This window comes from Enterovibrio baiacu, assembly GCF_004120195.1.
Lineage (GTDB): Bacteria > Pseudomonadota > Gammaproteobacteria > Enterobacterales > Vibrionaceae > Enterovibrio > Enterovibrio baiacui.
Genome location: NZ_SCHN01000020.1, coordinates 1 through 57,671, shown reverse-complemented (window position 1 = coordinate 57,671; position 57,671 = coordinate 1). Strand labels below are relative to the sequence as shown.

The following is a 57,671-nucleotide window of genomic DNA, read 5'->3' as shown; positions in this document are numbered from 1 at the left end:
CCATTTATTGGTGTTCATGACCTCTCTATCGATACGATTGAAACTCGTGATAAAGACACTCAAGTTCTAAAAAGCTCGTTCAATGCATCTGGCTTCAATGGCTACATGGCTGGTTGGACAGCAATGTACAACTTCGATATCGCTGGTCAGCCTCTAATGCTTACTAACTGGCATGAAATCGAATTTGACCGAAATGATGACTATGCTGGCATGCAATACGGCAAGATGGGTCACAATGGTGGTGTAAGCCTTTGGTACGACATCACTGACACCATCTACACAGGCATTACATACCGTTACTTCTATAACAAACTGGGTGTAGACGGCTACGGCGACGCAGCTATCTTCCGCATCGGTATGCACCTGTAATCGCAAGATTATCGAAAAAAGCACCTTCGGGTGCTTTTTTACTTTCTGAGGCCCAAAGTGAACGCAGTAACTGAATGATTCCTTGCTGTTACAGTGGTGATTCGAAAGGATGATCGGTGGTATTCTTCTAAAGATTGGAAACAGAAAGGATACATCATGCATTTCACGCTCGTCGGTGCAGGTGCTGTGGGCACGCTGTGGGGACTAAAGCTCCAAGACGCAGGCCACCATGTTCACTTCTGGACACGGGCAGAACAGGTATCTTTAACGCGAGGCTTTGAGTCGCTCACAGAGCAACACTTTCCTGCCAACAATGCCAACTTACTTGCCGATAGTGATTGCATCCTCGTCTGCGTCAAAGCTTTTCAGGTCGATACAGCACTAAACAGCTTGTTGCCATACCTTCACCAAGACACGCCCGTCATTCTCATGCACAACGGCATGGGCACCGCGCAAAGCGCCGTGGAAAAACTAGGTAGCATCCCCTTGTTACTCGCGACCACCTCTCAAGCAAGTTTGTTGCTGTCGGAAACCACCGTTCGACACACGGGCATTGGTGAAACACGGCTAGGCGGTATTAACCCAAGCGGCAAGCGCTGTGATTTCTTAGCTGAGGTGCTGAACCACGCCCTCCCCCCTTGCAAGTGGGAAAGCAAGATCGAACAGGCATTGTGGCAGAAGCTCGCGATCAATTGCATGATCAACCCGTTAACGGGGATCTTTCAGATTCAAAACGGTGAACTCACCAAACCCGAATACAGTGACCAGCTGCACCAACTTGCCAGCGAGATTGCCCTCGTCATGCAAGCAGAAGGCATAGATACTGACAGCGACACCGTGCTGCAACGTGCCCTCTCAGTAGCGAATGCGACAGCGACAAACTATTCCTCGATGAACCGTGATGTGTTTTACAAACGCCCATCCGAAATCGAGGCCATTACAGGCTATTTGATTCATTGCGCAAGTCGCCATAGTATTGCCACGCCTGAAAATCAGTCGCTATACCTAGCAATTAAGAACTTGGAGCAATCCTATGACCACCCCTAGTGTTTTAGTGTGCCTCGCGCCGGGCACCGAAGAAATGGAAGCCGTGACCGTCATTGATGTCATGGTACGCGCAGGATTCAACGTGACCACAGCAAGCGCTGCACCGAATGGCGAACTCGAACTCACCTGTTCACGCAGTGTAAGGCTCATTGCAGACGCACCTTTGGTGAAAGTTGCCGACGAGGAATACGACTGTATCGTCATCCCTGGCGGTGTCGAAGGTGCAACGTGTTTGGGTGAGAGTGCGTTAGTGATTGAAATGCTTCGCCAGCAACAATGCGATCAAAAATGGGTTGCCGCTATCTGTGCCGCTCCCGCATTGGTATTGGAGAAAAACGGCCTTTATCCCGATGCATACAAGTCATGCCACCCTGCCTTTGTTGAGCAAATTGCCGAAGACAAGCGCAATACAAAGCGCGTTTTCACTGACCGTGACCACAAACTGATTTCCAGCCAAGGGCCCGGCACTGCTCTAGAGTTTGCGATTGAGATTGTCTATGTCTTAGCCGGAAAGGAAAAAGCGGCTGAAGTGGTTGGCCCAATGGTGATCATTCCTAATCTTCACTATGAGCAGAAGTTCGCCTGAAGCGAGAAGCGAGAAGCGAGAAGCGAGAAGCGAGAAGCGAGAAGCGAGAAGCGAGAAGCGAGAAAATATAACTGAACCTTCGCCTCTCTAAGCAAGAAAAAACCGACGCATGGTCGGTTTTTTTTATGGCTCATTTATGGCAGCGCAGCCATTACGGGCGATACACTTTCACGTTTGTGAAGCCATTCTCTTGCAAGTACAGCGCTTGAAGGCGACTCATGACACCACGATCACAGTACAGCAGGTACGTTTTGCTCTGATCCAAATCGCCAAACTTGGTGGCGAGTTTGAAGAAAGGAATGTGCATTACGTCTGCGCCATCGATTTCTAGCGGGTTACCGTCTTCTTCTTCAGGGCTGCGAATATCAAGCACCACAGCACCTGATGCAATATCATCCACCAGCTCAACTTCTGGGGCTTTTTCTTTGCTGATCTTTTCGATATCACGAATGTCGATAATGCGTGCGTCGTAAACCACTTTATCAAGCACATCAAAGTTAAACTTCGCTTCTTCCGCTTCCAGTTTTTCTTTTTCAGCTTTGATGGTGGGTTTACGAGAAATCACACCACAGTATTCCGGCATGGTTTTCGCGAAATCTTCAGTACCGATATCACGTGCAAGATTGATGATGTCTTCTTTATCCCAGTTAATCAAAGGACGAAGAATCAAAGAATCTGTTACGTTATCAATCATTCGAAGGTTAGTCAGTGTCTGGCTTGATACTTGGCCTAACGCTTCACCCGTGATCAACGCTTGAATGTTAAACTTGTCTGCCACTTTCGAGGCTGCACGCATGAACATACGCTTGAGGATCACGCCCATTTGGCCGTCTTCAACGTTCTCAAGGATTTCAGCAACAACCGGTTCGAAGTCGATAGAGATAAACTTCACTTTTGCAGAAGAACCGAATTTCTCCCACAAGTAGTAAGCCGTTTGCTGAACACCAATTTCGTGTGCCGCACCGCCAAGGTTAAAGAAGCAGTAGTGCACCTTGCTGCCGCGTTTGATGTGCAAGTAGCTAGAAACACCGGAGTCAAAGCCACCAGAGATCAAGCTCAGCACGTCTTCTTGCGTACCAAGAGGGAATCCACCCAAGCCTTTGAAACGTTCACGAACAACGTTCACGTTCTCTTTGTCTACTTCAAGGTGAACTGTCATGTCTGGGTTCTTTAGCTGTACACGAGCAGATTCTACATCTTGGTTCAAGCCGCCCCCCACATAACGCTCAACTTCAATCGACGTAAAGTCATGGTTGCCACGACGTTTTGCACGTACACAGAAAGATTTGCCTTCCAGCTGATGGCTCACCGTTGCAGACACGATTTCATAGATGTTGTGCAGATCCGTAAATGGCGTTTGCTCTACTTCTAGAACGTGGTGAATACCCGGTGTTTTGGTCAACACATCCAGCGCAATCTGGCGTTCAGAATCGTCTTTTAGCGAAACCTCGATATGATCACGGCGGTTGAATACAGCCATAGAATCAGACTTTCGCTTAAGAATATTTCGGATGTTAGTTTCCAGAATTTTCGTGAAGCGCTTCCGTACAGATTCACTTTTGACCATCACCTCTGGGTGAATTTTTACGATAAATTTCATAACAGGTTTCGCTAGAGCTACGATAAAGGCGCGGATTATACATCAAGCATAACGTATTCGAAATAACCCAACACGAACGAAAAAGCAGCGACGATGCGCTGCTTTCTTTATAGGTGCCCATTATTCTCGCTTAGAGCGCGATCAGTTTTCCTGAATCGCCTCTACCGGTGCATCTGCTGACAACTCTTCAGACTCACGCGGTTTGCCTTGCATAATCGAGATTTCCACACGACGGTTGAGCGCGCGATTCGCGGGCGAATCATTTGGCGCGCGCGGCATGGAACCCGCCAAACCTTCTACACGCATGCGCATCGGATCAAACCCTTGCACCTTTTCCATCTCTTGAGCCACCGACACGGCACGCTGCGCGGACAAATCCCAGTTTGAGCGATACAGTTCTGAATCCAATGGCGAATCATCGGTATGCCCCGAGACTTTGATTTCACCCGGCACATCTTTCACCAAATCGGCAATCTGACGCACCAACGGACGGAACTTCGGCTGCAAGAACGCAGAACCCGCAGGAAACGCGCCTTTCTCTCGAATGCGGATAACCAGTTGCTGCCCGAGGTTTTCAACCTCAACGGCCCCTTCTTCCACTTCACGTTCGAGGGCTTGCACCACCATTTGAGCAGTACTCGACATTTGTTCGACGTCCTGCTCTTGTTCCTGCATCGAGGCTTCACTGGCCGTCGAGCCACCTTCAAGTTTCGCAGAGTCCCGTTGTGACCCCCCTGCGCGGTCAGATTCACCGTCTTGGAAATCGAGGGAGCGCTGCGTCATGTCGATGGTTTGTTGCATGATCACTTCAATCGGCGTTGGCTCAGGGCGACCCGGGCGAAACTCCTGCGCAATCACACTGGTCCCTTTCGGGATGTCTTTTACTTCCAGTAAGTTTTGCACACCAAACGCAAACTTCATGGAGCCAGCGATCTGCTTAAACTTCAGTACATCCATTTCCGAGAACGAAAGCAGAAGTACGAAGAAACACATCAGTAGGGACATCAAGTCCGCGAACGTACCCATCCAAGCCGGGAGGCCTGGGGGGGGACATTTGCATTCTTCTTCCATATCAGGCTCCTTATGCGTCTACGTCAACGGCGCGTTTTTTCTCGTTGAGGTAGTTTTTCAGATAGCCGTCAATGACGCGCGGGTTCTGGCCATCTTGGATCGCCAGCAAGCCATCCATGATAAGGCGTCGATTCAGCTTTTCCTGATCTTTACGTAAACGGAGTTTATCGGCGATCGGGATCGCAACCATGTTCGCCAGCATCGCACCGTAGAGTGTTGTAAGAAGTGCTACCGCCATCGCAGGACCGATTGCCTTTGGGTCATCCATGTTTGAAAGCATGGCTACCAGACCAACTAGCGTACCGATCATCCCCATCGCAGGCGCAACGTCTGCCAACGCACTGTAAAACTGCGCACCGCTGTCATGGCGCTCGTCAGTCATGGCGATGTCTTTTTGAAGGGTCATTTTCACCACTTCCGCATCGTGGCCATCCACCAGCATATCGACGCCTTTCTTCATAAAAGAGTTGGTCACTTCCATCTCTTCCAAGGCAAGAAATCCACCTTTACGTGCGGCATCAGCCATCTCAACGACTTTCGCAATCAAGTCTTCCGGGTCATCAGCTTTAAACATAAAAGCTTTACCCGCGATTTTGAATGCACCAAAGAATTGCCCCAATGTGTATTTCATCATTACAACGAAAAGACTACCGCCGAATACGATGAGGGCAGACGGGACGTCGGCGAACATGCTCAAGGTACCACCGAGTAGCATCGCCATTATGATGAAGGCAAAAGCGCCTAGCATCCCTACAAGTGTCGCCAGATCCACAGAACGATCCCCTTAAAATGTGTAGCTAGAGTAACTTTCGAATTATCTAACTATCTTAACAGCTACTGTATTTAACGGCAGCAGCCGCGATAGTTTTAGCGCATCTTTATAAATTGTAGAAAAGCCCTTTTAATACACATAATTTCATTCAAGGATTTGACCCTTATCTGGCGCTGAGTTAACTTCTCCGCCATTCTCCCCAATGTAGAATCATCATGGCAGCCAAGAAACCAGAAAATATGACCTTTGAAGAGACACTCAAAGAGTTAGACACAATCGTGAATGGTCTCGAAAACGGTGAATTACCGCTCGATGCGGCGCTGAAGCAATTCGAACGCGGTATCTCACTGGCACGTCAAGGACAAAAAACCTTAACCGATGCCGAACAACGCGTAGAAATCCTTCTCGCTCAAGATGATAATGCACCTTTGGAACAGTTCGAAGATACCCGCGATGAGTAACACCGCTCTGCAAACCACCCTTCGTCATTATCAAGAACGCAACAATAGCCAGCTCGCACGTTGGATGGATTCTCTTGGTCATCACGACCAGCCTTTAATCCAAGCGATGAAGCACGGCACCTTGTTGGGTGGTAAACGCGTACGCCCCTATTTAACGTACGTGACAGGCCAACTCTTTGGTCTGGACGACGAGGCATTAGATACGCCTGCGTCCGCTGTTGAATGTATTCATGCCTATTCCCTTATCCATGATGATTTGCCCGCCATGGATGACGACGATTTACGTCGCGGTCAGCCCACTTGCCACATCGCGTTTGACGAAGCGAGTGCCGTATTAGCGGGTGATGCACTTCAAACTCTGGCCTTTACCATACTGGCTGAGGGTGATCTTTGTGACCAAGGCAATGCGTACCGTATTCATATGGTAAAAGAACTTGCTGCAGCGTCTGGTGCGGCAGGGATGTGTTTAGGTCAAGCGCTTGACCTTGCCGCTGAAGGCAAACAGGTTGATTTGAAAGCGCTAGAGACGATTCACAGAAACAAAACCGGTGCATTGATCCGATGCGCAGTAAGACTCGGCGCTTACGCCGCGGGCGACAAAGGCGTCGCATGCTTGCCACAACTCGATAAGTTTTCCGAAGCGATCGGCTTGGCGTTCCAAGTACAGGACGACATTCTCGACATTATCAGCGACACTGAAACTCTGGGAAAACCACAAGGTTCTGACGTCGCAGCGGACAAAAGTACGTATCCTGCGCTGCTGGGCCTTGAAGGGGCAAAAGAGAAAGCAGAACTTCTCTATAAAGAAGCACTACACGCGCTAGACGCAATCCCCTACAATACACAGCAATTAGAGCTATTCGCCCGGTATATCATCGAGCGCAATAACTAAAAACAATTAAGTCGCGCCAAAACGAATTTATGACTCTCGATATCGCAAAATACCCAACGCTTGCGCTGGCAAATACACCTGATGAATTGCGGACACTTCCGCGGGATGTGTTGCCGACGCTGTGTGGCGAGCTCCGAACCTATCTGCTCAACTCAGTGAGCCACTCGAGTGGACACTTTGCGTCAGGGCTAGGCACCGTTGAGCTCACCGTTGCTCTGCATTATGTGTACAACACACCTTTTGACCACCTCGTTTGGGATGTGGGTCACCAAGCTTATCCGCACAAAATTCTGACAGGTCGACGTGAACGCATGTCAACCATTCGCCAGAAAGACGGGCTACACCCGTTCCCTTGGCGCGAAGAAAGTGAATACGATGTGCTTTCCGTCGGCCACAGTTCCACGTCAATCAGCGCAGCGCTAGGGCTTGCTATTGCGGCGGAAAAAGAAGGCCGCGACCGCAAAGTCGTGAGTGTTATCGGTGACGGCGCAATCACTGCTGGCATGGCATTTGAAGCCATGAACCACGCAGGTGGTGTGCATTCAGACATGTTGGTCGTGCTAAACGACAACGAAATGTCTATCTCTGAAAATGTCGGTGCATTAAACAACCACCTCGCTCAATTGCTTTCAGGCAACTTCTACACCTCCATCCGTGAAGGCGGGAAGAAAGTTCTGTCTGGTGCGCCACCGATTAAAGAATTGGTGCGTCGCGCGGAAGAACACCTCAAAGGCATGGTTGTGCCAGGCACCCTGTTTGAAGAACTTGGTTTTAACTACATTGGTCCTGTTGACGGACACGATGTGGAAGAGTTGGTCAAAACCATCAAGAACATGCGTAACCTCAAAGGCCCCCAGTTCCTGCATGTGATGACCAAAAAAGGCAAAGGCTACGAGCCTGCAGAGAAAGATCCTATCGGTTACCACGCCGTGCCGAAATTCAACCCTGCTGAGAACAAACTGCCAAAAGCCGCTGCATCCGGCCCAACCTTTTCAAAAATCTTTGGCGATTGGTTGTGCGACATGGCAGCGGAAGATGAAAAGCTTCTCGCCATCACCCCCGCAATGCGCGAAGGGTCTGGCATGGTGCGCTTTTCAAAAGAATACCCCGATCGCTACTTTGACGTTGCTATCGCCGAACAACACGCCGTAACACTTGGCACTGGCATGGCCATTGGCGGCTATCACCCTGTTGTCGCGATTTACTCGACCTTCTTACAACGCGGTTATGACCAACTGATCCACGATGTGGCTATCATGGACTTACCCGTGATGTTCGCCATCGACCGTGGTGGTCTTGTGGGTGCAGACGGACAAACGCACCAAGGTGCCTTTGATCTGAGCTTTATGCGATGCATTCCGAACATGGTGATCATGGCACCGAGCGATGAAAACGAATGTCGCCAAATGCTTTACACTGGCCACAAACACCAAGGCCCTTCTGCTGTGCGCTACCCTCGTGGTACAGGCACGGGTGCAGACGTCGCGCAAGAAATGACCGCATTGCCCATCGGCAAAGGCGTGGTGCGTCGCCAAGGTGAAAAAGTGGCAATCCTAAGCTTCGGCACCATGTTGTCTTACGCACTGGAAGCCGCTGAAAACCTCAACGCGACCGTCGCCGACATGCGCTTTGTGAAGCCGTTGGATGAAGCCCTGATTGATGAGCTTGTGGCAACCCATGATGTGATTGTGACGGCTGAAGAAAATGCGATTGCAGGCGGTGCGGGATCAGGTGTGATTGAATACCTGATGAAGTCTCGTCAAATTAAGCCCGTGCTTCAAATTGGCCTGCCAGACAAATTTGTTCATCAAGGTACGCAGCAAGAGCTTCACCAAGAACTAGAGATTGATGGAAAAGGCATTGAGGCGCAAATTCGCCGCTACCTTGCCAGCTGATTGTTACAGGTAACAAGGCCGAAAACAGTGCCTTAAACCCGATCAAAAAACGGCGCATTCAGCGCCGTTTTCATTTTTAGTCATCGTCAGATCGCGCAGTGGTGTAAACACATCACCTTTAGGCAGGCTTACCACCAACCTAAATACGCGTGTCCTGACCATAGCGCGACCATCGACATTAAACCTGCGACAATGTCATCAAGCATGATGCCAATGCCACCATGAACTTGCTTATCCAGCCAACTGATCGGCCAGGGTTTTACCATGTCGAAGAAACGGAAAATCACGAAGCCAGCTAATACCGTCTGCCAATCCGTCACTGGTACCAGTAACATGGTGATCCAAAAGCCGACAAACTCATCCCATACGATGCTGCCATGATCATGAACGCCCATGTCCGACGAGGTGCGCTCACACAGATAAATGCCCACCGCAGACCCCAGCACAATGGCGATAATCAGCAAGGTGATGGATTGCGATGCCATCAGCAAATAGAAAGGTACAGCAGCGAGCGTGCCCATGGTGCCCGGCACCCAAGGAGACAACCCAGAACCAAAGCCCGTCGCTAGCAAATGGATGGGATTTGAAAGTCGAATTTTACTGATAGGGTTGCTCATACATCACTCCGAAAATGATCCCAACCGGCTAACTGCCAATCCACAGGTTGCCCCTGCCATTGCAATTGTAAGCCCTCTCCGTGACGAATTTGACCGATGCAGGTCACTGGGGTGTTGGTGTGAGCCAATGCCGTATCTACCGCCCCACGGTGGCTCTCAGGCACGGTAAAGCATAATTCGTATTCTTCACCACTAGACAACGCCATTTGAGCAGCTTTTTCAGCACTGCCTGTATATTCAAGCAAAGCATCTGAAACTGGCAGCGTTTCTGTATCAATCACTGCAGACACATTGCTGGCGTTTAGGATATGGGAAAGGTCAGCGACTAAACCGTCCGAGATATCGAGTGCAGACGAGGCAACCGCACGCAGTGCTTGCCCTGCTAACACACGTGGTTGCGAGTAGTAGTGGCGATTTAGCAAGGTTTCTTCGAGTTCAGAGCGTGGCATATTGCCAGAAAGAATGACCTCCAACCCCGCTGCGCTGTCACCCAAGTTACCAGTAACATACAGCCAATCACCCGCTTTCGCGCCATCACGACGGATCGCCGTTCCAGCGGGCACAATACCTTGTAGCGTGATAGTGATGCTCAATGGGCCTTTGGTGGTGTCTCCACCAATTAACTGCACATTGTAATATTCAGCAAGCTTGTAGAAACCGTCACAGAAGCCTGCGAGCCAGGTTTCATTCGGTTCAGGCATGGTGAGAGCAAGTGAACACCACGCAGGCACCGCGCCCATCGCAGCAAGGTCACTTAAATTTGACGCCAGCGCTTTGTGCGCGACTTTGACAGGATCGGCATCCGCCAAAAAATGGGTGCCTGCGACCAGCGAATCGGTCGTCACCACCAATTGGCTGTTTTCAGGAAGAGAGATCACGGCTGCATCATCACCGATGCCCAGTACCACGTCTTTTCGAACAACGGGCTGAGCCTTGAAATATCGATGAATCAAATCAAATTCGTTTCCTGACATCCTTTCATTCCAAACGTTAGAGGGCTGATAAGAAAAAGGCCAGCGAGGCTGGCCTTTTTATCTGTCTTTCAGATTATTTCTTTCTTAGTGTCGGTACGGCTTTATCAAGCACACCGTTCACGAATTTGTGGCTGTCTTCAGCGCCGAAACGCTTCGCCAACTCAATAGCTTCGTTAATTACAACTTTGAAAGGAACATCTTCACGTTTTGTTAGCTCATACATAGCTAGACGCAGAAGCGCATGTTCCATCTCATCCAGATCTTGGATTGGACGAGACAAGTAAGGACGCATTTTGCTGTCCATTTCTTGGTGGTTCAACACAACGCCGGCAAACAGGTCACGGAAGTAATCAACATCCGTTTCAGGTTGACGTAGACGTGGCTCTTCGGCCTGGTGCTCTTCTTCTTCGTAATTATCTGCCGAAAGAAACTGTGCTTCGATATCAGCAACGTTGCCTTTGGTTAATTGCCAAGAATAAATGGCTTGTAGTGCAAAATGGCGTGCATTACGCCTTGCGGCTGGTTTCACGATAACCCCCGTTAGGATTCGATTTGGGACAGGACATTTACCATTTCAAGCGCGCTTAGTGCAGCCTCTGCCCCTTTATTACCAGCCTTGGTACCCGCGCGTTCGATGGCTTGTTCAATGGTGTCAACAGTCAGGACACCAAAAGCAACAGGAGTATCAAACTCCAATGCAACTTGTGCTAGACCTTTGTTACATTCTCCGGCCACATAGTCAAAGTGTGGCGTACCGCCGCGGATCACTGATCCTAGAGCGATGATTGCGTCGTAACGACCGCTTTTTGCAACACGTTGAGCAACCAATGGCAACTCGTAAGCGCCTGGGCAACGTACTACAGTAATATTCTCTTCGCTAACCTGGCCCTGACGCTTCAGTGCATCAATGGCTCCATCCAGCAGACTTTCGTTAATAAAGCTGTTGAATCGGGAGATAACGATAGCAACTTGAGCATTTGGTGCTGCAAATGCACCTTCGATTACCTTCATGGGCCTTCCTGTGACTTATTTATCCGGATTGAGAAACCGCGGGATTCTATCACACTTTTCTGCAAAGCTTCTAGCGCTTATCCCGCAATGTATGGCGCGTATGTTTACGCCCTTTATACCCAAGTAACCTGAAGGTACTGGATTCAAGTTACTTGGGTATAAATCAAAAAACGCAGCGAGTGCTGCGCTTTCATCGTTAAATGTCTTTACTCAGTTTAGTCGCACACGTACTCGACCACTTTCAAACCAAAGCCAGAGAGTGCGTGATAACGCTTTGATGTCGATGACAACAAACGCATTTCTGTCACGCCAAGATCGGCCAAAATCTGCGAGCCAACCCCCACACGGCGACTTGTCCCCTGCCATTTGGCGGACGCTGGACGCTCACCCTTATCCTGCGCTTCAAAGTTGCGCACTTTTTCGATGATGCCATCGGCCGACTCTTCTTTACCGAGGATAACCAACACGCCGCCTTCCGCATTAATACGCTTCATCGCGTCCGTCAATGACCAACTGCGCTCTGCCGAACGGTCAGAGTGCAGCACATCGGTAAAAGTATCTTGCAGATGGACACGCACCATGGTCGGTTGGTTATCCACGTCACCTTTACGCAGCGCATAGTGCACTTGATTGTCGATGGTGTCTCGGTAGGTAATCAGGTCGAACTCGCCAAAATCGGTTGGCAGCTTGCACTCAGCAACGCGTTCAATGGTGGTTTCGTGGTTGTTACGGTACTCAATCAAGTCAGCAATGGTACCGAGTTTGATGTCGTGTTTCTCACCAAATTTTTCTAAGTCAGGACGACGCGCCATGGTGCCGTCTTCATTGAGAATTTCAACGATCACACCCGACGGAGAAAAACCGCCTAAACGCGCCAAATCACAACCCGCTTCGGTGTGACCAGCACGCGTCAGAACACCACCGTCTTGTGCCATCAAGGGGAAAATGTGCCCCGGTTGCACTAAGTCAGCCGCAACCGCATTCGGGGCCACAGCCGCTTCCACGGTGCGAGCACGATCAGCAGCAGAAATACCGGTTGTAACGCCTGTTGCTGCTTCAATAGAGACAGTAAACGCAGTGGAAAATTGTGCATTGTTGTCGCTAACCATCAGCGGCAGACCAAGACGTTGGCAACGATCTTTCGTCATGGTCAAGCAAATCAGGCCACGACCGTACATCGCCATAAAGTTGATGGCTTCAGGGGTAACCTTTTCAGCCGCGATGATTAGGTCGCCTTCATTCTCGCGGTCTTCATCATCCATCAGGATTACCATCTTGCCCTGACGAATATCTTCAATGATCTCTTCTGCGCTGCTTATGGCCATTGTTCTTTCCTTGTTACGTCTGCCTTTGCCCAAACGGCAAGGGTTACATTATTTAAGAAAACCCGACTCCGCGAGTTTTGCCATGGTCAATCCGCCTTCGCCTGTTTGCTGCGCGGCGCGATCGCCCATCATCAATCTTTCCAAGTAGCGAGCAATCACATCCACTTCGAGATTGACTTGCTTGCCGACACTCAAATCTTCAATGGTGGTTTCCAGTGCGGTATGCGACACAATGGTCAACTTGAAGCGAGCGCCATCAACGGCATTGATGGTCAAACTAATGCCATCAATGGTGACAGAACCTTTCTCTGCGAGGTATTTCGCCAAGCTTGCAGATGCTTCGAGCCAAAACTCGATCGCACGTCCCGATTGTTCGCGAGATACCACAGTGGCTAACCCATCAACATGGCCAGATACCATGTGACCACCAAAACGCGTGGTTGGCAGCATCGCTTTTTCAAGGTTCACTTTTTGCCCAGCTTGATAGTGCGCAAACGCAGTACGCTTCAATGTTTCCATCGAAAGGTCAGCAACATAGCCATTGCCTGTCAGTTCCACCACGGTCAAACACACGCCGTTGGTGGCGATGCTGTCACCCAGTTTCACATCTGACAGGTCCAGTTTTCCGCTTTCAACGGTCAGGGCGATGTCTGTCCCTTTTGGCGTAATCTTTTGAATACGGCCAACCGCTTCGATAATTCCTGTAAACATACTTCTTCGCTTTGAGTGTTACTGCTTGTGTAATCGCAGACGAATGTCGTTGCCTATTTGGCAAACGTCCGTCAAAGAATAGGTCGGGACATGTTCCATGGAGACGATCCCTTCAAGATTCACCAAGGCGCGGCTGTCCGATCCCATTAACTTGGGGGCTTGATAAACAATCAACTCATCAACAAGGTTTTCAGCAAGCAGGCTGCCCGCGAGCGTTGCCCCCGCTTCAACCCAAATGTGGTTAATGCCTTTACTCGCCAATGCACGCAATGCCGCGTTCAGATCGATGCCTTTCGCGCACTTTGGCACCACAACGACATCAACGTTCTCTTGTTCGAAAGACAGCGAGGCGTTCGCAGTAACAATGACGATGGCCCCGTCGAGCGAAAACATATGCGATGTCGGAGAAACAGTGCCATTTGAATCAAATATCACACGAATAGGCTGACGTAAGGTCGCCTCATCGTAGTGCGCTTTTACCTCTTGAGGCAGTTGTGCCCAGCGCACATTCAGCGATGGGTTGTCATCATGCACCGTCTGGCTGGTTGATAAGATCGCACCCGCAACAGCACGGAAGCCTTGGACATCACTGCGCGCTTCAGGCCCAGTGATCCATTGGCTTTTGCCATTGGCCAGCGCCGTGCGACCATCAAGGCTCGCGGCGAGCTTCAACTGAACAAACGGGACGCCGGTTTTCATCATTTTGATGAAACCAGGATTCAATGCCTCAGCCTGCGGTTGCATTAAGCCCACATCAACTTGAATACCTGCATCGCGCATTCGCTGTATGCCCTGACCTGCCACTTTCGGATTGGGATCCACCATGGCACAGACAACGCGGCTAACGTTGGCGTTGATCAGTGCGTCGGCACAAGGTGGCGTTCGGCCATGGTGGGAACAAGGCTCCAGCGTGACATAAGCTGTTGCGCCTAATGCACGCTCGCCCGCTTCACGCAAAGCGTGAACTTCTGCATGAGGTTCACCAGCACGAAAATGGAAGCCTTCGCCAACGATGTCATCACCTTGAGTGATCACACAACCAACGTTCGGATTTGGTGCCGTGGTGTAAATGCCGCGCTGCGCCAAATCGATCGCGCGCTGCATCATTTCTGAATCAAAAATAGAAAACATGGATCCGCTTATTTTTCTAGGCGAGCTATCTCTTCGCCAAAATCACGAATATCTTCAAAGCTATGATATACGGACGCGAAGCGAATATAAGCCACCTTATCGAGCTCTTTTAGTGCATCCATCACGAGGTTCCCCACCAAGGTAGACGACACTTCGCGTTCACCCGTTGCACGAATGGTGGATTTGATGGTGTTGATGGCTTTCTCGATATCGTCAGCACTGACAGGACGTTTTTCCAACGCTCGCTGAATACCGCCACGCATTTTATCTTCGTTGAACGGATCTCGGTTGCCATTAGTTTTGATGATACGCGGCATCACCAGTTCGGCAGTTTCAAACGTGGTATAACGTTCGCTACACGCTAAACACTGGCGACGACGACGCACCTGGTGGCCATCAGCCACAAGTCGTGAATCGATCACTTTGGTGTCATTTGCACCACAGAATGGACAGTGCATCTCGCCTCCTTCAATAATTGAAGAACAGTGTAACCGATTTAACCTAAAGGGTAAGTGGGTAGAATGACGAAAGTGGTGAATTTAGAGCCAAAAAAAGCACCCGAAGGTGCTTTTTATCGTCAATTTGCGGCTTACGCGTAAACAGGCAGACGCTTACAGATTTCAAGCACTTTGGCTTTGGTCGCATCGATAACATCTTGGTTTTCGATGTTGTCCAATACGTCACACATCCAGTTAGCCAGCTCTTTCGCATCATCTTGGGTAAAACCACGACGTGTAATAGCAGGAGAACCAACACGGATACCAGATGTAACGAATGGGCTGCGTGGGTCATTTGGCACACTGTTTTTGTTCACAGTGATGTTTGCCGCACCCAGTGCTGCATCCGCTTCTTTACCTGTGATGTTCTTGTCGATCAGGTCAACCAAGAACAAGTGGTTTTCAGTGCTGTTAGAGACGATTTTGTAACCGCGCTCTTGGAACTGAGCAACCATGGCTTTTGCGTTATCAACAACGCGCTGCTGGTAAGCTTTGAATTCCGGCTCCATCGCTTCTTTGAATGCTACCGCTTTTGCCGCGATAACGTGCATCAAAGGACCGCCTTGACCGCCAGGGAATACTGCTGAATTCAGCTTCTTGTACATGTCTTCGCCAGCGTTTGAAAGGATCAAACCGCCACGTGGACCTGCCAAGGTTTTGTGCGTGGTTGTGGTCACAATGTGCGCATGTGGGATTGGCGTTGGGTATACACCCGCTGCAATCAGACCCGCAACGTGTGCCATATCAACAAACAAGTACGCGCCCGCTTTGTCAGCGATTTCACGCATACGTGCCCAATCAACGATTTGAGAGTAAGCAGAAAAACCACCGATGATCATCTTTGGTTTGTGCTCAAGCGCTAGCGCTTCCATTTCGTCGTAGTTGATTTGACCCGCTTCGTCGATACCGTAAGGAATCACGTTGTAGTGCTTACCCGAGAAGTTTACTGGTGAACCGTGCGTCAAGTGACCGCCATGTGCCAAGCTCATGCCTAGTACCGTGTCGCCTGGGTTCAACAGTGCCATGTAAACCGCACTGTTTGCTTGAGAGCCTGAGTGTGGCTGTACGTTTGCGTATTCTGCGCCAAACAACGCACAAGCACGGTCAATCGCAAGTGCTTCTGCTTTATCAACGTACTCACAACCGCCGTAGTAGCGCTTGCCTGGGTAGCCTTCCGCGTATTTGTTGGTTAGCTGGGAACCTTGCGCTTCCATAACGCGAGGGCTGGTGTAGTTTTCTGACGCGATGAGCTCAATGTGCTCTTCTTGACGTGCAGTTTCTTCCTGGATCGCAGTAAAAAGCTCTGGATCGTAATCAGCGATATTCATGTCACGCTTTAGCATCTGTATCTCCTGACTCAGATTGTTCCCTAGGCTAACGTGTTTAACCAAGTTGGCTAAATAACTCGATAGAGACAAGTGATTTAGTCAACCTGGTTGTAACCTCAGAATAAGTGGGTTTTTACCGATTCTAAAACACCAGTATCCATGCGGACGCAAACGTTTTCGTCACGGTTTTCCTAACTGGTGCGATTCTACAAAATTTGTTGCGCAACAGGTAGTAGCAATCACATTTTTTTTGCGTTGCCGAACATGGTCATTTTTCATTCTAACCATGAATTCAATTCACCCATCAAGCGCAAAGCGGCATGAAACCGCTATTCAACCGGATGTGTAAACCGTTTTCCTTTACAGTGTGTAACGCATTTATGACACAGGCTGTTCGCCGTCTTTCAGGCACATCTTTTCAATGTTTTCCTGAGTCATTAAGATTTCCCACTTTTTGTTTTACTGGCTCGTTAGCAACGTCATTTTTTCCTTTAAAAACGACAAATTTGCGAAGCAACACCATTTTGGGAGAACCTTTTGAACTTAACCCCTAGACACACGTCCCTCGAAGACTTGATCGCCATTTTGTCGGGTACATTTATCGTGGCACAGGGCGTGTTCTTTCTTCAACAGGCTGGCCTTCTTACAGGCGGTACGACAGGACTGGCACTTTTGCTCAATCAGTTTGTGGATCTGTCGTTTGGTACTCTGTATTTCCTGTTTAACCTGCCTTTCTATGTCATGGCGTGGAAACGCTTTGGGCGCCAGTTTGCGCTAAGAAGCGTGTTTGCCGGCGCCATGGTTTCCATTATCACGGACAACATTGGCCATGTGTTTAGCGTGGATTGGCTATCACCCGTGTATTGCGCGTTGATTGGTGGATTGCTGATGGGTGTTGGCATGCTGATGATTTTCCGTCACAACGCCAGCTTGGGCGGCTTCAACGTGCTTGCGCTGTTTTGTCAGGAAAGGTTTGGCGTGCGCGCGGGTAATGTTCAGATGGGAATCGATTTATCAATTCTTCTCGCCTCGTTTTTCTTCGTCTCACCTTGGCTATTGGCGTGCTCGGCGATGGGTGCATTTGTCCTGAACCTTGTACTTACCATGAACCATCGTCCAGATCGTTACGTGGTGTGTTATTGAATACGGTTGCAACCAACCAAAAGCAGTCGTTTGAAACAAGAAGGCCTCCCAGTGGGAGGCCTTCGACATATCTGTGGATGGCGGTTATACCGCTTCTTCGTCTTCTTCACCTGTACGGATACGAACAACACGTTCAACTTCGGTAACGAAAATTTTGCCGTCGCCGATTTTTCCGGTTTGCGCTGTTTCTACAATGGTATCGACGCACTGATCCGCCATATCAGCGGCAACCACGATTTCTAGCTTCACTTTCGGCAAAAAGTCGACCATGTATTCAGCACCACGGTAAAGCTCGGTGTGGCCTTTCTGACGGCCAAAACCTTTCACTTCAGATACCGTCATACCCGTAATACCCACTTCAGCTAACGCTTCACGGACGTCATCTAGCTTGAATGGTTTAATAATCGCTTCGATTTTTTTCATGTCGCATTCCCTATAAGTGCCGATCCCTAGCAACCGAATCAGCAATATCATCAATAAATTCGTTTAACGCTATGACGTTAATTGTAACCCGAGGTGAGGGATAGCGCGCAGCTTTCACTCTCACATTCGTGCATCGTATCGGCTCAAATCAGAGATTTTTTCCATTGGGTCGGCTTCGCATCGCCGCTTGCAAACGGCGGTTGGTAGCCTGAATTCGTCAATAATGACTGCATTGGCTTCCGCCCAATTACCGCACCACAGTCCACTTTGAGTTCATGTGTAATGGTTGCGGCATACGCTTCTAACGCATTTAACAAGATTTTACCGATACCCTGTAATCGTGAAGATTGATCCACTTCTAGCAGGGTTAACGTGGCGTTTTCCACCATGATGCCGTTATGACGCTTGGCGTGCGAAAGCACAGCCACAGCGACCGGCGCACCTTCCTTTTCTGCCACCAACACGGGCACTTCTTGATCGGAAGACATCTCATCCAGTTGAGATAAAGCGGGGAAACGGGTCAACAGCTCAGATGAGACTTGCCCCGTGGGAATGAGTGTAAAACTGATTGCACTGTCCATTTGCATCTCTCCTCCATTGCCATCGGAATATACCTTTTCGCCCTTACCGCATGCAATGAGATAAAAAACCGCCACCCGTGGGCAGCGGTTTGTGTCACAAATTTGGCGATTCCTTCATCCAATTATCCCAGCGTTACACGCGCATTGCGGAACATACGCATCCATGGGCTGTCTTCGCCCCAGCTGTCTGGGTGCCATGAGTTCGCCACGGTACGGAACACACGCTCAGGGTGCGGCATCATGATGGTCACGCGACCGTCGGTGGTCGTGAGGCCTGTGATGCCGTTTGGCGAGCCGTTCGGGTTAGAAGGGTAGTTTTCGGTCACTTTGCCGAAGTTATCCAAGTAACGCAGCGCCACAGTACCAGACTGCTCAATCGCAGCAAGATGTTCAGCATTGCGCACTTCCACACGGCCTTCACCGTGAGAAACCGCGATAGGCATGCGAGAACCCGCCATGCCACCAAGGAACAGGGATGGGTTTTCTTGCACTTCTACCAAGCTGAAACGCGCTTCAAAACGCTCAGATTCGTTGCGTACGAAGCGTGGCCATAAATCCGCGCCTGGGATCAGGTCATGAAGGTTCGACAACATCTGACAACCGTTGCACACACCCAGCGCAAATGAATCGCCGCGGTGGAAGAAACGCTCGAACTGATCACGCGCCATGTCATTAAACAGGATGGATTTCGCCCAACCTTCGCCCGCACCCAATACGTCGCCGTAAGAGAAGCCGCCACAGGCGACAAGACCATTGAAGCCTTCTAGCGTGACATTGCCGCTCAAGACATCACTCATGTGAACGTCTTTCGCGTCAAAACCAGCACGGTCAAATGCCGCTGCCATTTCAACGTGCGAGTTCACGCCTTGCTCTCGCAAAATCGCCATTTGAGGACGCGCACCTGTTGCGATGAACGGTGCAGCCACGTCTTCTTGAACGTCGAACGACAACGCTGCGCTCAAGCCTGGGTCAGTGACATCTTTCTTCGCCGCAAACTCTTGGTCTGCACAGCTTGGGTTGTCACGCATTGCTTGCATTTTATGGGTCGTTTCCGCCCAGATGGTGCGGAGTTCAGTGCGGTTTTGTTCCAGCACCAATTCGTCACCGTTCCAAATGCGAACCGTATCTTCATCGCTCAGCGTACCAATCACGTGGCTACATGCTTCTAGACCATGAGACGCCAAGGTCGATTGCACCGCGTCCAAGTCTTCAGTACGAACTTGAATAACCGCACCCAACTCTTCGTTGAACAGTGCTGCCAATTCATCATCACACTCGCCCGTCGCAGACAAGGTATTGATATCGACGTCCAGGCCAACGTGACCCGCAAACGCCATTTCAGCCAAGGTCACATAAAGACCACCGTCACCACGGTCGTGGTAAGCCAGAAGCTTCTCGTCACGTACCAAGGTTTGCATAGCATTGAAGAAGCCTTTCAGTAATTCAGGGCTATCAACATCCGCAGGCTTGTCACCCAATTGCTTGTAAACCTGCGCCAGTGCGGTTGCGCCGAGGCGGTTTTGGCCTTGACCTAGGTCGACCAGTACCAATGCGCTCTCGCCTTTATCCGTGCGAAGCTGAGGCGTGACGGTTTTACGAACATCTTCAACACGGCCAAATGCCGTGATCACCAAAGAAAGCGGTGATGTGTTTTCTTTCTGCTCGCCGTCTTGCTCCCAACGGGTTTTCATCGACATCGAGTCTTTGCCCACTGGAATCGTCAAATCAAGTGCTGGACACAACTCTTCACCGATCGCTTTCACGGCTTCATAAAGACCGGCATCTTCACCCGGGTGACCCGCTGCAGCCATCCAGTTCGCTGAAAGGTTGATGCGTTTCAGGTCACCAATGTCAGAACACGCGATGTTGGTCAGTGACTCAGCCACAGCCAAACGCGCCGACGCGGCGAAATCAAGCAGCGCAACTGGCGTACGCTCACCCATCGACATGGCTTCGCCGTGGTAGGTGTCATAGCTCGCAGCCGTTACCGCACAGTTCGCCACAGGTACCTGCCATGGGCCAACCATTTGGTCGCGTGCAACGAGGCCCGTTACCGTGCGGTCACCGATGGTGATAAGGAAGGTTTTCTCTGCCACAGAAGGCAAACGCAATACGCGAAGTGACGCGTCTTCCACCGAGATTCCTGTACGGTCGATCGCTTTGCCTTCCACTTTCTGAGTTTGCACGTCGCGGTGCATTTTCGGTGGTTTGCCCAGCAACACGTCTAGCGGCATGTCGATTGGTGTATCGTCAAAATGCGCATCTTCAAGGGTCAAATGACGCTCTTCTGTCGCTTCACCCACCACAGCATAGGGTGCGCGTTCGCGTTTACAGATCGCATCGAACACGGCCATGTTTTCTGGCGCAACGGCCATCACATAACGTTCTTGAGATTCGTTACACCAAATTTCTAGCGGGCTCATGCCCGGCTCGTCGTTCGGTACATCGCGTAGCTGGAATTTACCGCCACGCTCACCGTCATCAACCAATTCAGGCAATGCGTTAGAAATACCGCCCGCGCCCACATCGTGAATAAAGGCGATAGGGTTGCTTTCACCCAACTGCCAACAACGGTCGATCACTTCCTGACAGCGGCGCTCCATTTCTGGGTTTTCACGCTGTACTGATGCGAAATCAAGATCTTCTGCTGACTGACCAGACGCCATTGACGAGGCTGCGCCGCCGCCAAGGCCGATATTCATCGCAGGGCCGCCCAGCACGATAAGCTTCGCGCCAACCGGGATTTCTTTCTTCTGAACGTGTTGCTCACGAATGTTACCCATACCACCAGCGATCATGATTGGCTTGTGGTAACCACGGACTTCTTCACCGTTGTGTGACGTGACTTTTTCTTCGTAAGTACGGAAGTAACCCAACAGGTTTGGACGACCAAATTCGTTGTTAAACGCTGCGCCACCCAGAGGGCCTTCTAGCATGATGTCCAACGCATTCACGATACGGTCAGGTTTGCCGAAATCGGTTTCCCAAGGCTGCTCAAAACCCGGAATACGAAGGTTTGATACGGTGAAGCCAACCAAGCCCGCTTTTGGCTTACCGCCAATACCGGTTGCGCCTTCATCGCGGATTTCACCGCCAGAACCGGTTGATGCGCCCGGCCATGGCGAAATCGCCGTTGGGTGGTTGTGCGTTTCAACTTTCATCAGGATGTGTGCCGCTTCCTGATGGTAGTTATATTGGCGAGAATCAGGGTTAGGGAAGAAACGGCCTACCTCAGACCCCATCATGACAGCGGCGTTATCTTTGTAGGCAGACAACACATATTCACTGTTATGTTCAAAGGTATTTTTGATCATTTTGAACAGGCTCTTGTCCTGATCAACACCATCAATCGTCCAATCCGCGTTGAAGATCTTGTGACGACAGTGCTCTGAGTTGGCCTGAGCAAACATCATCAATTCGATGTCGTTCGGGTTGCGACCCAGTTTGATGAAGCTTTCCACCAAGTAATCAATTTCATCGTCTGCAAGCGCAAGGCCCAGCTCCACGTTGGCAGTAACCAATGCGTCGCGACCACCACTTAGCACATCAACGGCTTTCACTGGTGCAGGGGTTGCTTCAATGAACAGCGCGGACGCATCTGCCATATCTGCAAACACCACTTCCATCATGCGATCGTGAAGTAGCCCAATAAGTGTGCTTGTTTGTGCGTCGGTCAGTTCCGCAGACAACTCAACGTAGTACGCCGTGCCGCGCTCAAGACGCTTGATTTGGTTTAATCCGCAGTTGTGTGCGATATCGGTCGCTTTAGAGGACCAAGGAGAAATAGTGCCGGGGCGTGGCGTAACAAGAATCAAGGTTCCTGTTGGAGCATGTTCCGCGATTGTTGGTCCGTACGTGAGAAGACGCGCCAACTTTTGTTGTTCATCTTCACTCAACGGCGCGCTGATATCAGCGAAATGGGTATACTCTGCATAGAGGCCAGTAACAGGCAAATCATTCGCCTGACAGCTTTCTAGAAGTTTATTGACTCGAAAATCGGACAGAGCGGGGGAACCACGCAAAATTTCCATGTGCGTACGTCTCTCGGTTAGCGGTGGATTAAAGTGACATTGACCTAACCCCATGATTAATCGCTGCTAACGTTCATGGAAAAGCCACGTCGATACCACTTTTGAGCCTCCAACAAGGTCTTCGGGGCGGTATTATAGGGTAAAAAGGTGAGCGACGTAACACCTGACGCAACCGTTTGCGTAACTTTTTTCTGATGAACTTTGATCTTGTCAGAATACGGCACAATTTCAGCAAGAAATGCAGCTCGGCTTTTCGCGTAGTGCGAGCTTTGATATAACAGTCCCCTATCGATAGAGAGTGAGCATATCTTTTTGAACGCTAACGCAGTAAAACGACTTTATCCCCTGCTAGTAGGCATCATGGCGGTTTTCTTTCTTTCCGCCTGCGAGTGGCACTATGACGACAGATCTGAGCTGGAGAAAATCCGCGATCGTGGCGTCTTACGTGTAGGTACGCTCAACAACCAGTTGTCATATTACATTGGTTCCGATGGCCCAACAGGCCTCGACTTCGAACTCGCGACCCAGTTTGCAGACAGCCTTGGCGTCAAACTCGAAATGCAGCCGGCATATACCCTTTCAGGTCTTTTCCCCGCGCTTGAGCGTGGTGATGTGGATATTTTGGCCGCAGGCTTGACCATCACTGAAGAGCGCATGAAGCAGTTCCGCCCGGGACCTGCGTATTATTTTGTCAGCCAGCAATTGGTGTACAAAAACGGCCATTGGCGCCCGCGTAACCTCACTGAGCTGAATAAAGACGGCGCACGTATCGCCGTGGTGGAAGGTTCTAGCCATGCCATGACCCTTCAAGCCATTCAGCGCGAGTACCCAGATTTGATTTGGGAAAGCATCAAAGACACCGACGATGACGAGCTTCTTAAACAGGTCGCCGATGGACAACTCGACTTTACGATTGCCGACTCTGTCGATATTGCGCTGATCCAACGCACCCACCCCACCATCACCGTCGCGATTGAATTAACGGAAGATGAGCCTGTGGCTTGGTTTATGAAGAAAACCCAAGACGACAGCTTGTATGCGCTGATGATCGAATTCTTCGGCAAGAAAACCCAAAGTGGTGAATTGGCTGCATTGGAAGAGAAGTACTTCGGCCATGTCGACAGTTTTGACTTTGTCGACACCCGTGCTTTCTTACGCGCCATCGACAGCAAATTGCCGAAGTGGGAACCGCTATTTAAAAAGTACGCCGACGAATTTGATTGGCGCTTACTGGCAGCATTGTCCTACCAAGAATCCCATTGGAACCCGCGGGCGGTATCCCCGACTGGGGTTCGCGGCATGATGATGCTGACACTGCCTACAGCAAAATCTGTTGGCGTGAAAAACCGTTTAGATCCAGAACAAAGCATTCGAGGCGGTGCCGCATACCTACGTAAAATGCTCGACCGCGTGCCAGACAGCGTGAATGAACACGAGCGAATTTGGTTTGCCTTTGCGTCTTACAACATCGGTTTTGGTCACATGATGGATGCGCGTCGACTGACCAAGGCGCAAGGCGGAAACCCTGATTCATGGGCGGATGTGAAGCAACGTTTGCCGTTGTTGGCGAAGCGCCAGTACTACACGCAAACCCGTTATGGTTACGCGCGCGGCTATGAAGCGAAAAGCTACGTAGAGAATATCCGTCGCTACTACCAAAGCATCATTGGACATGAACAAGACAAGGCCCTTGCCATTCAAAGTGAAGAAGCCGATAACGTGGATGATCTGCAAACCATTGTGGTGGACATGGAACAAGCTGCGCCAAATAGTGAAAACAAAGCTGACGGTGAGGCACCTGCTGAGAAAGCTGACGACAAAACGTTAACTGAGCCAGAAAAGTCAGAACGTCCCAAAGGCGAAAACGACAGCGACAAAAAAGGCGACTAACCTGTCATAGTGTGTTCACACTAGCAGGTTATAACCTTAACCATCTAGCGAATCACGAGCGCAGCATTGGCTGCGCTTTTCATTCCTTTATGGAGCAACAGATGTTAGCGAAGAAAAGACAAGCTCAAGCAAGCTTCAGTCGAAGCAGCAGCATGGCTGCGAACCGCCGCAAGAGAATGCGTTCTAACAACTTGAAGAAAGTGTTATGGCGTCAACGCACCTTTGCGATCAGAGAGTTCGCAGCCTTTGAGGAAAACTATTAAGCGTTTTTGTTCAACGTGACTTTTTTTGCGGATTTGTTCGGCTTTTCAGCGCTCTCCGAGCCTTCAGCAGCCAACGCCGCCTTGCGTGCTTCTTTCTCCGCCTTTTTTTCCGCTCGACGACGACGGAAAAACGCTTGTAACTGCTCACGGCATTCCACGTCTAGCACACCACCTTCATAAGCAACATGGTGGTTTACACCGTCATAGCTGAGTAAGTTCATCACACTGCCCGCCGCGCCTGTTTTCGCATCGGATGCGCCAAACACCACTTTGCCGATTCGGCTATGCACCATCGCACTGGCACACATAGGACAAGGCTCCAGCGTGACGTACAGTGTGGCATCGAGCAATCGATAATTTTGCAGGACTTTCCCCGCCTGACGCAGCGCCATCATTTCAGCGTGTGCCGTCGCATCGTGCTGACCGATTAACCGATTCCAACCTTCACCAATCACAACACCATTGTGAACAACCACCGCCCCTACTGGCACTTCGCCTTCGGCTTCTGCATTGCCCGCAAGCTCAATGGCTCGTCGCATAAATTGATGATCTAATTCTGTTTGCGTCACGTCGTTTTCCACTGTTACTTTCCATCACTCGATTGCGAGACGGAGTATATACGTAAACCACCTCTAGGTGCTGCATCCTATGCGCAAGGACGAGGATATAACCGTCATAGCGCTTTATTTGCCAGCGCATCGGTTAAAAACGCCACCAGCGTTTTCACCCTCAAAGGCTGCAATCGGCGATGCGGGAAAAGTGCCCAAATCCCTTCTTCAAGATCTTGATAATTGTTCAGCACACGCACGACTGAACCTTCATCCAATGCGGTTTGCAGATAATAGTCTGGCAATTGAATCAAACCACTGCCCTGCTTTGCGGCATCTAACAAAGCGATACCGCTGTTACAACGCAATGAGCCTGAAATGCGGATATTTCTCTCGCGTCCTTCTTCACGAAAACGCCAATAGTCGTGCTGCCCTCGTAAGCAATTATGCTGACTTAACTCGGACAAAGTATGCGGCGTACCGTTCTTCGCCAAGTAGGTTGGTGAGCCACACACAATCAGCTTACGTGTTGCGAGGCGCTTGCACACCAATGACGAATTGGCTAGTCGCCCCAAGCGAATGGCAAAATCACACCCTGAATCAATTAAATCCAATTGGTTGTTGGTCAAATCGACCTCGATTTCAACTTCTGGGTACTGAATCATGAAATCCAAGATGATCGGCATGATCATCTGCTCACCATAGGTGACGGGGGCCGTCAGTTTAATTTGCCCACGCGGTGACTCCTTTAACTGTGTTAACGCGCTTTCAGCTTCCCGTAATCCGTCTAAAAGAAGGCGACAATGTTGAAAATACGTATCCCCTTCATCTGTAAGCGACACGCGGCGGGTTGTTCTGAACAACAATCGCGTATCTAACCTATCTTCTAGTAAAGACACTTGACGACTGACATGTGCCGTTGATGTACCCAATCGTTGTGCTGCTTTGGTAAAGCTTGCCGTTTCTGCCACAGCGACAAATTCTGAAACGCCTTGCCAATCTGCCATTGTTACTGTCCAGTAAAAGTAAATTGCAGGAATTATGGATTATCAAGTGACAGGAAACAAATAAACTATGACCAACTTTACAGCGTAATACTGCGTTGTCACAGAAGTGAACCCATTCAAGTTCTTGGTCTCTTCTATGGTTAGTCGAGAGAGCAACAATACTTTTTCTGAGGATATTTTCATGACAGACCAATTCATCAAATCTCGTGCAGCGATCGCATGGGAAGCAGGCAAACCACTGAGCATTGAAGAAGTTGATGTGATGCTACCCAAAGCTGGCGAGGTACTTGTGCGTATCATTGCTACAGGTGTCTGTCATACCGATGCCTTCACCCTATCAGGTGACGATCCAGAAGGTATTTTCCCTGCTATTTTGGGTCATGAAGGCGGTGGTATCGTTGAGCAAATCGGCGAAGGCGTCACTAGCGTACAAGTGGGTGATCACGTCATTCCACTTTATACCCCAGAATGTGGCGAGTGTAAGTTCTGTAAATCAGGCAAAACCAACCTATGCCAGAAAATTCGTGAAACCCAAGGTAAAGGCCTAATGCCTGACGGCACAACCCGTTTCTACAAAGACGGCCAACCGATTTACCACTACATGGGCTGTTCAACGTTCTCTGAGTACACAGTATTGCCAGAAATCTCGTTAGCCAAAGTCAACAAAGAAGCACCTCTAGAAGAAGTATGCTTGCTCGGTTGTGGCGTAACAACGGGCATGGGTGCGGTGCTCAACACGGCGAAAGTACAAAAAGGCGACACGGTTGCTGTATTCGGCCTTGGTGGTATTGGCTTGTCAGCCATCATCGGCGCAGCAATGGCAGGCGCGAGCCGCATCATTGGTATTGACCTGAACGAAAGCAAATTTGAGCTGGCAACCAAGTTGGGCGCGACCGATTGCATCAACCCAAGCAAGTTCGACAAACCGATTCAAGACGTGATCGTTGAAATGACCGACGGCGGCGTGGATTACTCGTTCGAGTGTATCGGCAACGTTAACGTGATGCGCTCAGCGCTTGAGTGTTGTCACAAAGGTTGGGGCGAATCCGTGATCATCGGTGTTGCTGGTGCAGGCCAAGAGATCTCAACCCGTCCATTCCAGTTGGTAACAGGTCGCGTATGGCGCGGTTCTGCATTCGGTGGCGTTAAAGGCCGTTCAGAACTGCCTGAAATCGTTGAGCGCTACCTTGCAGGTGAGTTCAAGCTGGATGACTTCATCACACACACCATGGGCTTAGACGGTGTTAATGAAGCGTTTGACCTGATGCACAAAGGTGAAAGCATCCGTACCGTCATCCATTTCGATAAGTAATTCAGTCACTGACCGCGTTTTGCTCACACAAAACGCGGTTTGAATGGAGCTCGTAATGAGTATTGAAAACATCAGTAGCAACCGCAGCTTTGGCGGTTGGCACAAGCAATATACCCACGCATCGCGCACCGTTCACTGTGATATGCGATTCGCTATTTTCCTTCCACCTCAAGCCTCTGAAACCAACAAAGTCCCGGTGCTTTATTGGCTGTCAGGCCTGACGTGCTCTGATGAAAACTTCATGCAAAAAGCAGGCGCACACCGCATTGCTGCTGAGTTGGGGATTGCCATTGTGGCACCTGACACCAGCCCGCGTGGAGAAAATATTCCTGACGATCCTGACGGCGCATACGACTTTGGCATTGGTGCGGGCTTCTATGTGAACGCCACTGAAGCCCCATGGAATCGCTTTTACCACATGTATGATTACGTGGTGAAAGAGCTACCAGCAGTGATTGAAGATCACTTCCCCGTCAGCGATGTTAAAGCGATCTCAGGACACAGCATGGGTGGTCACGGTGCATTATCCATCGCCTTAAAAAACAGTGGTCTTTACCGTTCTGTTTCTGCGTTTAGCCCAATTGTAAACCCCATCAATGTACCTTGGGGACAGAAGGCCCTAAGTAATTACTTGGGTGAAGACAAAAGCACATGGGGCGAATACGACAGTTGCGCATTGATCAAAAAAGCGGACGCTCACCTGCCGATGCTGATAGACCAAGGCGATGCTGATCAGTTCTTGCACGAACAGCTTAAGCCAGAAAACCTGCTTCAAGCGGCAGAGGAAGTTGGCTACCCACTAGAGCTTCGTATGCAAGAAGGCTATGACCACAGCTATTACTTCATCTCTAGCTTTATTGAAGATCACGTGCGTTTTCACGCCAAGCACCTCAAATAGCGTCAGGCTTACCCGAATCTGAAAAGCCGGCGGTCGCCGGTTTTTTTTATGTCAGCCTCTTTTGCTGGTCTCTCTGCGCACTTATCTCCCTCGTGAGGACTTTCTGTCGTGCAAGCTCTCACAAGCAACCACTCTCACGTGAACATTCGGGCGAAAAAAAGCCCCGCACAACGGCGAGGCTCTCGGTTCATTACGGTGTGCCTTTGTTCAAGCACACTCGCAAGCATCACGCTTACATAGAGTAAGTGTATGGCGCTTGAATACCCAATGGGATACCTAGAGCCCAGTACGCTAGTAGGAAGATACTCCAACCGATCAGCATCGCGATCGAGTAAGGCATCATCATTGACGCTAGGGTACCGATACCTGTGCTCTTCACATAACGTTGACAGTAAACAACCACCAGCGGGAAGAACACCATCAAAGGAGAAATGATGTTAGATACAGAGTCACCAACACGGTAAGCCGCTTGAGACAGTTCAGGGGAGATACCCAACGCCATCAACATAGGCACAAGGATAGGACCAATCAATGCCCATTTCGCTGATGCAGAACCGATCAACAGGTTCACACTCGCCGTTAGCAGAATCATACCAATGATGGTCAATTGACCCGGCATGTTCAGTGCTTTAAGCAACTCAGCGCCTTCCAATGCCAACAAAGTACCAATGTTTGATTGGCTGAATGCAGCAAGGAACTGCGCACAGAAGAATGACATCACAAGGTAGCTACCCATGGTAGACATGGTCAGGCTCATTGCCTTGATGATGTCACCTTGGGTTTTGAATGTACCTGCTACACGGCCATAAACCACACCTGGAATAACAAACAGGATGAAGATCAGTGGCACGATAGATTTCATCAGCGGTGCTGTGAACGCCGTCAATTCACCTTCAGGCGAACGCAGTGCAGAAGATTCAGGAAGCACAGCAAACACAAGTAGCGCGATACCTGCAAGCATCGCAAAGCCTGCGCGGTTGAATGCTTTACTTTCGATATCCGTGAAGCTACCCAAATCCGGTGCTTTTTCAGCATCTTCATCGATTGGCAGTTTGCTTAGGCGCGGCTCAATGATTTTTTCAGTCACGTACCAGCCGATACCCACGATCAGGAACGAAGACAAACCGGTGAAGTAAAGGTTAGCCAGTGGGTTTACCACGTAGTCTTTATCCAATACTTGTGCTGCTGACTGAGTGAAACCCGCAAGCAATGGGTCGATACCCGCAGGAATAAAGTTCGCAGAGAAACCGCCTGATACACCCGCAAATGCAGCTGCAATACCCACCAGTGGGTGACGACCCGCTGCGTGGAAGATAATGCCGCCCAATGGAATAACCAGAACGTAGCCCGCATCTGCCGCTGTGTGCGACACGATTGCCACTAAGATAAGTGCTGGTGTCAGCAATTTCTTAGGGGTGACGTTTAGCATTTTTTTCAAGCCAGTGGTGATGAAGCCAGACGCATCTGCCACACCCACACCCAGCATTGCCACTAGCACGATACCCATAGGCGCGAAGCTAGTGAAGGTGGTGACCATATTGGCAAGGAAGTTCGCCAATGCAGTACCAGTAAGGAGGTTGTTAATTTCTACGGATGCGCCGGTAACAGGGTGTATCAGGCCAAAATCAACCTGAGAAAGAAGTGCCGACAGGCCCCAAACAATCAACAGTCCATAAAAGAACAATAATGCCGGATCAGGGATTTTGTTCCCTGCTTTCTCAATCCCGTTGAGAAACTTGTCCATTGCGCTTTTTGGCGCGTCTGGAATGTTGTCCATAGCATGGTTACTCATGTAAAGCTCCATGGTTAAAAGTGTGTGTTTGCTTCGCTTGCTGCGAATTATTTTTCTGACGTGAAACCACGTCATAATTATTCAACAGCATAAAATACATATTTAATTCTTATTTGGTAGTCACAAATGCCCAATTAACTCACAAAAGAAGAATATTAGTTCAGAAAATACACACCTTTTCTACACGCTGGAAACAATGAACCACCTGACGCGCAACAAACGAAATAATGCGTTTACGTCAGGATGAAGAAATGAGTATTAGGCAGGCTGTTAGTGAGTGGCGTCACGGTTTTGAGAGGACAGAAAGATCAGACAAGTTCAAGTGAGTACTGAAAGAAAGGCATACATTGGTGAGCGAAAAATCACCACTAATGAAAAAGCCTCCGCCTGATTGGCGGAGGCTTTGAGTGCTTTAATGGTTAGCGATTAAACGTTCGCAAAATCAAACATGTCCGAACTGACATTCCAGCATTTGAAGTTTTCGAGAACGATCTGTGTGTTATCGCAATCAAACGTAATCAGGGTTGATTTACCCCAATCAAACGAATACACGTTGACTTGACTGATGTGCGTGGCGACAGAATTATCAATCACCAGCGAATCATAGTGCTTGTTGAAATCTTTAATGGTGTCTCGACCATCATTGGTTTCAAACACGAAGCTGTCACAGCCACTGCCACCAGCGAGGATGTCATTGTGGTTACCACCTTGCAGCCAGTCATTGCCAGAGTTGCCGTACAACTTGTCACAACCATTACCACCCAGCAGTTGATCGTTACCCGAGCCGCCAGAAAGCAGGTCGTTATGATTACCGCCATTCAAGGTATCGTTGCCAGGACCACCATACAGACTGTCACACCCATCGTTGCCATTTAGGGTGTCGTCACCTGCTTGTCCATACAAAATATCGTTGCCAGCGCCGCCAGAGAAACTATCGTCACCAGCACCACCGAAGAAGGTATCGCAGCCGGCGCCACCGTCGCCATAATCGTTACCATCACCACCATGGATAGTGTCATTACCGCCGCCAGCCCAGAAACCATCATTCCCGTTACCACCATGCAGCACATCGGTGCCATCACCTGTGGTGATGTGATCATCGCCATCGCCACCAAAGACGGTATTGTTGCCGCTCTGGTCTGTAATGACATCGTCGCCGCCATTCCCGTAGATGGTATCGTCACCCGCGCCACCATCGATCACGTCATTACCGTGGCAATCATCGGTTGCTTCAAGCACCACGTTATCAATTAAGGCACCGATACAGTCGGACTTGCCTGTAGCTGTAAAGCTCAGTGTGATGTCTTCAACACCTTGAGGGATCTCAAAGCTGGCCTCGAAGTTTTGGTAAGCACGAACCGTCGACTGGTTATCAAAAGATCGACTAAACAACACATTGCCATCACCATCAAAGACCTCAACCTTGAATGGACTGGTTGTGGTGTTGTTACCCGCAAAGCGATTGGCATAATCAAAGGAGAAGTTCATGGTGCGGTCGCCGTCTGCTGTCACGTTGGTGACATCAATATCTTGGCGAACAGAGGTGTTGACTGTGCTATCCAGCTCTAGCACTGTGTTGTGCTGCGGGTTGTAAGGCGTACCGCCAAACGATCCTTGCTGCAGTTCGATCTTCGTGGCATCCACGCTATACCAACCCGGGACTTGGTCATCTTCTAGCAAGGTCCACTCATTGCCAGAGTTATCACCCCAACTTTCAAAACCACTGTTAAGGACGAGGTTTATTTCGTCGCCGTAAATGACATCATCGCCATCGCCGCCCGTGATCGTGTCATCATCACAACCGCCTGAGATAATGTCATCCCCCGCGCCGCCATCAATGGTGTCATCATCATCTCCGGCCCAAAGGTCATCATTGCCGTCACCGCCGATCAGCGTGTCATCACCAATAAATCCTTCGAGTTTGTCATCGCCGTCGCCACCGTCCATGTAGTCGCTGCCAGCCTGACCAAAGAGCATGTCGTTATCGCCATCACCGTACATTTGGTCATCGCCATCACCGCCGAGCATCACGTCGTCACCATTGCCCCCATGTTGGGTATCTGCGCCGTTTTGCCCCCAAAGATAATCCGCACCATTCCCGCCGTTTTGGGTGTCGTCGCCGTCACCGCCCCAGAGAATGTCGTCGCCAACGTTGCCATCCATGGTGTCGTTGCCTGCATCTCCCCAAAGAATGTCATCACCTTGGCCCCCGTCTAGGGTGTCGTCGCCATCACCGCCAAATAAGCGGTCAGAGCCACCTTGGCCAAAAAGAACATCATTCCCAGCTTGACCGTAAACAACGTCGTCTGCCAAACCTGCATAGATGGTGTCATTGCCTTCACCACCTTCGATATTGTCTTGTCCATCATTCCCGTAGAGGAAGTCCGCACCGCCGCCTCCGACAATGGTGTCGTCACCCGTACCGCCGTGCACTTCGTCATCGCCTTCCGAACCGAGCAAAGTGTCATTGCCTGAACCACCATTGATATAGTCGTTACCACCCTCGCCGCGGATATAATCATTGCCATCAGAACCATAGATTTCATCCGCGTCTGATGTGCCTACGAGTGTGTCATCGTTCACTGTTCCATTGATCGTTGCCATTTTCGATACCTTTTAATAAGTCATACGAATATTGATGTGAGCACTTCTTTCGAGAGTAAGAAGCCCTATAGACATCTGGGCCACAGAAGACTAGAAGCTCATACATCGCACTATCGACTATGGCAGAGGTTGAGAGCGTTTCAAGGTCAGAAAAATGGACGTGAAACCATGAAGTTAGACGACATAGGAGGAGGACTAAAAAAGCATTAACTAATATATAAGAGTGTCTAGTCAGCGTTTTTCTAAAGAATAAGACGGGAACATACAGAGCATCGTTCTGTTTAAAAATTCGTGCTATTGCACTGATGATAAGCAGATTTATCAATAAGCAGGTGTTTGCATAACTCAATGTCAACCTGCAGTCAGCTAATGGTTAATTTTTGACCTTTACATTACCTAATGCATAAAAAAACCCCGAAGCCTGTTCGGGGTTTAGAAAAGCTAGGCGATTAACGCATACTTTATTGAAACAGAAATAATGAATTATTCCCACTCAATCGTTGCAGGTGGTTTGCCCGAAATATCGTAAACCACACGGCTGATACCATCGACTTCGTTGATGATGCGGTTAGACACCTTACCCAAGAAATCGTATGGCAGGTGCGCCCAATGTGCGGTCATGAAATCGATTGTTTCAACAGCACGTAGAGACACAACCCAATCGTATTTACGACCGTCGCCCATTACGCCCACAGAGCGAACAGGCAGGAAGACAGTGAATGCTTGAGACACTTTGTTGTATAGGTCTGCTTTGTGCAGCTCTTCAATGAAGATAGCGTCAGCACGGCGCAGCAAATCACAGTATTCTTTCTTCACTTCACCCAGTACACGAACACCTAGGCCAGGACCTGGGAACGGGTGACGGTAAAGCATGTTGTAAGGCAAACCAAGTTCTAGGCCGATCTTACGCACTTCATCTTTGAACAGCTCTTTCAGCGGCTCAACCAATCCCATTTCCATGTCATCTGGCAGACCGCCAACGTTATGGTGAGATTTAATCACGTGCGCTTTACCCGTCTTAGACGCTGCAGATTCGATCACGTCTGGGTAGATAGTGCCTTGCGCTAGCCATTTCGCATTGCTCAGTTTCTTCGATTCTTCATCGAAAACATCGACAAACACATGGCCAATTTTCTTACGCTTAGCTTCTGGATCTGAGATACCTTCCAGCGCGTTAAGGAAGCGCTCTTCGGCATCGACTTTAATGATGTTTAGGCCAAATTGGTCACCAAACATTTCCATGACTTGTTGGCCTTCATTCAAACGAAGCAGACCGTTATCAACAAATACACAGGTAAGTTTGTTACCGATTGCGCGGTGCGCCAGCATCGCAACAACAGAAGAGTCCACACCGCCCGACAAGCCAAGGATAACTTCGTCATCACCCACTTGCTCTTTAATACGCGCAACGGCATCTTCGATAATTGACTCAGCAGTCCACAAACGCTCACAACCACATACGTTCAGTACGAAGTTCTCAAGCATCTTCAGACCATTTTTGGTGTGCGTTACTTCTGGGTGGAACTGCACGCCGTAGTATTTTTTCTCTTCATTTGCCATCGCCGCGTACGGACAGGTGTCTGTTTGCGCGATTTTCACGAAGTCAGATGGGATCTCAACCACTTTGTCACCGTGGCTCATCCATACATCTTGAGTAGTTTCTAGGTCAGCAAACAGTGCTGAATCACCCGTCACCTGTACTGCTGCATAACCAAATTCGCGTTCGTCAGAGCCTGCTACTTTACCGCCAAGTTGCTCTGCCATGGTTTGCATGCCGTAACATACACCAAACACTGGCACGCCAGAGTCGAATACATATTGAGGCGCACGTGGAGAGTTTGCTTCTGTCACGCTCTCTGGGCCACCAGACAGGATAATGCCATCTGGATTGAACTCACGAATATCCGCTTCATCTACATCCCAGCTCCATAGCTCACAGTAAACACCGATTTCGCGTACACGGCGTGCGACGAGTTGAGTGTATTGAGAACCGAAATCCAAAATTAGAATGCGTTGGTCATGGATGTCTTTAGTCATTTTGAGCAGTCTTATCGTTACCGCCAGCTAAGCTTGATCGCTTGGGAAGACCCATACCATATGGGTTTTCTTTCCTACGCTGTGGTTGTGGGTTATGAAAACGAGGCGAGTTTACTCGCCTCTTATCAGTGCTTCAAGAAAAAAAGCAAACGTTTACGTCGAAGGAATTCTTTACCAGAAATTAGCTGCGACGGTAGTTCGGTGCTTCTTTGGTGATCTGTACGTCATGCACGTGAGATTCCGCCATGCCCGCACCTGAAATAACAACAAATTCAGCTTTGGTGCGCATCTCTTCAATCGTTGCTGAGCCAGTCAGACCCATGCTTGAGCGTAGACCGCCCATTTGCTGGTGAACGATTTCTTTCAGGTGGCCTTTATATGCAATGCGACCTTCGATACCTTCAGGAACCAGCTTGTCTGCCGCATTGTCTGATTGGAAGTAGCGGTCTGAAGAACCTTGAGACATTGCGCCCAATGAGCCCATGCCACGGTAAGATTTGTATGAACGGCCGTTGTATAGGATCACTTCACCTGGTGCTTCTTCTGTACCCGCAAACATTGAGCCAACCATGACACACGATGCGCCAGCCGCGATGGCTTTACAGATATCACCAGAGAAACGGATGCCACCATCAGCAATAACAGGAATGCCGTAGCCATTTGCGACTTCAACAGCATCAGCAATCGCTGTGATTTGAGGAACACCAACACCCGTAACGATACGTGTAGTACAGATAGAGCCAGGGCCAATACCCACTTTAACCGCGCTCACACCTGCTTCAATAAGGGCTTTTGCACCTGCACCCGTTGCGACGTTGCCGCCGATGATGTCGAGATCAGGATATGCTTCGCGTGTTTCGCGAATACGGTTTAGTACACCTTCAGAGTGACCGTGTGAAGAGTCAATAAGTAGAACATCGACGCCTGCTTCAACCAGTGCTTTTACACGCTCTTCGTTGCCAGCGCCTGCACCCACGGCCGCGCCAACACGCAGACGACCTTGCTCATCTTTACAAGCGTGTGGTTTGGTTTCAGCTTTGTGGAAATCTTTTGCGGTAATCATCCCTGTCAGTTGGAAATCATCGTTCACAACCAGTACTTTCTCAACGCGCGCCTGGTGCATTTTTTCTTGCACTTCTTCGCGACATGCGCCTTCTTTTACACTTGCCAGACGCTCTTTTGGCGTCATAACAGCAGAGACTTTCTTGGATAGGTCAATCACAAAGCGAACATCACGACCAGTAATGATACCCACAAGCTCATTACTCTCGGTGACGACAGGGAAACCTGCAAAACCATGCTTTCTGGTGAGTTCAACAACATCTGCGATTGTCGCATCTGGATGAACAGTGACTGGGTGGGTAACAACGCCAGCTTCATAGATCTTCACTTGGTGAACCATCTCGGCTTGCTGTTCAATTGACATATTTTTATGAATGAAGCCAATGCCGCCTTCCTGCGCCAGTGCGATAGCCAAACGCGCTTCAGTCACTGTGTCCATAGACGCAGAAATCATTGGGATGTTCAACGAAATAGTTTTCGTCAGTTGAGTACGTAAGTCGGCAGTGTTTGGAAGAACTGTGGAATGTGCTGGAACCAGCAATACATCATCGAAAGTTAGGGCTTCTTTAGCTATTCGTAACATTGCAATATCTCACGCCAAAATTAAATACGGGGGGTCTAAATATTGCCGCCGCATTATACTGATGACGCAAACGTTTGGCTATAGATTTTCACGAAAACGTTTGGCTTTCAATTTTTGGCTCAGTACCATGGACTCATCCCGCTGATTATCAAGGCGTAAATATCAATGCATTCTGCCCACAATAATATCTACACCGTCTCCCGACTTAACGCCGAAGTCAGGCTCTTGCTTGAAAACGAAATGGGTATTGTGTGGTTGGTTGGCGAGATTTCTAACCTCACCGTTCCTGTATCTGGGCATTGGTATTTCACCCTAAAAGACAGTCGCGCACAGGTGAAGTGCGCCATGTTTAAAGGGAACAACCGTCGCGTCACCTTCAAACCAGCCAACGGCAATCAAGTGCTCGTAAGAGCGCGCCTCTCATTATATGAGCCACGGGGTGACTACCAAATCATTGTAGAAAGCATGCAACCCGAAGGCGACGGTTTATTGCAGCAACAGTTCGACAAACTCAAAATGAATCTCGCCGCAGAAGGTTTGTTCGCGGCAGATTTAAAACGCCCACTGCCAGAACAACCGCGCCGTGTTGGTATCATTACCTCAAAAACGGGGGCAGCACTGCACGACATTCTGCATGTTTTGAAACGCCGCGATCCGAGCCTTCCTGTCGTTATTTATCCGACACAAGTGCAAGGCAAAGATGCCGCGATTCAAATTGCACAAGCCATCGGCCGCGCAAACAGTCGCGATGAATGTGATGTGCTGATCGTTGGGCGCGGTGGCGGTTCACTCGAAGATTTATGGTGTTTTAACGAAGAAATCGTCGCACGCACCATTGCTGCCAGCACCATTCCTATTGTGAGTGCGGTCGGCCATGAAGTGGATGTCACCATTGCCGACTTTGTCGCTGATGTTCGCGCACCGACACCTTCCGCGGCCGCAGAACTCGTCAGTCGAGATACATCATTGCGTGCTCAACAATACTCGCAGCGTGAAGATAGGCTTGCGCACAGCATCTCGACCCACCTAGCACGAAGCAAAACGGCCCTCACAAGGCTTCAACATCGCTTGGCAATGCAACACCCCCAAGCGAGACTCCAACAGCAAGCACAGCAGTTTGATGAGCTTGAGCGCCGTTTGTACCAATCCATGCGCCAAAAGCTTCAAACAGAGGCACAACGTCTTGATCGATCGGCACAACGCTTAGAACGCTACTCGCCTGCTAATCACATACCGCAACTCAGCATTCAACTGCGTTACACAGAGCAGCGTTTGATTGATGGCATGAAGCAATTGATGAGCCAGCAAGGTCACGCGCTGGCTTTGCAAATGGAAACACTGGATGCCGTTAGCCCCCTTGCCACCCTAGCGCGAGGCTATTCGATCACGCGTAACAACAAAGGAAACGTGCTGAAATCTGTCGCTGACACATCAAAAGGTGATGTGATTACAACAACGCTCGCAGACGGTGAAGTGCAATCGACGATCCTCTAATGGGATCTTGCAGGTAGAAAAACGGTGTCTTTAAGACACCGTTTTTTTTGCTTCAAAGACAATGTTTGCCGTTGAGCGAGATTTTAACTCATTGCACTGATGGCAAAAGTAGCTGGTTGAGCCACAGGCCTGTAATCTCTCTAGCTGAGCACTGCACATTTTACAGTATCCCTGTTTGATAAAGGTGTTATCGCAAGGATTACAGACATATACGCCGCTTTCCCACATCAATGCTTGTCCACAGTCAGGACATAAATTTTCCATAGCACTCCCCATCAATCACTTTCTCTCACTGTACTTTCATCCACTTATACAGCACGCAGTCTGCTTTTCTATTCTATCTTTAATAGTGAACGGAAGAGAACAGCGTCTTGCTGGATCCAACGAAGATCGTCAGATCTCCGCGTTAACGGGATCTGATCAGCGATCACCCCTCAAAAGAATATTTATCAATACAACTCCCGAAAGCATAAGTTACATGTTCTGCATTTGGATTTTAGACAATATAAAATATCGACATATGTTATCAGGATGACTATTTTTAGACTTTTGTAAATACAAGGCTATTTATCGAGCGTACATTAATTCATCCATGCCACTTAGAACGATATTTTTAACTGAATCACACTTTTTATGTGACTAAGATCAATTAATTAGTGAAACGAAAGAAACAGATCAACAACAACATCGCTGTGATCTGGCATTTACTCTGAGGGATCTCTGAAAGCATGACGCCAAAATGGCAAAATTACGGAAAGGTGTTTTTTTAAAGCTCTGTGAAGATTAAAAGGCATAAAAAAACCGGCCTCACAGGGCCGGTTTTTCGATATCATTCAGGATGATTATTTCTTATTGCGGTTTTTAACCATATCCATCAGGCGTTTACGTTGACGCGATTGAGAGATAGTGAGTTTTTCACCTTTCCCTTCAAACGGGTTCTCGCTGCTTTGGAATTGAATACGAATTGGCGTACCCATGATTTTTAGCGATTTACGGAAGTAGTTCATCAAATAGCGCTTGTAAGAATCAGGCAGCTCTTTCACTTGGTTTCCGTGAATCACGAAGATCGGTGGGTTGTAACCGCCTGCGTGTGCATATTTCAATTTCACACGACGACCGCGAATCATTGGTGGCTGGTGATCGTCTTGCGCCATGTTCATGATGCGTGTCAGCATTGCTGTTGAAATACGCTTAGTCGCGGACTCATACGCTTCTTGAATCGACTCAAACAAGTGACCAACACCCGTACCGTGCAATGCTGAGATAAAGTGGATACGCGCAAAGTCGACGAAACCTAAGCGGCGGTCCAGCTCAGACTTAACGCGGTCTTTCACGTCTTTATCCAAACCATCCCACTTGTTCACTGCAATCACGATTGAACGGCCCGCGTTCAAGGCAAAGCCCAACAAGCTCAGGTCTTGGTCTGAGATGTTTTCGCGCGCATCAATCACAAGCAACACAACGTTCGAGTCTTCAATCGCTTTCAGTGTTTGGATAACAGAGAATTTTTCGACCTTCTCGTTAACACGCTTACGACGGCGAACACCCGCAGTATCAATAATCACGTATTCGCGACCATCACGTTCCATCGGAATGTAGATAGAGTCACGCGTCGTGCCTGGCATATCGTAAACAACAACACGATCTTCACCAAGGATACGGTTAGTCAGTGTTGATTTGCCCACGTTAGGACGACCGATGATACCAAATTTGATCGGCAAATTTTGCAGACGCTGAAGCGCAGTTTCTGCATCTTCTTCCGTCAGATCTTTGTCTTCTTCATCGATATCTTGCTCGCCAGTCAGGTCAACCAGACCTTCTTCGCGTTCTTCTTCAGCAAGCTGCTCTGCAAATGGCTTCAGCGCACGGTCAATAAGACCCAGAACACCACGACCATGTGCAGCTGCAATTTGGAACATGTGCTCCATGCCCAGCTGCCAGAACTCTGCACTTGCCGCATCAGCGTCAATGCCATCAACTTTGTTAACGACAAGGAACGTGGTTTTTTCACGTGAACGTAGGTGTTGAGCAATCGCTTCGTCTGCAACGGTCAGACCTGCACGCCCATCCACCATGAACAAAACAACATCAGCTTCTTCAATCGCAGCCAATGACTGTTCAGCCATTTTGGTTTCAACACCTTCTTCAGTGCCATCAATACCACCGGTATCAACCACGATAAACTCGTGCTCGCCCAGCATGGCTTTTCCGTATTTACGATCCCTGGTCAATCCCGGAAAATCGGCAACAAGCGCATCGCGCGTACGTGTTAGCCGGTTAAAGAGTGTCGACTTCCCAACATTCGGACGCCCAACAAGGGCTACTACAGGAATCATACTGACCTCTAGAATTTCTTGGTTATGAATAACAGCGGCTCCTGACTTTAAAAAGTCAGGAGCCGAATATTTTATAAACGCCCAATACTCAATGCCTTGCATTGAATTGGACGTTACGTTTTAACTATGGCGTTTGCTTCTTGCTGATGCTGCCATCGCGTGTAACAACGATATACCCATCGTCCACATTCATTGGCGCAACCGCAATGCCGCTATCATCAAGCTGTTGTTGAGCGACAAACTCACCAGACGTTGGATCAATCCAGTGTAGATAGCCTTCGGCATCACCGACAACCACATAGCCAGAAATAGCTACAGGCGCGGTGAGCTGACGATACTCTAGCTCGTTGTTCGTCCAAAGCTCTGTGCCACTTCGTGCATCCACAGCAACAACATGATCTTTATCGGTGATCAGGAACAAGTAGCTCCCAGCAACCATGATGTCTGTTGACGAGCTGTACGTACGTTTCCACGCTGGGCGACCTGAACGTAAGTCGATCGCCACCAGCGAACCGTTGTAACCCACCGCATAAAGCAGTGAACCCGCCACTACTGGCGTTGAATCAACATCAACCAGACGGTCAATTTCCGTCGCGCCTTTCGGGCTTGCAATGGTTTGTTGCCAGATGATGTTGCCATTCTCAATTAATGCAGCACCTAGACGACCATTTGCCATGCCCCAAAACACACCACCTGAAATCGAGACAGGCGAACTGTCACCACGAAGCGTCAAGTTTGGCACCTCACTGGACAAGCTCCAGCGTTGTTCACCGGTTTCTGCTTCGTAAGCTGAAATTTCACCGCGGCTAGAATTCACCACGATCAGCCCTTCATCAGCAAGCGGCTTAGACAAAATTTCGCCACCGACTTGCGTGCGCCACACGAGCGCACCGGTTTCTGCATCCAGCGCGATAAGCTCGCCGGTTTCAGTACCAATGTACAACTTGCTGTATGAAGCCGTAATGCCACCAGAAAGAAGCGCTGACGCTTCTTCACCAAGGTTCACACTCCAAACCGTGCTACCGCTTTCAAGATCCATGGCCGAGACGATACCGTCGCGGTCAGCAGCATACACTTTATCGTAAGCCACTGCTGGTGCGAGATTGCTGAAATAGCGTCCAACACCCTCACCCACTTGAGAAGACCACAGTTGTACCGGAGTAAATTCGCTTTGAACCACTGGCAATGGTGCCATTTGGATCGAATCTTCTTCACTCGCACAGCCAGCAAGTAGTGCGCCTAAAAGGGCGACTGCACCAACATGTTTCCATCCCTTGCGCATCATTGTCAGACCTTATTGCGGCAGATTGTCTAGCTTCATCTGAACAACAGGGTTTGTAGCTGCGGCGATAGATGCTGCATACGCAGAACGTGCTGCGGCTGTGTCTCCCTGACGAAGTTCGATGTCACCACGTAGCTCTTCAACTTGAGCAGTCCAGCTTTGTGCTGACACTTTGTCCAGTTCTTTCAGCGCTACATCGTAGTTTTTCAGTTCCGCTTCAACACGCGCAAGACGCACAGAAGCAATCGCACTGAGGGTTTCATCTTTTGAAGATTGAACCATACGAAGCTGTTCCGCGGCTTTCACCAAGTCATTGGATTCAACCAGCGATTTTGCCAATTGTAGAGACAAGAGAGAGGCATACGCTTCGCCTTGACGCTCACTGATGAAAGCTGCAGCTTGTTCTTCTGCTTTTTCATCACCCGCAGCCAATGCATTGACGACTTGTGTGTAAGCCTCAGATGCTTGCTCGCGGCTCGTTTCTTGTTCAGCTTGGAAATAGCGCCATCCGTATAGGCCCCCCAAACCAATCACTGCGCCGAGGACAACGGCTTTACCGTTATCCCGCCACCACTGTTTAATCGCTTCGACTTGTTGTTCTTCTGTGGTGTAGACGTCCACGTTTTGTCCTCTCTTAAACCAATTGAGCCAATTTTTCGGCTACATCATCCTGAGAAATGGTTAGCTGCTCGCCGCCTTTAAGGTCTTTGTAAGTCACCATGTTTTGCGCAACTTCATCTTCACCCAATACGAGAGCAACAGACGCGCCGACTTTATCCGCACGCTTAAATTGTTTCTTAAAGTTACCACCACCGAAGTGGGTCATCACACGCAGACCTGGTACGGTTTCACGCAGCATTTCAGCCAGTTTCATGCCCGCTGCCAGAGTGCCTTCGCCGGACGTTACCATGTAAACATCAACCGCTGGGCGTGTTTCGTTAAGCTCGAGTGTTTCCATCAATAGAACCAAACGCTCAACACCCATTGCAAAGCCAACCGCAGGCGTTGCTTTGCCACCCAATTGCTCAACAAGGCCATCGTAGCGACCACCGCCACAGACAGTGCCTTGAGAACCTAGGCTTTCAGTGATCCACTCAAAAACAGTACGGTTGTAGTAATCAAGACCACGTACCAATTTCTCGTTAACCGTGTATTGGATGCCTGCGGCGTCCAACAGTTCACACAAACCTGCAAAATGTTGCGCTGACTCTTCATCCAAGTACGCTGACAGCTTAGGTGCGTCAGTCAGTACCGCTTGGATTTCGGGTACTTTGGTGTCCAGAACGCGCAGCGGGTTGGTGTGCATACGGCGTTTGCAATCTTCATCAAGCACAGACTCATGCTGCATCAAGAAGTTAACCAAAGCTTCGCGGTAATTTGCGCGCGCTTCAAGCGAACCGATAGAGTTAAGCTCAAGACGAACATGTTCATTGATACCCAGCTGACGCCATAGACGTGCTGTCATCATGATAAGTTCTGCGTCAACGTCTGGGCCATTCAGACCAAAGACTTCAACACCAAACTGGTGGAATTGACGGTAACGGCCTTTTTGAGGACGTTCGTGGCGGAACATAGGACCCATGTACCACAGACGTTGCTCTTGGTTGTACAGCAGACCATTTTCGATGCCTGCACGCACACACCCCGCCGTCCCTTCAGGACGAAGACTCAGGCTATCGCCATTGCGGTCTTCAAAGGTGTACATTTCTTTTTCTACCACGTCGGTCACTTCACCGATTGCGCGACAGAATAGATTCGTCATTTCAACGATCGGCATGCGCACTTCGCTGTAGCCGTATGCGCTGATCACGTCTTTTACAGTGCCTTCAACTTTTTGCCAAAGTGGAGACTGTGTAGGGAGGCAGTCGTTCATGCCTCGAATCGCTTGAATTGATTTTGCCACTTTAACTCTCGTAACCGATCTTATATTTCGCGTGAAGTCTGCAGATTGCTTACTTCTCTGTATTTACATCAATGCGATTGTTTTCATCAAGCATTGACGCCTTTGCCCGGATCTTCGCTTCCAGCTGATCGATCAGGTTGTCGTTATCAAAACGTTCTTTTTGGCGCTTGCCATCGTCGTAATACGCACTGCGTTTATTACTGCCCGCAACACCAATGTGTGACACTTCCGCTTCGCCCGGGCCATTGACCACACAACCGATAATCGAAACATCCATAGGAATCACCACGTCTTCCAGACGTTGTTCCAACGCATTCACTGTGCCGATTACATCAAACTCCTGGCGGGAGCATGTTGGGCACGCAATGAAGTTCACACCACGTGAACGAATGCGTAATGACTTGAGAATGTCGAAGCCAACTTTGATTTCTTCAACAGGGTCTGCCGCCAATGAGATACGAAGAGTATCACCAATACCTTCGCTGAGCAGCATACCAAGGCCAACAGCTGATTTCACGGAGCCCGCACGCGCACCGCCCGCTTCAGTAATGCCAAGGTGAAGCGGTTGATCAATGCGCTTTGCAAGCTGACGGTATGATTCAACCGCCAAGAACACATCGGACGCTTTCACACTGACTTTGAATTGATCAAAGTTCAAGCGATCAAGGATATCAACATGGCGCATGGCTGATTCCACAAGCGCTTCCGGCGTTGGCTCGCCGTATTTTTCTTGTAAATCGCGCTCAAGCGAGCCGCCATTAACCCCAATTCGAATGGGAATGTTTTTGTCACGCGCAGCATCCACGACTGAACGAATACGCTGTTCATTACCAATGTTGCCAGGGTTGATGCGTAAACAATCCACACCGTACTCTGCCACTTTAAGCGCGATACGGTAGTCGAAGTGAATATCAGCAACCAACGCAATCGACGTTTGTTGACGAATCAACTTAAACGCTTCTGCGGCTTCCATGGTAGGCACAGAGACACGAACAATATCAGCACCGACTTTTTCCAGCGCTTTAATTTGCGCAACCGTCGCGTCGACGTCGGTTGTGCGGGTGTTTGTCATTGACTGGACTGCTATTGGTGCGCCGTCGCCGATTGGCACGTCACCCACATAGATACGCGTGGATTGACGACGTTTAATAGGAGATTCGGTATGCATTAGGTGTACTCTGAATTACTTCGGAAGGCTCAAACGGGCTACCCGACCTGAAGGGTAACCACTGAGATCAACTTTTTTGCCATCGTAGGCAAGGTCTACAGCGCTAGGTGCACCTAGCACAATTTTAAACGGTGCTTTACCAGACAATGACAAGCTTTCGCCGGCAGTTTTAATGCCCGCAACCAAGCGCTTGCCATTGGCATCACGCACATCCACCCAGCAGTCTGCGCTAAAGCGCATGGTTAATGGCGCAAGCGGTGAGCTTGGTGTTTCTGTCTGTGCTGTTGAAGGTGCGGTTACCGTTGCTGTTGTCACAGGGGCTGTCGTCGCAGGAGCAGCAGTTTCAGTGCGCTCGGCACTGCTGGCCACTTGAGTTGGCTCTGATTTAGACAACACAATGTCAGTAGAAACACTCTCTGCCGTCTCATTGGTATCAGGCGTCGTGTCTTCACTGGTGGCCGCATCACCATCAACAACGGAGGCAGCGATATCGCGTTGAGCATCCGTTGATGCAGGCTCGATTACATCAGTAACCACTTCAAGGGATGCTGATGCGTCATCGCTGGTTTCATTCTCTTGCTGCGCAAAAATGTTCGCGCTCTCTGGAAGCGAAAGCAACGGATCGTTTTGTTGGTTTTGCCACCACCAAAATGCCGTCAAACCGATTACCGCAGCAAGGATAACCCAGGTTAACCCCATCACTCGGCTGTCGTGTTTTTCCAGACGCGTTTTACGCGAAAAACTCTGCATTTGTTGTGCAGAGTCTTCATGTTCTTTCTTAGGCTGAAAATCGCACAGTAGCTTGTCAGCATCGAGCCCAACAAGCTTGGCGTAGGAACGAATATACCCACGGGTAAATGTCGCGATCTGTTTTTGATCGCAACAATCCGCTTCTAATTCACGAATAACGGAAACACGAAGTCGCAATCGATCCGCCACATCCTGTTCGGTCAACCCTTGCGCTTCTCTTGCTTGCTTTAGCGCGGTACCTGGATGTGTCGCTTCGATGTCTAACAGCTGCTCTTCGTTTTTTTCAGTATTCATTCGCTAAGTACAGTCTATATTCTTTCGATTTAGGGAATTGTTTAGCCAATACATTCGCATAACGCTCCACTTCGTGAGGGCGATCCGCTTTTGCTTCCAATGAAATCATCGTGAGCAAACTGTTGGAGCGGTATCCATATCGCTTATGGAAATGGAACAAGCGTAATCTGGCTTCATTCAGCTCATCATCTTCCACTTCTAACTTTGCAAGTTGTAGGGTCGACAATGGACGATTTGGTTCATGAGCAATGGCTTTTTCAAACCATTCCTTTGCTAAGACCGCGTCGCCAGACTTTAAGGCACAAATAGCGGCATTCTCGTAACTGCCTGACATTTTGTAATAGTACGGCTGCTCTATTGCTTTGGCAAAGGCTGCTTGTGCTTCGTCATAACGTTCCTGACGGCACAAGAAAACGCCATAGTTGTTTCTCACATCACCGTTTCGCGGTGAGGCACGAAGCGCTTTCTTAAATTGTTCTTCCGCTTGGTCGTATTCGCCCACTTCCTGAAGATAGTGAGCGAAGCTGATCAGTGCGCGATAATAGGTCGGTGCATACTGCACAGCCGTTTCAAGATTTTGTCGCGCCCTTTCCCATTGGCCAGCCTCAAGATAGGCTAGCCCAAGCGCTATTCGGGATTCAGCAACTTGGATGGTATCAAACTTCGCGTTGTTTTGCTCTTCTGTTACTGTGACACAACCTGCTAATAATCCCATCAGTAACAGACTACAAAGCGTCCTTGCCATATTCCCATCCTATCAATCGGTTATCAGACTGATTTGACGGGAATCTGCTCCTCAACATTCAGTCTGCTTTGAGTACGTTTAGTACGGTCAATCACATCGCCGACTAACTGACCACAAGCAGCGTCAATATCATCACCACGCGTTTTACGTACCGTGACCGTGTAATCGTATTGCATCAATGTTTTCATGAACCTATCGATGCGTGAATTACTCGGTTTCTTGTATGGTGACCCAGGATAGGGGTTAAAAGGAATCAGGTTTATCTTCGCAGGCGTGTCTTTTAACAGCTCTGCGAGTTGGCGCGCATGGTCCATATCATCATTGACGTGATCAAGGAGCACATACTCCACTGTCACACGTCCACGGTTCGCATTTGAAGAGGCGATATAGCGACGCACTGAGTCCAAAAACGTCTCGATGTTAAAGCGATCGTTGATTGGCATGATTTGGCTGCGAAGCTCATCATTTGGCGCGTGAAGCGAGATTGCCAATGCCACATCGATTTTGTCAGTCATTTGGTCAAGACCCGACACAACACCCGAGGTTGACACTGTCACACGGCGCTTTGACAAGCCATACGCCAAATCATCCAGCATCAAGTTCAATGATGGGATCAAGTTTTTCATGTTAAGCAGGGGTTCGCCCATGCCCATCATCACCACGTTGGTGATCGGACGACGACCCGTTTCTTTCTCGATACCGATTTCTTTCGCCGCACGCCAAACCTGACCGATGATTTCAGACACTTTCAGGTTGCGGTTGAAACCCTGTTGCGCTGTCGAACAGAATTTACAATCAAGCGCACAGCCCACTTGCGAAGAAACACACAGCGTCGCGCGGTCTTCATCTGGGATGTAAACCGTTTCTACGTCTTGGTTGCCGACACGCATGGCCCATTTAATGGTGCCGTCACTTGAGTGTTTTGCAAGCGACACTTCTGGCGCGCGAATTTCGCATTTCGCCTTCAGTTTTTCACGAAGCTTTTTGTTGATGTTGTTCATCTGATCGAAGTCATCACAACCAAAATGGTAAATCCACTTCATGATCTGATCAGCACGAAACGCCTTCTCGCCTAATTCATCAGCGAAAAACGCTCGTAGTGATTGCCGATCGAAATCAAGCAGATTAATTTTTTCCGTCGTCATCAGATTGCCTCGTGAAACGTAATAGAAACGGGAATATGTTGCGTTTAATTTTACAGCAACGCTGCACCCACACTTGACTGCAAGCCCTGAAATCAAGGCGCGAAATTGTACAGTCTTTGTGATCCAGATTCCACCTCTTACTTGTGACCCCACTCGCCGCAACAAACACAGCAAAGAAGACACAAGCTTGGCCAACGCACATCATTCCTAGCTTGCGACGCTATTTTGCGCATTCAAACTGTGCATTAGCTTAGTGTATACCCAAATAATCTGACGATGCAGGATTCGACTCGCCCGAAAAAAGACCATCAATGCGAACATCTTCAGGCCGTTTAGGTATATGACGAGAAGCGCGCAAAATAAAAAAGGGAGCTTTCGCTCCCTTTCTGTTACGTAAATGGTATCCGCTAAAAAATCAGTCCTTACGAGGACAAATCTCATCATTCGCGAAGAAGTACGCGATTTCGCGCTCTGCAGATGCAGGACTGTCTGAACCATGCACAGAATTAAGACGCATGCTTACGGCAAAGTCTGCGCGCAACGTGCCGCAGGCTGCTTCTTCTGGATTCGTTTTGCCCATTAATTCGCGGTAACGGCTGATGGCGTTTTCACCTTCCAATGCTTGTACCATCACAGGGCCAGACGTCATGAATTCGACGAGATCGTTATAAAAAGGTTTTCCCTCATGCTCAGCATAAAACCCTTTCGCTTTCTCTTCAGAAAGGTGCAGCATTTTTGCAGCAACAACACGTAATCCTGCTGCTTCAATTCGTTGGTAAATTGCGCCAATCAAATTACGTTCAACGGCGTCAGGCTTCACGATCGAAAAAGTGCGCTCAATAGTCATTTTGTATTCCTTTTTTATTCGTCTGATGACGCTTTCTTCGGGCGTTATCAGCTTGTTATCTTAAGGACAGCCTACCAGAGCATTCCGCCATACCCCACCCTGATATCGCGGAACCGTTAACTCTGTTGTTAATTCATAGGGTGAGTTGTTAATTTACGGGTTGTTTTACGTTTTTACCGATAAAAATATCAGTTATCGTGCCGATTCGTCGACCAATATGCGCGACAAGGTTTTTACGCCCATACCGGTTGCGCCGACCGACCATTTATCACTCGCACCCTTACGGTAAGTGCCCGAGCAATCAAGGTGAATCCAACCGTTTTCGTAGTCATCAACAAAGTAAGACAAAAACGCAGCGGCAGTGCTCGCACCCGGTGAATACTGTCCGCCACTTACGTTCGCCAAATCAGCAAAGCTTGAAGGCAGCATGTTTCGGTGGAACTCAGCAAGCGGCAATTGCCACATGCCTTCGTTTTCCGCCTCTGCCGCTGCAAGGCAGCGCTGAGCGAGGTGCTGATCAAACGAGAACAGTGCGTGGTAATCGTTACCGAGTGCCATCTTGGCTGAACCGGTTAACGTTGCGCAGTCGATGGTTAACGCCGGGTTGTATTTGTTCGCGTAAAGAAGGCCATCAGCAAGCACAAGACGCCCTTCGGCATCCGAATTCAACACTTCAACGGTGACACCATTTTTGTAGGTAATAATGTCGCCAAGTTTGTAAGCGTTGCTGGAAATCATGTTTTCAGCACAGCAAAGAATCAACTTAACGCGTTTGTTTAGCCCTTGTGCGATTGCAAGCCCTAAACCACCTGTCGCCATGGCTGCACCGCCCATATCGGCTTTCATGGAATCCATGTAGCTCGATTGCTTGATGCTGTAACCACCTGAGTCAAATGTAATGCCTTTACCAATGATGCACGCGAAGACTTCGGCGTCCGCATCGCCCGTCGGGTTGTAGTCCAACTGCAGCATCGCGGGTTTACGCGCAGAGCCGCGGCCTACGGTGTGAATGCCCACCCAGCCTTGCTCGAGCAGATCGGCGCCTGACACAATTTTGTATTTTACGTTTTCTGGGTTTGGCGCTTGTGACTTAATGAACTCTCCCGCACGAACAGCAAGCTGTTGAGGGCCCACTTCTTCCGCCGTTTCGTTAATTATTTGGCGCACCCAGTCAGTCGCCACAATGCGGTTATTCAACTCTTTCTGTTGTTTGTCATCCAGCGTTGGCGCAACAAACTCATAACCCGCTTTTGGGCCACGTAAACCTTGATAAAATGCCCATGCAGATTCAACGTCCCAGTTATCGCCTTTTAACGCCACTTTGCGAATGCCTTGTGTATCCAGCTTTCTCGCGGCTTGTTGCACGCTATCAAGAACAGCGTCACCCTTCGCGTGCACTGTCGCACCCTGTTGGTCAAAAGAGATAACGGCGTTCGCACCACCCCACACATCGGCGGCCGGTTCATTGGTCAGTGCGATTTGCATCTTGTCGGTCATGTTGAACTCCTTGTTCCTAGCCCTTACTGAAACAATAGTAAGGTTTTTAATTCTGAAGGCTGACGTTTGTTATCTACGAAGGGAAAGCTTGATAGCAAGCACATACCCTTTGCAGTATGTGTATCATTATGAACATCAAAAATGACGTATTGATGAGAAAAACAAAGCGGGCCATAAGCCCGCTTGGATAAAACTAATGTGCCTGTAAAAAATCAATCAAACAAGCATTTTAGCCAACGATTAATCCATTTCGTCCATCCAACACAGGATGATCGCCTCGAGGATTTTTTCGTTTGAGTGATTCGGATCATCAGAGAAATCTTCTAACGCCATCACCCATGCATGAAGATCTGTAAATCTCACGGTTTTAGGGTCTGTGTCAGGAAACTTTTCCACCAGTTCAATCGCGATGTCGCGTGAATCAGTCCATTTCAGGCTCATTGTCTCAACTCCCTACAATCACTCACTCGTTCGGCAATGCCGAGCGATGCTTAATGGTTTTCTGCTGCGTGGTTCAAGGTATAACGCGGCACTTCGACAACCAAGTCTTTGTCCGCCACTTTCGCTTGGCAACCTAAACGTGATTCTGGCTCAAGGCCCCATGCTTTATCCAGCATGTCGTCTTCTAATTCGTCACTTTCGTCGAGTGAGTCGAATCCTTCACGAATAACCACGTGACAAGTTGTACACGCACAAGATTTTTCACACGCATGTTCAATTGCAATGCCGTTGCGAAGTGCAACGTCGAGTACGGTTTCTCCAGTTTCTGCGTCCAGAACTGCCCCTTCAGGGCAAAGGTCTTGGTGTGGCAGAACAACAATCTTTGGCATGTTTAAACCTCGTCAATGGAATGGCCAGCCAAGGCTTCACGGATGGATTTATCCATGCGGCGTGAAGCAAACTCTTGGCTCGCTTTATCTGTATCTTTGATGCCCTGCTCAATGGCTGAAGCATCCTCGCCATTACGCAGCACAATTAAGGCTTCAATGGCAGAAATCAGGGCTTTCTTTTCGTCTTCTGACAATAACTCGTCGCCATTGGCATCCAATGCAACCAGCAAGCCTTCAATCACACGGTCAGCTTCAACGCGCTGCTCAGCAAGGTAGCGTGCGTCTTTATCTTCTTGTGCGTGGGTAAAGGAAGAGCGGATCATGTTGGCAATTTCATCGTCACTCAACCCGTAAGAAGGCTTAACTTGAATCGATGATTGCACTTCCGTGCTCTTTTCCATCGCCGTCACTGACAGTAAACCGTCCGCATCAACCTGATAGGTCACGCGAATATGCGCAGCACCGGCAGACATTGGTGGTATGCCTTTCAACGTGAAGTTCGCCAGAGAACGGCAATCGTCAACCATCTCACGCTCACCTTGAACGATGTGCACTTTCATGCCCGTTTGACCATCTTTGAAGGTGGTAAATTCTTGCGCGCGAGCAACGGGGATGGTGGTGTTGCGTGGAATGATTTTTTCCACCAAACCACCCATGGTCTCAATACCCAAAGACAACGGAATGACATCCAACAGGAGCATTTCGCCATCTGGCTTATTGCCCACGAGGATATCCGCTTGGGTTGCGGCACCAATCGCCACAACTTTGTCTGGGTCAATCGTGGTCAATGGCGTGCGGCCAAAGAACTCACCCACTTTTTCACGTACCAATGGCACGCGGGTAGAGCCCCCCACCATGACCACTTCAAGCACGTCGTCCGTGGTGACTTGCGCATCTTTGAGCGCACGGCGGCAAGAAAGCAGCGTTTTCTTCACAAGCGCACCGATCAGTTCATCAAACTGAGTGCGAGTGAGTGCACCTTGCCAATCAAGCACTGAGATTTCTGTGGTATCAGCATCGCTCAGAGCGACTTTGGCTGCGGTTGCTGCATTCAGCAATCGACGGTGATCATCGCCTGATAAAGAAGCAAAGCCTGCTTGCTCCGCGATCCAATCAGCGATCAGGTGGTCAAAATCATCACCACCCAGCGCGGAATCGCCGCCGGTTGCGAGTACTTCAAACACGCCTTTAGACAAACGCAAGATAGAGATATCGAATGTGCCGCCACCAAGGTCATAAACCGCAATGACGCCTTCTTGACCTGAATCCAAACCATAAGCAATAGCCGCGGCGGTTGGCTCATTCAGCAGTCGAAGAACGTTTAAACCCGCCAGTTTCGCTGCATCTTTTGTGCCTGCACGCTGTGCGTCATCAAAATAAGCAGGTACGGTGATAACAACGCCTTCTAGCTCACCGCCTAAAGAGGCTTCAGCACGCTCATTGACTGTGCGAAGAATATCCGCAGACACTTCGATAGGGTTCTTATTGCCCGAGCGTGTGTTGATCAACGGCAAGCCGTTTTCAGACGCAGTCAGTGCATAAGGAAGGTGCGGATAGCGAGATTGAACATCCGCCAGCGAACGACCCATCATGCGTTTTACTGACACAATGGTATTTGCGCTATCTGTTTCGGATTGTGCTTGTGCGTCATAGCCCACGAGCGTCACGTCTTCACCGTAGTGAACCACTGAAGGGATCAGTGCGCGACCTTGGATGTCGTTTAGCGTTGTTGCTGTGCCACTGCGTACTGAAGCGACAAGCGTGTTGGTGGTGCCTAGGTCAATACCCACCGCAAGCTTGTGCTCATGCGGCGCAGCACTTTGACCCGGTTCTGCAATTTGTAACAGTGCCATGTTGGTTCCTGTAGCCGGACCCGCCGCCGCGTATTGTTAACCGAGCAGCCGATCTTCGATTCGTTCGATTTCTTGTTTGAGTTTGACGAGAAATTTGAGCTTGCGAACCAGTACCGCAGCGGTTTCCCAATGCGCACCGTTCAAGGCGTCCTTCAATTCAATCAATAGTGATTGGTGAATCGCCACCGTCTTCTCTTCGAAGTCAAACAACAATACATCTGGCTCATTGCTGTCTGCAATATCTTCTAGCTCTTCACGCATTTCCATTTGCTGCATCAAAAACTCAGGGTCTTGCATGGTTTGGGTTTCGTCACGCAATTCCAATCCATTCAGCGCAAGCAGATATTCTGCACGTCTTACTGGATCACTGAGGGTTTGGTAAGCATCGTTGATTTGAGCCGCTTTTTGAACGGCGAGCAGGCGCTCTTGTTCTGATGCTGTGGCAAATTTGTCTGGATGAAAGCGTCGCTGAAGTTCGCGAAACTGTGAAGAAAGAGAGCTACCATCCAGCTCAAACTGAGATGATAGCCCGAATAGTTCGAAATGATTCATTTCAACTCACGTGTTAAACGTTAAAGCTTTCGCCGCAACCACACTCACTGCTGACGTTAGGGTTGTTGAACTGAAAGCCTTCATTCAACCCTTCTTTTGCAAAGTCCAGCTCAGTGCCGTCGAGGTACAGCATGCTTTTGCTGTCGACAATCACTTTCACACCTTTCTCTTCAAAGACGTGGTCTTCTTCTTCAAGCTCGTCAACAAACTCTAGTACGTAAGCCATACCAGAACAGCCAGAAGTGCGAACACCTAGGCGCAGCCCAAGGCCTTTGCCTCGGCTTTCAAGAAAAGAGCGAACGCGTGATGCGGCCGCTTCTGTCATCGTTATGGCCATAGATACAACAACCCTTTACGTATTAAGCTTCGTGTTTCTTTTTGTAATCACTGACTGCTGCTTTGATGGCATCTTCTGCCAAAATTGAGCAGTGTACTTTCACTGGTGGCAATTCAAGCTCTTCCGCGATTTCAGCGTTCTTGATCGCCGCAGCTTCGTCAAGTGATTTGCCTTTCACCCACTCGGTAACCAGTGAGCTTGAAGCGATAGCAGAACCACAACCGTAGGTTTTAAACTTCGCATCTTCGATGATGCCTTGCTCGTTAACCTTGATTTGAAGTTTCATCACGTCACCACATGCTGGTGCGCCAACCATGCCACTGCCAATGCTTGGATCATTCTTGTCGAATGCGCCAACGTTGCGTGGGTTTTCATAGTGATCGATTACTTTTTCGCTGTAAGCCATGATCTGTTCCTCGAAATCCTGAGACCGCTTAGTGGTGTGCCCACTCAACAGTGTTTAAATCAATACCTTCTTTGTACATATCCCAAAGAGGTGACATTTCACGCAGCTTGATAACCGCTTTACGAACCTGCTCGATTGCGTGGTCAACTTCTTCTTCCGTCGTAAAACGACCGAAAGAGAAGCGAATTGAGCTATGCGCCAATTCGTCATTCAGACCCAATGCACGCAATACATAAGAAGGCTCAAGGCTCGCTGATGTACATGCCGAACCCGATGATACCGCCAAATCTTTCAGCGCCATCAGCAGTGATTCACCTTCAACAAAGGCGAAGCTAATGTTCAAGTTTGCAGCAACACGTTGCTCAAGATCGCCGTTCACATAAACCGCTTCAAGATCTTTCACACCGTCATAAAAACGGTTACGCAGTGCCAGTGCATGCGCTTGGTCTTTTTCTAAATCTTCTTTCGCGATACGGAACGCGACACCCATGCCCACGATTTGGTGCGTCGGCAATGTGCCTGAACGCATACCACGCTCGTGACCACCGCCGTGCATTTGCGCTTCTAGGCGAATACGTGGCTTACGGCGAACATACAAAGCGCCGATCCCTTTAGGGCCGTAGGCTTTGTGCGCACTCATCGAAATAAGGTCAACTTTGATTTCTTGCGTGTCTAGCGGCAATTTACCAATAGATTGTGCAGCATCAACGTGGAATACCACTTTACGCTCACGGCATAGTTCGCCAATGGCTGCGATATCTTGGATCACGCCGATTTCGTTGTTCACATGCATGATTGAAACAAGCACTGTGTCTTCACGCATGGCATCTGCCAATTTGTTCAGATCGATAATGCCGTTTGATTCTGGCTCAAGGTACGTCACCTCATACCCTTCACGCTCTAGTTGGCGGCAAGGGTCAAGCACCGCTTTGTGCTCTGTTTTACAGGTGATGATGTGTTTGCCTTTCTTGCTGTAGAAATGTGCAACACCTTTAATCGCCAGGTTATCAGACTCAGTAGCACCAGAAGTGAATACGATTTCACGCGGGTCTGCGTTCAGATAATTCGCAATATCTTCACGTGCAGTATCAACCGCTTCTTCTGCCTGCCAACCAAAACGGTGCGAGCGAGATGCAGGGTTACCGAATACGCCATCAAGCGTTAGGTGCTGCATCATTACTTCAGCAACACGCGGATCGACCGGGCATGTGGCTGAATAGTCAAAATAAATTGGCAATTTCATTTGTATCTCCAAGTACTCCGGTACGGCTAATCAAGAGCGAAAATTCACACCCAGTGCGCTTGTTGGGTTTTCACTGCTACTGGAGTTTAAGCCATGTCTAACAATTGTTGACGAATCAAGCGATGAGTCTTGACGACCTGCCACCTGCTTAACTTCGTTATCTTGCATCAACTCGCCGAGCGAGATGTCATTCAAAAAACTGCTAATGCGTGAACTTAGGTCACGCCATAGTGTGTGTGTCAGGCAGCGTGTTCCGCCTTGGCAATCGCCTTTACCTTGACACTTGGTGGCATCAACGGACTCATCAACCGCCGCGATAACCATACCAACGGCAATGTCGTTAGCATCCACACCTAGACGGTAGCCGCCGCCTGGTCCACGTACGCTAGACACAAGGCCTGCTTTACGAAGACGGGAAAATAGTTGCTCAAGATAAGACAGAGAAATCCCTTGACGCTCTGAAATATCAGCAAGAGGCACTGGGCCCATTTCTGAATGTAACGCGACATCCAACATCGCGGTTACGGCATATCTACCTTTAGAAGTCAGTCTCATAACACTCTACCTTTGAGTAACAATGAGACAATCTTGACATACCCGACAAAAACGGTCAAGTATTTACCCGAGTGTTTTAGTCAGGCTTTTACCCCTTAATAAAAAGAGGTTATTTAGACGACGATTTCGCTGCTTTTTCGACGGAAGAAAGCACACCACGAAGAATGTTTAACTCTTGGCTTTCAGGTCTTGCGCGGTTAAATAGACGTCTTAATTTGGTCATCACCATGCCTGGGTGCTGCTTATTGATAAAGCCTGTTTTGTCTAATACCGTTTCTAGGTGCGCGTAAAAACGCTCTAGATCTTCCGCCAATGGATACGCTTCTTCTTTTACTTCGCCTTTGTATGCTTGGCTGTCTAACCATGCCATGCGCGTTTCGTAACAAAGGGTTTGCACTGCCATGGCCAAGTTCAGTGAGCTGTATTCTGGGTTTGCAGGAATCGCCACGTGGTAGTTGCACGCTTGAAGTTCTTCGTTTGATAAACCAGTACGCTCACGACCGAATACAAAGGCAACAGGGTGTTGGGTAGATTCTTCGATAGCTTTAATGCCACTTTCGCGAGAATCCAACATTGGCCAATCTAACGTACGGCTACGGGCACTTGTCCCGATCACCAAGCCACAGTCAGCGACGGCTTCTTCCACGGTATTCACAATGCGCGCATTATTCGCGATGTCACTTGCGCCAGCTGCTAATGCAATGGCCTGCCCGTCAACACTGCACTCTGGTGCCACCAAGACTAAATTTGTCAGTCCCATGACTTTCATTGCGCGCGCTGCCGAACCAATGTTGCCTGAATGCGATGTGCCAACAAGCACAATTCGAATATTTTCTAACATTTAGAAACCACTGCATACTGTCGAAGAAATTAAGCCGCCGGATTCTATCATATTGGTATTAAAGATGGGCCGCTTTTGGCGTGACAAGAACAGCGAGCGAACAAAAAATAACCACTTCCCTTTTGCCGTAGCTCTGATATACTCGCCGCCGCTTTCCGTTCTTTAACATCCGTTGGGAAATTTGTATGCATCCTATGCTAAACATTGCCATTCGCGCTGCGCGAAAGGCTGGCGACTTTATCGCTAAATCTGCTGAAAACCCTGATAACGTAGAAGCGTCTCAAAAAGGCACTAATGACTTCGTTACCAATATCGATACTTCTGCTGAGCACATTGTTATCGATGTAATCAAGAAATCTTACCCTGACCACAGCATCGTTTCTGAAGAAGCGGGCGTTATCTCAGGTAAAGATGCTGATTACCAATGGATCATCGACCCACTGGATGGCACCACCAACTTCGTAAAAGGCATTCCACACTTCTCTGTGTCTATCGCTCTGCGTATTAAAGGCCGCACTGAAGTTGCGTGTGTTTACGACCCAATCCGTAACGAACTGTTCTCTGCACAACGCGGTGCTGGCGCACAACTAAACAGCAAGCGTATTCGTGTAAACAGCCCGAAAGACCTGAACGGTACTATCCTAGCGACAGGCTTCCCATACAAAGCAAAACAACACTCTGAAGGCTTCATGAAAGTCGTTAGTGCACTGTTCGTTGATTGCGCAGACTTCCGTCGTACGGGTTCTGCAGCACTTGACCTTTGCTACGTTGCAGCAGGTCGTTTCGACGGTTTCTTCGAGCTAGGCTTGAAACCTTGGGACATGGCTGCAGGTGAACTGATCGCTCGTGAAGCAGGCGCACTGTGCACCGACTTCTCTGGCGCAACAGATTACATGCAGACGGGTAACATCGTATCTGCAAGCCCTAAAGTACTGAAAGGTATTTTGGCGAAAGTTCGCGACAACGCGAACGAAGCAATGAAGAAATAAGATTCGCTAGAATCAAAAAAAACGGCGTCCTTCGGGACGCCGTTTTTGTTTGGGGGGTACGGGAAGAGCGGGTACTGGGTACTGGGTACTGGGTACTGGGTACTGGGTACTGGGTACTGGGTACTGGGTACTGGGTACTGGGT

At 49.2% G+C, this 57,671-nt stretch carries 54 protein-coding genes (1 of these 54 running past the window's edge); 13 read left to right on the top strand and 41 right to left on the bottom strand.

Annotation, left to right across the window (positions count from 1 at the left end; genetic code table 11):
- The 3 genes from EQP46_RS19915 to EQP46_RS19905 all read left to right on the top strand — a co-directional run.
- Positions 1-369, top strand: partial view of an outer membrane protein OmpK gene (locus tag EQP46_RS19915; protein WP_129495300.1) — the 3' end only. The gene continues 417 nt to the left of window position 1, outside the view; only the last 369 of its 786 coding nucleotides appear in the window; its start codon lies beyond the left edge, outside the window; its stop codon occupies positions 367-369.
- 156 nt (positions 370-525) lie between these two features.
- Entirely contained in the window at positions 526-1,416 is an 891-nt protein-coding gene (locus EQP46_RS19910; RefSeq protein WP_129495299.1) for a ketopantoate reductase family protein, read from the top strand.
- Positions 1,403-2,002: a DJ-1 family glyoxalase III gene (locus EQP46_RS19905; RefSeq protein ID WP_129495298.1), complete on the top strand. Its 600-nt coding sequence runs from the start codon at positions 1,403-1,405 to the stop codon at positions 2,000-2,002. The genes EQP46_RS19910 and EQP46_RS19905 overlap by 14 nt, the downstream gene beginning before the upstream one ends.
- 151 nt (positions 2,003-2,153) lie before the next feature.
- Here the strand turns inward: EQP46_RS19905 and thiI are convergent, their stop codons facing one another.
- From thiI to pomA, 3 genes are all read right to left on the bottom strand, one after another.
- The gene (gene thiI / locus EQP46_RS19900) at positions 2,154-3,602 is read right to left on the bottom strand and encodes a tRNA uracil 4-sulfurtransferase ThiI (RefSeq protein WP_129495297.1); all 1,449 of its coding nucleotides are present in this window, start codon (positions 3,600-3,602) and stop codon (positions 2,154-2,156) included.
- Positions 3,603-3,743: 141 nt separating this feature from the next.
- Positions 3,744-4,673 carry a flagellar motor protein MotB gene (locus EQP46_RS19895; protein ID WP_129495296.1) on the bottom strand — a complete coding sequence of 310 codons (930 nt, stop codon included), beginning with the start codon at positions 4,671-4,673 and terminating at the stop codon, positions 3,744-3,746.
- A 10-nt stretch (positions 4,674-4,683) separates the two neighbouring features.
- A complete protein-coding gene (gene pomA, locus EQP46_RS19890) occupies positions 4,684-5,445 on the bottom strand; it encodes a flagellar motor protein PomA (RefSeq protein ID WP_129495295.1) in 762 nt (253 codons plus the stop codon).
- 215 nt (positions 5,446-5,660) lie between these two features.
- Here pomA and xseB point away from each other — a divergent pair, with 215 nt between their 5' ends.
- The 3 genes from xseB to dxs are packed head-to-tail and all read left to right on the top strand — an operon-like array spanning position 5,661 to position 8,693.
- On the top strand, positions 5,661-5,906 hold the full coding sequence (gene xseB / locus EQP46_RS19885) for an exodeoxyribonuclease VII small subunit (RefSeq protein ID WP_102318429.1): 246 nt from the start codon (positions 5,661-5,663) through the stop codon (positions 5,904-5,906).
- Entirely contained in the window at positions 5,899-6,798 is a 900-nt protein-coding gene (gene ispA, locus EQP46_RS19880; protein WP_129495294.1) for a (2E,6E)-farnesyl diphosphate synthase, read from the top strand. The genes xseB and ispA overlap by 8 nt, the downstream gene beginning before the upstream one ends.
- A gap of 29 nt (positions 6,799-6,827) precedes the next feature.
- Positions 6,828-8,693, top strand: coding sequence for a 1-deoxy-D-xylulose-5-phosphate synthase (gene dxs, locus EQP46_RS19875; protein ID WP_129495293.1), 1,866 nt, complete (start codon positions 6,828-6,830; stop codon positions 8,691-8,693).
- A 128-nt stretch (positions 8,694-8,821) separates the two neighbouring features.
- Here the strand turns inward: dxs and pgpA are convergent, their stop codons facing one another.
- From pgpA to glyA, 9 genes are all read right to left on the bottom strand, one after another.
- Positions 8,822-9,310, bottom strand: coding sequence for a phosphatidylglycerophosphatase A (gene pgpA, locus EQP46_RS19870; protein ID WP_129495292.1), 489 nt, complete (start codon positions 9,308-9,310; stop codon positions 8,822-8,824).
- Positions 9,307-10,284 (bottom strand): thiamine-phosphate kinase, encoded by a 978-nt coding sequence (gene thiL, locus EQP46_RS19865; protein ID WP_129495291.1) that lies wholly within the window; start codon positions 10,282-10,284, stop codon positions 9,307-9,309. The genes pgpA and thiL overlap by 4 nt, the downstream gene beginning before the upstream one ends.
- A 73-nt stretch (positions 10,285-10,357) precedes the next feature.
- Entirely contained in the window at positions 10,358-10,831 is a 474-nt protein-coding gene (gene nusB / locus EQP46_RS19860; protein ID WP_420841390.1) for a transcription antitermination factor NusB, read from the bottom strand.
- Positions 10,825-11,295 carry a 6,7-dimethyl-8-ribityllumazine synthase gene (gene ribH / locus EQP46_RS19855; protein ID WP_016959723.1) on the bottom strand — a complete coding sequence of 157 codons (471 nt, stop codon included), beginning with the start codon at positions 11,293-11,295 and terminating at the stop codon, positions 10,825-10,827. Before ribH ends, nusB begins: the two co-directional genes overlap by 7 nt.
- A 215-nt stretch (positions 11,296-11,510) precedes the next feature.
- The gene (gene ribBA, locus EQP46_RS19850) at positions 11,511-12,620 is read right to left on the bottom strand and encodes a bifunctional 3,4-dihydroxy-2-butanone-4-phosphate synthase/GTP cyclohydrolase II (RefSeq protein ID WP_129495289.1); all 1,110 of its coding nucleotides are present in this window, start codon (positions 12,618-12,620) and stop codon (positions 11,511-11,513) included.
- A 48-nt stretch (positions 12,621-12,668) separates the two neighbouring features.
- Entirely contained in the window at positions 12,669-13,331 is a 663-nt protein-coding gene (locus EQP46_RS19845) for a riboflavin synthase (RefSeq protein WP_129495288.1), read from the bottom strand.
- Positions 13,332-13,349: 18 nt separating this feature from the next.
- Positions 13,350-14,462: a bifunctional diaminohydroxyphosphoribosylaminopyrimidine deaminase/5-amino-6-(5-phosphoribosylamino)uracil reductase RibD gene (gene ribD, locus EQP46_RS19840; RefSeq protein ID WP_129495287.1), complete on the bottom strand. Its 1,113-nt coding sequence runs from the start codon at positions 14,460-14,462 to the stop codon at positions 13,350-13,352.
- An 8-nt stretch (positions 14,463-14,470) separates the two neighbouring features.
- On the bottom strand, positions 14,471-14,920 hold the full coding sequence (gene nrdR, locus EQP46_RS19835; protein WP_017011356.1) for a transcriptional regulator NrdR: 450 nt from the start codon (positions 14,918-14,920) through the stop codon (positions 14,471-14,473).
- Between the two features lie 131 nt (positions 14,921-15,051).
- Positions 15,052-16,302 (bottom strand): serine hydroxymethyltransferase, encoded by a 1,251-nt coding sequence (gene glyA, locus EQP46_RS19830; protein WP_129495286.1) that lies wholly within the window; start codon positions 16,300-16,302, stop codon positions 15,052-15,054.
- A gap of 522 nt (positions 16,303-16,824) precedes the next feature.
- On the opposite strand from glyA, the gene EQP46_RS19825 reads away from it, so the two are divergent.
- A complete protein-coding gene (locus EQP46_RS19825; RefSeq protein WP_129495285.1) occupies positions 16,825-17,430 on the top strand; it encodes a DUF6198 family protein in 606 nt (201 codons plus the stop codon).
- 84 nt (positions 17,431-17,514) lie between these two features.
- On the opposite strand, the gene glnB is transcribed toward EQP46_RS19825, so the two are convergent.
- The 3 genes from glnB to purL form a co-directional block, all read right to left on the bottom strand.
- Complete coding sequence (glnB, locus tag EQP46_RS19820) at positions 17,515-17,853, bottom strand: nitrogen regulatory protein P-II (RefSeq protein WP_129495284.1); 339 nt, start codon at positions 17,851-17,853, stop codon at positions 17,515-17,517.
- Positions 17,854-17,996: 143 nt separating this feature from the next.
- Positions 17,997-18,434: a GNAT family N-acetyltransferase gene (locus tag EQP46_RS19815; protein WP_129495336.1), complete on the bottom strand. Its 438-nt coding sequence runs from the start codon at positions 18,432-18,434 to the stop codon at positions 17,997-17,999.
- 122 nt (positions 18,435-18,556) lie between these two features.
- Positions 18,557-22,465, bottom strand: coding sequence for a phosphoribosylformylglycinamidine synthase (purL, locus tag EQP46_RS19810; RefSeq protein WP_129495283.1), 3,909 nt, complete (start codon positions 22,463-22,465; stop codon positions 18,557-18,559).
- Between the two features lie 360 nt (positions 22,466-22,825).
- On the opposite strand from purL, the gene mltF reads away from it, so the two are divergent.
- On the top strand, positions 22,826-24,355 hold the full coding sequence (gene mltF / locus EQP46_RS19805) for a membrane-bound lytic murein transglycosylase MltF (protein WP_240671774.1): 1,530 nt from the start codon (positions 22,826-22,828) through the stop codon (positions 24,353-24,355).
- 101 nt (positions 24,356-24,456) lie between these two features.
- On the top strand, positions 24,457-24,618 hold the full coding sequence (locus tag EQP46_RS24285; protein ID WP_167482784.1) for a hypothetical protein: 162 nt from the start codon (positions 24,457-24,459) through the stop codon (positions 24,616-24,618).
- On the opposite strand, the gene tadA is transcribed toward EQP46_RS24285, so the two are convergent.
- Together tadA and EQP46_RS19795 are read right to left on the bottom strand one after the other, a co-directional pair.
- Positions 24,615-25,199 carry a tRNA adenosine(34) deaminase TadA gene (gene tadA / locus EQP46_RS19800; RefSeq protein WP_129495281.1) on the bottom strand — a complete coding sequence of 195 codons (585 nt, stop codon included), beginning with the start codon at positions 25,197-25,199 and terminating at the stop codon, positions 24,615-24,617. The genes EQP46_RS24285 and tadA overlap by 4 nt on opposite strands.
- 92 nt (positions 25,200-25,291) lie before the next feature.
- On the bottom strand, positions 25,292-26,173 hold the full coding sequence (locus tag EQP46_RS19795; RefSeq protein ID WP_129495280.1) for a LysR family transcriptional regulator: 882 nt from the start codon (positions 26,171-26,173) through the stop codon (positions 25,292-25,294).
- 181 nt (positions 26,174-26,354) lie between these two features.
- Between EQP46_RS19795 and EQP46_RS19790 the strand changes: the two genes are divergently transcribed.
- Positions 26,355-27,485: an S-(hydroxymethyl)glutathione dehydrogenase/class III alcohol dehydrogenase gene (locus tag EQP46_RS19790; RefSeq protein WP_129495279.1), complete on the top strand. Its 1,131-nt coding sequence runs from the start codon at positions 26,355-26,357 to the stop codon at positions 27,483-27,485.
- A 55-nt stretch (positions 27,486-27,540) separates the two neighbouring features.
- On the top strand, positions 27,541-28,383 hold the full coding sequence (gene fghA, locus EQP46_RS19785; protein ID WP_129495278.1) for an S-formylglutathione hydrolase: 843 nt from the start codon (positions 27,541-27,543) through the stop codon (positions 28,381-28,383).
- A 232-nt stretch (positions 28,384-28,615) separates the two neighbouring features.
- Here fghA and EQP46_RS19780 read toward each other — a convergent pair whose 3' ends face one another.
- From EQP46_RS19780 to guaB, 4 genes are all read right to left on the bottom strand, one after another.
- A complete protein-coding gene (locus EQP46_RS19780) occupies positions 28,616-30,175 on the bottom strand; it encodes an AbgT family transporter (RefSeq protein ID WP_129495277.1) in 1,560 nt (519 codons plus the stop codon).
- 426 nt (positions 30,176-30,601) lie between these two features.
- Positions 30,602-32,779 carry a calcium-binding protein gene (locus EQP46_RS19775; RefSeq protein ID WP_129495276.1) on the bottom strand — a complete coding sequence of 726 codons (2,178 nt, stop codon included), beginning with the start codon at positions 32,777-32,779 and terminating at the stop codon, positions 30,602-30,604.
- Positions 32,780-33,262: 483 nt separating this feature from the next.
- Entirely contained in the window at positions 33,263-34,816 is a 1,554-nt protein-coding gene (gene guaA, locus EQP46_RS19770; RefSeq protein ID WP_129495275.1) for a glutamine-hydrolyzing GMP synthase, read from the bottom strand.
- 181 nt (positions 34,817-34,997) lie between these two features.
- On the bottom strand, positions 34,998-36,461 hold the full coding sequence (guaB, locus tag EQP46_RS19765; RefSeq protein ID WP_129495274.1) for an IMP dehydrogenase: 1,464 nt from the start codon (positions 36,459-36,461) through the stop codon (positions 34,998-35,000).
- Positions 36,462-36,626: 165 nt separating this feature from the next.
- Between guaB and xseA the strand changes: the two genes are divergently transcribed.
- Positions 36,627-37,955, top strand: coding sequence for an exodeoxyribonuclease VII large subunit (xseA, locus tag EQP46_RS19760; protein WP_129495273.1), 1,329 nt, complete (start codon positions 36,627-36,629; stop codon positions 37,953-37,955).
- Positions 37,956-37,985: 30 nt separating this feature from the next.
- Here the strand turns inward: xseA and EQP46_RS19755 are convergent, their stop codons facing one another.
- The 20 genes from EQP46_RS19755 to trmJ form a co-directional block, all read right to left on the bottom strand.
- On the bottom strand, positions 37,986-38,219 hold the full coding sequence (locus EQP46_RS19755) for a zinc ribbon domain-containing protein (protein ID WP_129495272.1): 234 nt from the start codon (positions 38,217-38,219) through the stop codon (positions 37,986-37,988).
- Positions 38,220-38,797: 578 nt separating this feature from the next.
- Positions 38,798-40,291 carry a ribosome biogenesis GTPase Der gene (der, locus tag EQP46_RS19750; RefSeq protein ID WP_129495271.1) on the bottom strand — a complete coding sequence of 498 codons (1,494 nt, stop codon included), beginning with the start codon at positions 40,289-40,291 and terminating at the stop codon, positions 38,798-38,800.
- A 124-nt stretch (positions 40,292-40,415) separates the two neighbouring features.
- Positions 40,416-41,576, bottom strand: coding sequence for an outer membrane protein assembly factor BamB (bamB, locus tag EQP46_RS19745; protein ID WP_129495270.1), 1,161 nt, complete (start codon positions 41,574-41,576; stop codon positions 40,416-40,418).
- Positions 41,577-41,585: 9 nt separating this feature from the next.
- Complete coding sequence (locus EQP46_RS19740; RefSeq protein ID WP_129495269.1) at positions 41,586-42,194, bottom strand: YfgM family protein; 609 nt, start codon at positions 42,192-42,194, stop codon at positions 41,586-41,588.
- Between the two features lie 13 nt (positions 42,195-42,207).
- Positions 42,208-43,476 (bottom strand): histidine--tRNA ligase, encoded by a 1,269-nt coding sequence (hisS, locus tag EQP46_RS19735; protein WP_129495268.1) that lies wholly within the window; start codon positions 43,474-43,476, stop codon positions 42,208-42,210.
- 49 nt (positions 43,477-43,525) lie between these two features.
- A complete protein-coding gene (gene ispG, locus EQP46_RS19730; protein ID WP_129495267.1) occupies positions 43,526-44,644 on the bottom strand; it encodes a flavodoxin-dependent (E)-4-hydroxy-3-methylbut-2-enyl-diphosphate synthase in 1,119 nt (372 codons plus the stop codon).
- A gap of 15 nt (positions 44,645-44,659) precedes the next feature.
- Entirely contained in the window at positions 44,660-45,688 is a 1,029-nt protein-coding gene (gene rodZ, locus EQP46_RS19725) for a cytoskeleton protein RodZ (RefSeq protein ID WP_129495266.1), read from the bottom strand.
- On the bottom strand, positions 45,678-46,433 hold the full coding sequence (gene pilW / locus EQP46_RS19720; protein WP_192545532.1) for a type IV pilus biogenesis/stability protein PilW: 756 nt from the start codon (positions 46,431-46,433) through the stop codon (positions 45,678-45,680). Before pilW ends, rodZ begins: the two co-directional genes overlap by 11 nt.
- 23 nt (positions 46,434-46,456) lie before the next feature.
- A complete protein-coding gene (rlmN, locus tag EQP46_RS19715; protein ID WP_129495265.1) occupies positions 46,457-47,578 on the bottom strand; it encodes a dual-specificity RNA methyltransferase RlmN in 1,122 nt (373 codons plus the stop codon).
- Between the two features lie 415 nt (positions 47,579-47,993).
- Positions 47,994-48,425 carry a nucleoside-diphosphate kinase gene (ndk, locus tag EQP46_RS19710; protein ID WP_129495264.1) on the bottom strand — a complete coding sequence of 144 codons (432 nt, stop codon included), beginning with the start codon at positions 48,423-48,425 and terminating at the stop codon, positions 47,994-47,996.
- A gap of 192 nt (positions 48,426-48,617) precedes the next feature.
- A complete protein-coding gene (gene pepB / locus EQP46_RS19705) occupies positions 48,618-49,922 on the bottom strand; it encodes an aminopeptidase PepB (RefSeq protein ID WP_129495263.1) in 1,305 nt (434 codons plus the stop codon).
- 240 nt (positions 49,923-50,162) lie between these two features.
- Complete coding sequence (gene iscX / locus EQP46_RS19700) at positions 50,163-50,363, bottom strand: Fe-S cluster assembly protein IscX (RefSeq protein WP_129495262.1); 201 nt, start codon at positions 50,361-50,363, stop codon at positions 50,163-50,165.
- A gap of 50 nt (positions 50,364-50,413) precedes the next feature.
- Positions 50,414-50,752 carry an ISC system 2Fe-2S type ferredoxin gene (gene fdx / locus EQP46_RS19695; RefSeq protein ID WP_129495261.1) on the bottom strand — a complete coding sequence of 113 codons (339 nt, stop codon included), beginning with the start codon at positions 50,750-50,752 and terminating at the stop codon, positions 50,414-50,416.
- 2 nt (positions 50,753-50,754) lie between these two features.
- A complete protein-coding gene (hscA, locus tag EQP46_RS19690) occupies positions 50,755-52,605 on the bottom strand; it encodes a Fe-S protein assembly chaperone HscA (protein WP_129495260.1) in 1,851 nt (616 codons plus the stop codon).
- Between the two features lie 36 nt (positions 52,606-52,641).
- A complete protein-coding gene (gene hscB / locus EQP46_RS19685) occupies positions 52,642-53,157 on the bottom strand; it encodes a co-chaperone HscB (RefSeq protein WP_129495259.1) in 516 nt (171 codons plus the stop codon).
- A gap of 13 nt (positions 53,158-53,170) precedes the next feature.
- On the bottom strand, positions 53,171-53,494 hold the full coding sequence (iscA, locus tag EQP46_RS19680) for an iron-sulfur cluster assembly protein IscA (protein ID WP_129495258.1): 324 nt from the start codon (positions 53,492-53,494) through the stop codon (positions 53,171-53,173).
- Between the two features lie 22 nt (positions 53,495-53,516).
- Positions 53,517-53,900, bottom strand: a complete 384-nt coding sequence (iscU, locus tag EQP46_RS19675) for a Fe-S cluster assembly scaffold IscU (protein ID WP_102389652.1) — start codon at positions 53,898-53,900, stop codon at positions 53,517-53,519.
- Between the two features lie 28 nt (positions 53,901-53,928).
- Positions 53,929-55,143 (bottom strand): IscS subfamily cysteine desulfurase, encoded by a 1,215-nt coding sequence (locus tag EQP46_RS19670; RefSeq protein WP_129495257.1) that lies wholly within the window; start codon positions 55,141-55,143, stop codon positions 53,929-53,931.
- A 30-nt stretch (positions 55,144-55,173) separates the two neighbouring features.
- Complete coding sequence (iscR, locus tag EQP46_RS19665; RefSeq protein ID WP_129495256.1) at positions 55,174-55,698, bottom strand: Fe-S cluster assembly transcriptional regulator IscR; 525 nt, start codon at positions 55,696-55,698, stop codon at positions 55,174-55,176.
- A gap of 109 nt (positions 55,699-55,807) precedes the next feature.
- Positions 55,808-56,539, bottom strand: a complete 732-nt coding sequence (gene trmJ / locus EQP46_RS19660) for a tRNA (cytosine(32)/uridine(32)-2'-O)-methyltransferase TrmJ (protein WP_129495255.1) — start codon at positions 56,537-56,539, stop codon at positions 55,808-55,810.
- Between the two features lie 185 nt (positions 56,540-56,724).
- On the opposite strand from trmJ, the gene suhB reads away from it, so the two are divergent.
- A complete protein-coding gene (suhB, locus tag EQP46_RS19655; RefSeq protein WP_129495254.1) occupies positions 56,725-57,528 on the top strand; it encodes an inositol-1-monophosphatase in 804 nt (267 codons plus the stop codon).
- Positions 57,529-57,671: the final 143 nt, after the last annotated feature.

What these genes read in the sequence shown, in the direction of transcription:
- EQP46_RS19910 (WP_129495299.1), top strand. Translation starts at nt 526, where the DNA reads ATGCATTTCACGCTCGTCGGTGCAGGTGCTGTGGGCACGCTGTGGGGA.
- EQP46_RS19905 (WP_129495298.1), top strand. Translation starts at nt 1,403, where the DNA reads ATGACCACCCCTAGTGTTTTAGTGTGCCTCGCGCCGGGCACCGAAGAA.
- thiI (WP_129495297.1), bottom strand. Translation starts at nt 3,602, where the DNA reads ATGAAATTTATCGTAAAAATTCACCCAGAGGTGATGGTCAAAAGTGAA.
- EQP46_RS19895 (WP_129495296.1), bottom strand. Translation starts at nt 4,673, where the DNA reads ATGGAAGAAGAATGCAAATGTCCCCCCCCAGGCCTCCCGGCTTGGATG.
- xseB (WP_102318429.1), top strand. Translation starts at nt 5,661, where the DNA reads ATGGCAGCCAAGAAACCAGAAAATATGACCTTTGAAGAGACACTCAAA.
- ispA (WP_129495294.1), top strand. Translation starts at nt 5,899, where the DNA reads ATGAGTAACACCGCTCTGCAAACCACCCTTCGTCATTATCAAGAACGC.
- dxs (WP_129495293.1), top strand. Translation starts at nt 6,828, where the DNA reads ATGACTCTCGATATCGCAAAATACCCAACGCTTGCGCTGGCAAATACA.
- pgpA (WP_129495292.1), bottom strand. Translation starts at nt 9,310, where the DNA reads ATGAGCAACCCTATCAGTAAAATTCGACTTTCAAATCCCATCCATTTG.
- thiL (WP_129495291.1), bottom strand. Translation starts at nt 10,284, where the DNA reads ATGTCAGGAAACGAATTTGATTTGATTCATCGATATTTCAAGGCTCAG.
- ribH (WP_016959723.1), bottom strand. Translation starts at nt 11,295, where the DNA reads ATGAAGGTAATCGAAGGTGCATTTGCAGCACCAAATGCTCAAGTTGCT.
- ribBA (WP_129495289.1), bottom strand. Translation starts at nt 12,620, where the DNA reads ATGGCCATAAGCAGCGCAGAAGAGATCATTGAAGATATTCGTCAGGGC.
- EQP46_RS19845 (WP_129495288.1), bottom strand. Translation starts at nt 13,331, where the DNA reads ATGTTTACAGGAATTATCGAAGCGGTTGGCCGTATTCAAAAGATTACG.
- ribD (WP_129495287.1), bottom strand. Translation starts at nt 14,462, where the DNA reads ATGTTTTCTATTTTTGATTCAGAAATGATGCAGCGCGCGATCGATTTG.
- nrdR (WP_017011356.1), bottom strand. Translation starts at nt 14,920, where the DNA reads ATGCACTGTCCATTCTGTGGTGCAAATGACACCAAAGTGATCGATTCA.
- glyA (WP_129495286.1), bottom strand. Translation starts at nt 16,302, where the DNA reads ATGCTAAAGCGTGACATGAATATCGCTGATTACGATCCAGAGCTTTTT.
- glnB (WP_129495284.1), bottom strand. Translation starts at nt 17,853, where the DNA reads ATGAAAAAAATCGAAGCGATTATTAAACCATTCAAGCTAGATGACGTC.
- EQP46_RS19815 (WP_129495336.1), bottom strand. Translation starts at nt 18,434, where the DNA reads ATGGACAGTGCAATCAGTTTTACACTCATTCCCACGGGGCAAGTCTCA.
- purL (WP_129495283.1), bottom strand. Translation starts at nt 22,465, where the DNA reads ATGGAAATTTTGCGTGGTTCCCCCGCTCTGTCCGATTTTCGAGTCAAT.
- mltF (WP_240671774.1), top strand. Translation starts at nt 22,826, where the DNA reads ATGGCGGTTTTCTTTCTTTCCGCCTGCGAGTGGCACTATGACGACAGA.
- EQP46_RS24285 (WP_167482784.1), top strand. Translation starts at nt 24,457, where the DNA reads ATGTTAGCGAAGAAAAGACAAGCTCAAGCAAGCTTCAGTCGAAGCAGC.
- EQP46_RS19795 (WP_129495280.1), bottom strand. Translation starts at nt 26,173, where the DNA reads ATGGCAGATTGGCAAGGCGTTTCAGAATTTGTCGCTGTGGCAGAAACG.
- EQP46_RS19790 (WP_129495279.1), top strand. Translation starts at nt 26,355, where the DNA reads ATGACAGACCAATTCATCAAATCTCGTGCAGCGATCGCATGGGAAGCA.
- fghA (WP_129495278.1), top strand. Translation starts at nt 27,541, where the DNA reads ATGAGTATTGAAAACATCAGTAGCAACCGCAGCTTTGGCGGTTGGCAC.
- EQP46_RS19780 (WP_129495277.1), bottom strand. Translation starts at nt 30,175, where the DNA reads ATGAGTAACCATGCTATGGACAACATTCCAGACGCGCCAAAAAGCGCA.
- EQP46_RS19775 (WP_129495276.1), bottom strand. Translation starts at nt 32,779, where the DNA reads ATGGCAACGATCAATGGAACAGTGAACGATGACACACTCGTAGGCACA.
- guaA (WP_129495275.1), bottom strand. Translation starts at nt 34,816, where the DNA reads ATGACTAAAGACATCCATGACCAACGCATTCTAATTTTGGATTTCGGT.
- guaB (WP_129495274.1), bottom strand. Translation starts at nt 36,461, where the DNA reads ATGTTACGAATAGCTAAAGAAGCCCTAACTTTCGATGATGTATTGCTG.
- xseA (WP_129495273.1), top strand. Translation starts at nt 36,627, where the DNA reads ATGCATTCTGCCCACAATAATATCTACACCGTCTCCCGACTTAACGCC.
- EQP46_RS19755 (WP_129495272.1), bottom strand. Translation starts at nt 38,219, where the DNA reads ATGGAAAATTTATGTCCTGACTGTGGACAAGCATTGATGTGGGAAAGC.
- der (WP_129495271.1), bottom strand. Translation starts at nt 40,291, where the DNA reads ATGATTCCTGTAGTAGCCCTTGTTGGGCGTCCGAATGTTGGGAAGTCG.
- bamB (WP_129495270.1), bottom strand. Translation starts at nt 41,576, where the DNA reads ATGATGCGCAAGGGATGGAAACATGTTGGTGCAGTCGCCCTTTTAGGC.
- ispG (WP_129495267.1), bottom strand. Translation starts at nt 44,644, where the DNA reads ATGCATACCGAATCTCCTATTAAACGTCGTCAATCCACGCGTATCTAT.
- rodZ (WP_129495266.1), bottom strand. Translation starts at nt 45,688, where the DNA reads ATGAATACTGAAAAAAACGAAGAGCAGCTGTTAGACATCGAAGCGACA.
- pilW (WP_192545532.1), bottom strand. Translation starts at nt 46,433, where the DNA reads ATGGCAAGGACGCTTTGTAGTCTGTTACTGATGGGATTATTAGCAGGT.
- rlmN (WP_129495265.1), bottom strand. Translation starts at nt 47,578, where the DNA reads ATGACGACGGAAAAAATTAATCTGCTTGATTTCGATCGGCAATCACTA.
- ndk (WP_129495264.1), bottom strand. Translation starts at nt 48,425, where the DNA reads ATGACTATTGAGCGCACTTTTTCGATCGTGAAGCCTGACGCCGTTGAA.
- pepB (WP_129495263.1), bottom strand. Translation starts at nt 49,922, where the DNA reads ATGACCGACAAGATGCAAATCGCACTGACCAATGAACCGGCCGCCGAT.
- iscX (WP_129495262.1), bottom strand. Translation starts at nt 50,363, where the DNA reads ATGAGCCTGAAATGGACTGATTCACGCGACATCGCGATTGAACTGGTG.
- fdx (WP_129495261.1), bottom strand. Translation starts at nt 50,752, where the DNA reads ATGCCAAAGATTGTTGTTCTGCCACACCAAGACCTTTGCCCTGAAGGG.
- hscA (WP_129495260.1), bottom strand. Translation starts at nt 52,605, where the DNA reads ATGGCACTGTTACAAATTGCAGAACCGGGTCAAAGTGCTGCGCCGCAT.
- hscB (WP_129495259.1), bottom strand. Translation starts at nt 53,157, where the DNA reads ATGAATCATTTCGAACTATTCGGGCTATCATCTCAGTTTGAGCTGGAT.
- iscA (WP_129495258.1), bottom strand. Translation starts at nt 53,494, where the DNA reads ATGGCCATAACGATGACAGAAGCGGCCGCATCACGCGTTCGCTCTTTT.
- iscU (WP_102389652.1), bottom strand. Translation starts at nt 53,900, where the DNA reads ATGGCTTACAGCGAAAAAGTAATCGATCACTATGAAAACCCACGCAAC.
- EQP46_RS19670 (WP_129495257.1), bottom strand. Translation starts at nt 55,143, where the DNA reads ATGAAATTGCCAATTTATTTTGACTATTCAGCCACATGCCCGGTCGAT.
- iscR (WP_129495256.1), bottom strand. Translation starts at nt 55,698, where the DNA reads ATGAGACTGACTTCTAAAGGTAGATATGCCGTAACCGCGATGTTGGAT.
- trmJ (WP_129495255.1), bottom strand. Translation starts at nt 56,539, where the DNA reads ATGTTAGAAAATATTCGAATTGTGCTTGTTGGCACATCGCATTCAGGC.
- suhB (WP_129495254.1), top strand. Translation starts at nt 56,725, where the DNA reads ATGCATCCTATGCTAAACATTGCCATTCGCGCTGCGCGAAAGGCTGGC.